This window comes from Photorhabdus khanii NC19 (assembly GCF_000517265.1).
GTDB classification, from domain to species: Bacteria; Pseudomonadota; Gammaproteobacteria; order Enterobacterales; family Enterobacteriaceae; genus Photorhabdus; species Photorhabdus khanii.
In genome coordinates this window covers 206,456-247,420 of the sequence record NZ_AYSJ01000011.1, presented here as the reverse complement: position 1 = coordinate 247,420, position 40,965 = coordinate 206,456, and the positions used below count along the sequence as shown (strand labels likewise).

At 44.5% G+C, this 40,965-nt stretch carries 38 protein-coding genes and 4 pseudogenes (1 of these 42 running past the window's edge); 25 read left to right on the top strand and 17 right to left on the bottom strand.

What is annotated here, in order from left to right:
- Positions 1–23: 23 nt before the first annotated feature.
- The 3 genes from PTE_RS25720 to PTE_RS10950 form a co-directional block, all read right to left on the bottom strand.
- The gene (locus PTE_RS25720) at positions 24–353 is read right to left on the bottom strand and encodes a hypothetical protein (RefSeq protein WP_165577089.1); all 330 of its coding nucleotides are present in this window, start codon (positions 351–353) and stop codon (positions 24–26) included.
- Between the two features lie 165 nt (positions 354–518).
- Positions 519–827 (bottom strand): transposase, encoded by a 309-nt coding sequence (locus PTE_RS24530; RefSeq protein WP_245219042.1) that lies wholly within the window; start codon positions 825–827, stop codon positions 519–521.
- A gap of 234 nt (positions 828–1,061) precedes the next feature.
- Complete coding sequence (locus PTE_RS10950) at positions 1,062–2,768, bottom strand: AsmA family protein (RefSeq protein WP_241826049.1); 1,707 nt, start codon at positions 2,766–2,768, stop codon at positions 1,062–1,064.
- A gap of 574 nt (positions 2,769–3,342) precedes the next feature.
- Here PTE_RS10950 and PTE_RS10945 point away from each other — a divergent pair.
- Positions 3,343–4,884: a 4-hydroxyphenylacetate 3-hydroxylase family protein gene (locus tag PTE_RS10945; RefSeq protein WP_036846580.1), complete on the top strand. Its 1,542-nt coding sequence runs from the start codon at positions 3,343–3,345 to the stop codon at positions 4,882–4,884.
- Between the two features lie 46 nt (positions 4,885–4,930).
- Here PTE_RS10945 and PTE_RS26495 read toward each other — a convergent pair.
- Positions 4,931–5,063, bottom strand: a pseudogene (locus PTE_RS26495) (hypothetical protein); the annotation flags it as partial.
- A gap of 246 nt (positions 5,064–5,309) precedes the next feature.
- On the opposite strand from PTE_RS26495, the gene gltS reads away from it, so the two are divergent.
- Complete coding sequence (gltS, locus tag PTE_RS10940; protein WP_036846233.1) at positions 5,310–6,518, top strand: sodium/glutamate symporter; 1,209 nt, start codon at positions 5,310–5,312, stop codon at positions 6,516–6,518.
- A 303-nt stretch (positions 6,519–6,821) separates the two neighbouring features.
- Here the strand turns inward: gltS and PTE_RS10935 are convergent, their stop codons facing one another.
- Together PTE_RS10935 and PTE_RS10930 are read right to left on the bottom strand one after the other, a co-directional pair.
- Positions 6,822–7,139, bottom strand: a complete 318-nt coding sequence (locus PTE_RS10935) for a HigA family addiction module antitoxin (protein ID WP_036846231.1) — start codon at positions 7,137–7,139, stop codon at positions 6,822–6,824.
- Between the two features lie 11 nt (positions 7,140–7,150).
- Complete coding sequence (locus tag PTE_RS10930; protein WP_036846579.1) at positions 7,151–7,441, bottom strand: type II toxin-antitoxin system RelE/ParE family toxin; 291 nt, start codon at positions 7,439–7,441, stop codon at positions 7,151–7,153.
- Between the two features lie 463 nt (positions 7,442–7,904).
- Here PTE_RS10930 and PTE_RS10920 point away from each other — a divergent pair.
- The 3 genes and pseudogenes from PTE_RS10920 (at position 7,905) to PTE_RS10915 (ending at position 9,749) form a co-directional block, all read left to right on the top strand.
- Positions 7,905–9,079: pseudogene (locus PTE_RS10920) on the top strand (RNA-guided endonuclease InsQ/TnpB family protein).
- A gap of 228 nt (positions 9,080–9,307) precedes the next feature.
- Positions 9,308–9,450, top strand: a pseudogene (locus PTE_RS26490) (type II toxin-antitoxin system RelE/ParE family toxin); the annotation flags it as partial.
- Complete coding sequence (locus PTE_RS10915; protein ID WP_036846228.1) at positions 9,450–9,749, top strand: HigA family addiction module antitoxin; 300 nt, start codon at positions 9,450–9,452, stop codon at positions 9,747–9,749. The pseudogene PTE_RS26490 and the gene PTE_RS10915, both read left to right, overlap by 1 nt.
- 303 nt (positions 9,750–10,052) lie before the next feature.
- Here the strand turns inward: PTE_RS10915 and PTE_RS10910 are convergent, their stop codons facing one another.
- Positions 10,053–10,946 (bottom strand): LysR substrate-binding domain-containing protein, encoded by an 894-nt coding sequence (locus PTE_RS10910; protein ID WP_036846226.1) that lies wholly within the window; start codon positions 10,944–10,946, stop codon positions 10,053–10,055.
- Positions 10,947–11,173: 227 nt separating this feature from the next.
- Here PTE_RS10910 and xreR2 point away from each other — a divergent pair, with 227 nt between their 5' ends.
- The 4 genes from xreR2 to PTE_RS10890 all read left to right on the top strand — a co-directional run bounded on the left by xreR2 (position 11,174) and on the right by PTE_RS10890 (position 15,881).
- Positions 11,174–11,392, top strand: coding sequence for a cell morphology transcriptional regulator XreR2 (gene xreR2, locus PTE_RS10905; protein WP_036846223.1), 219 nt, complete (start codon positions 11,174–11,176; stop codon positions 11,390–11,392).
- Positions 11,393–11,752: 360 nt separating this feature from the next.
- Positions 11,753–12,526, top strand: coding sequence for a Fic family protein (locus PTE_RS10900; protein WP_036846220.1), 774 nt, complete (start codon positions 11,753–11,755; stop codon positions 12,524–12,526).
- Between the two features lie 757 nt (positions 12,527–13,283).
- Complete coding sequence (locus PTE_RS10895) at positions 13,284–14,498, top strand: RCC1 domain-containing protein (RefSeq protein ID WP_036846217.1); 1,215 nt, start codon at positions 13,284–13,286, stop codon at positions 14,496–14,498.
- Between the two features lie 81 nt (positions 14,499–14,579).
- Positions 14,580–15,881 (top strand): RCC1 domain-containing protein, encoded by a 1,302-nt coding sequence (locus tag PTE_RS10890; RefSeq protein ID WP_036846214.1) that lies wholly within the window; start codon positions 14,580–14,582, stop codon positions 15,879–15,881.
- A gap of 715 nt (positions 15,882–16,596) precedes the next feature.
- Here PTE_RS10890 and PTE_RS10885 read toward each other — a convergent pair.
- The 3 genes from PTE_RS10885 to recG form a co-directional block, all read right to left on the bottom strand.
- Complete coding sequence (locus PTE_RS10885; protein ID WP_036846211.1) at positions 16,597–16,857, bottom strand: hypothetical protein; 261 nt, start codon at positions 16,855–16,857, stop codon at positions 16,597–16,599.
- 96 nt (positions 16,858–16,953) lie between these two features.
- Positions 16,954–17,232, bottom strand: coding sequence for a hypothetical protein (locus PTE_RS10880; RefSeq protein WP_036846208.1), 279 nt, complete (start codon positions 17,230–17,232; stop codon positions 16,954–16,956).
- 601 nt (positions 17,233–17,833) lie between these two features.
- Positions 17,834–19,915 carry an ATP-dependent DNA helicase RecG gene (recG, locus tag PTE_RS10875; protein WP_036846578.1) on the bottom strand — a complete coding sequence of 694 codons (2,082 nt, stop codon included), beginning with the start codon at positions 19,913–19,915 and terminating at the stop codon, positions 17,834–17,836.
- A 441-nt stretch (positions 19,916–20,356) separates the two neighbouring features.
- On the opposite strand from recG, the gene PTE_RS10870 reads away from it, so the two are divergent.
- The 12 genes from PTE_RS10870 (at position 20,357) to PTE_RS25465 (ending at position 32,032) form a co-directional block, all read left to right on the top strand.
- Positions 20,357–20,923 carry a tyrosine-type DNA invertase gene (locus PTE_RS10870; protein ID WP_036846205.1) on the top strand — a complete coding sequence of 189 codons (567 nt, stop codon included), beginning with the start codon at positions 20,357–20,359 and terminating at the stop codon, positions 20,921–20,923.
- 427 nt (positions 20,924–21,350) lie between these two features.
- Entirely contained in the window at positions 21,351–21,962 is a 612-nt protein-coding gene (locus tag PTE_RS10865) for a fimbrial protein (protein ID WP_036846203.1), read from the top strand.
- A gap of 124 nt (positions 21,963–22,086) precedes the next feature.
- Positions 22,087–22,827: a fimbrial biogenesis chaperone gene (locus PTE_RS10860; protein WP_036846199.1), complete on the top strand. Its 741-nt coding sequence runs from the start codon at positions 22,087–22,089 to the stop codon at positions 22,825–22,827.
- On the top strand, positions 22,811–23,452 hold the full coding sequence (locus tag PTE_RS10855; protein WP_241826130.1) for a fimbrial protein: 642 nt from the start codon (positions 22,811–22,813) through the stop codon (positions 23,450–23,452). The genes PTE_RS10860 and PTE_RS10855 overlap by 17 nt, the downstream gene beginning before the upstream one ends.
- Before the next feature lie 67 nt (positions 23,453–23,519).
- Positions 23,520–24,245, top strand: a complete 726-nt coding sequence (locus PTE_RS10850; RefSeq protein WP_036846196.1) for a fimbrial protein — start codon at positions 23,520–23,522, stop codon at positions 24,243–24,245.
- Between the two features lie 50 nt (positions 24,246–24,295).
- Entirely contained in the window at positions 24,296–24,997 is a 702-nt protein-coding gene (locus PTE_RS10845; protein ID WP_036846193.1) for a fimbrial protein, read from the top strand.
- Between the two features lie 62 nt (positions 24,998–25,059).
- On the top strand, positions 25,060–25,797 hold the full coding sequence (locus PTE_RS10840; RefSeq protein WP_241826131.1) for a fimbrial biogenesis chaperone: 738 nt from the start codon (positions 25,060–25,062) through the stop codon (positions 25,795–25,797).
- Between the two features lie 36 nt (positions 25,798–25,833).
- A complete protein-coding gene (locus PTE_RS10835) occupies positions 25,834–26,628 on the top strand; it encodes a fimbrial biogenesis chaperone (protein ID WP_036846190.1) in 795 nt (264 codons plus the stop codon).
- A gap of 48 nt (positions 26,629–26,676) precedes the next feature.
- A complete protein-coding gene (locus PTE_RS10830; RefSeq protein WP_241826132.1) occupies positions 26,677–29,442 on the top strand; it encodes a fimbria/pilus outer membrane usher protein in 2,766 nt (921 codons plus the stop codon).
- Between the two features lie 168 nt (positions 29,443–29,610).
- Entirely contained in the window at positions 29,611–30,912 is a 1,302-nt protein-coding gene (locus PTE_RS10825; RefSeq protein WP_131601485.1) for a hypothetical protein, read from the top strand.
- A gap of 131 nt (positions 30,913–31,043) precedes the next feature.
- A complete protein-coding gene (locus tag PTE_RS10820) occupies positions 31,044–31,535 on the top strand; it encodes a CaiF/GrlA family transcriptional regulator (RefSeq protein WP_036846182.1) in 492 nt (163 codons plus the stop codon).
- On the top strand, positions 31,514–32,032 hold the full coding sequence (locus PTE_RS25465; protein ID WP_209435499.1) for a hypothetical protein: 519 nt from the start codon (positions 31,514–31,516) through the stop codon (positions 32,030–32,032). The genes PTE_RS10820 and PTE_RS25465 overlap by 22 nt, the downstream gene beginning before the upstream one ends.
- Here PTE_RS25465 and spoT read toward each other — a convergent pair.
- The 3 genes from spoT to gmk are packed head-to-tail and all read right to left on the bottom strand — an operon-like array spanning position 31,964 to position 35,052.
- Entirely contained in the window at positions 31,964–34,081 is a 2,118-nt protein-coding gene (gene spoT / locus PTE_RS10810) for a bifunctional GTP diphosphokinase/guanosine-3',5'-bis pyrophosphate 3'-pyrophosphohydrolase (RefSeq protein WP_036846176.1), read from the bottom strand. The two genes, PTE_RS25465 and spoT, sit on opposite strands and share 69 nt — an antisense overlap.
- A gap of 17 nt (positions 34,082–34,098) precedes the next feature.
- Positions 34,099–34,374 (bottom strand): DNA-directed RNA polymerase subunit omega, encoded by a 276-nt coding sequence (rpoZ, locus tag PTE_RS10805; RefSeq protein WP_011144672.1) that lies wholly within the window; start codon positions 34,372–34,374, stop codon positions 34,099–34,101.
- 54 nt (positions 34,375–34,428) lie between these two features.
- The gene (gene gmk / locus PTE_RS10800) at positions 34,429–35,052 is read right to left on the bottom strand and encodes a guanylate kinase (protein WP_036846173.1); all 624 of its coding nucleotides are present in this window, start codon (positions 35,050–35,052) and stop codon (positions 34,429–34,431) included.
- A gap of 278 nt (positions 35,053–35,330) precedes the next feature.
- On the opposite strand from gmk, the gene PTE_RS10795 reads away from it, so the two are divergent.
- The 3 genes and pseudogenes from PTE_RS10795 to PTE_RS10785 all read left to right on the top strand — a co-directional run.
- Positions 35,331–35,513, top strand: coding sequence for a type II toxin-antitoxin system HicA family toxin (locus PTE_RS10795; protein ID WP_036778383.1), 183 nt, complete (start codon positions 35,331–35,333; stop codon positions 35,511–35,513).
- Between the two features lie 17 nt (positions 35,514–35,530).
- Positions 35,531–35,959 carry a type II toxin-antitoxin system HicB family antitoxin gene (locus PTE_RS10790; RefSeq protein WP_036846171.1) on the top strand — a complete coding sequence of 143 codons (429 nt, stop codon included), beginning with the start codon at positions 35,531–35,533 and terminating at the stop codon, positions 35,957–35,959.
- A 140-nt stretch (positions 35,960–36,099) separates the two neighbouring features.
- A pseudogene (locus PTE_RS10785) lies at positions 36,100–36,261 on the top strand (zinc ribbon domain-containing protein); the annotation flags it as partial.
- 79 nt (positions 36,262–36,340) lie between these two features.
- Here the strand turns inward: PTE_RS10785 and PTE_RS10780 are convergent.
- A complete protein-coding gene (locus PTE_RS10780; protein ID WP_036846167.1) occupies positions 36,341–37,633 on the bottom strand; it encodes an RCC1 domain-containing protein in 1,293 nt (430 codons plus the stop codon).
- Between the two features lie 19 nt (positions 37,634–37,652).
- On the opposite strand from PTE_RS10780, the gene PTE_RS26840 reads away from it, so the two are divergent.
- The gene (locus PTE_RS26840) at positions 37,653–37,784 is read left to right on the top strand and encodes a hypothetical protein (RefSeq protein WP_278249192.1); all 132 of its coding nucleotides are present in this window, start codon (positions 37,653–37,655) and stop codon (positions 37,782–37,784) included.
- Between the two features lie 84 nt (positions 37,785–37,868).
- Here PTE_RS26840 and PTE_RS10775 read toward each other — a convergent pair whose 3' ends face one another.
- The 3 genes from PTE_RS10775 to PTE_RS10765 all read right to left on the bottom strand — a co-directional run.
- Positions 37,869–39,050: an RCC1 domain-containing protein gene (locus PTE_RS10775; RefSeq protein ID WP_036846166.1), complete on the bottom strand. Its 1,182-nt coding sequence runs from the start codon at positions 39,048–39,050 to the stop codon at positions 37,869–37,871.
- A gap of 604 nt (positions 39,051–39,654) precedes the next feature.
- The gene (locus tag PTE_RS10770; RefSeq protein WP_036846164.1) at positions 39,655–40,341 is read right to left on the bottom strand and encodes a hypothetical protein; all 687 of its coding nucleotides are present in this window, start codon (positions 40,339–40,341) and stop codon (positions 39,655–39,657) included.
- 538 nt (positions 40,342–40,879) lie between these two features.
- On the bottom strand, positions 40,880–40,965 hold the 3' portion of the coding sequence (locus PTE_RS10765; protein WP_240000842.1) for a hypothetical protein. It continues 808 nt past the right edge of the window; the window shows 86 of its 894 coding nt (coding positions 809–894); its start codon lies beyond the right edge, outside the window; its stop codon occupies positions 40,880–40,882.

The following is a 40,965-nucleotide window of genomic DNA, read 5'->3' as shown; positions in this document are numbered from 1 at the left end:
ATAACGCGGCTATCACTTGGGTTTCACTGGAGGGGTCTAACCGTTTGAACGACAATAATACGTCTGAAGTTGACCAAAACAGACGGTTTATAAGAAGTTGAAAATCCTCTTCCCCGCTTGAGTTTTTGGAAGAAGGCATCGGGTTTGGTTGGATTGATACGCAGTTGGCTGGCCTCCTTCCCCTTTTTTTCCCTATTTTCTTGTCGGTGCCGTAAGACGTCGGCTCCCTGTTCCAATTGTTTCATGCGTTTCTCTATGAGCAATGTGGCAAACATTGCCAGGAGGGCAAAATTTTCGCGTGAAATCGCTTCCTGAGTTAAAAGGTGGTAATGAGAACAGACCGCCTCAATCAAGGTAACGTCACCGGCCAGACACGAAACCCCCGAATGGATCCGGTGCAAAATGGAGAAGGTCAGTGCTTCAAAAAACGGCCCGGTCAGGACAGATTGGTGTTGATAAATGAAACGCCCCAGACTGGCGTGATCAGGCGTAATTCCCTGACTGGCACAGATACAGCGTTAATTGAAACGCGCAAGTCGTTCAAATTCTCTGACAGAGCCGTGACCTGGCATGATCCCATAAAGTAGGATCCCCATCAGGGAAGGGGGAGAAGCAGGGGGTTTACCTGGGGAAGCATAATGGCGTTCAAAGGGAGCCCAATCTTGCTCATCAAGAATGTCAGCCCCAAAAAATGCAATATGCTCCCCCATTTGCAGGAGAGAATCAGAAAGGGAAAGAGAACCCCCTAAGACAGGTAAGTGGTGAGCGGAGACAAAGAGAAGTCCAGGATGAATAGAAGGTTCCCGTTTTCGAATGAATAAGGTCATAAAAGATCTGCGCTTAAAAGAAGTACGCAGATCTTAGCGGAGAACACGCCCCTTATGCGACACCCTCTTTACGGCGGGGAGCAGTCACCATGATAAATCAGCTATTTCTGTTATTAATACCGTATTACAGCTGCTTGTCCCGGGAAAACCACTTCCCCGTGAATATAAAGAGCACTCATGAAGGGGATATATTGGGTATCTGGAATGTCATGGAAAGCCGGATCTCCTATTGATTTATAAGATAACTGAGCAGGTTTCACAATTTTGTATGGATATTTGCCCCTTATCGATTACCTGAGTTTCTTTGCCTGATTGTTTATCAGTAGCATCAAGTATGCCACTGATGGAACTTTTCACGTCTTCAGCAGAAAGATCGCCTTGTATCTGCAGAGTGAAATTGCCTATACCCTGTAATTTCAACGGAACCCAACCCCATTGATGTAAAATAGTTAAATCCGCATCCATTCCCTGGAAACTTAAAGAGAATGGTTTCTGTACCTGTTGATCTACTGTGCCTTTAATTTTCAGTAACCCATCATCAACAGAGGCATCTAATTGGTCGAGGATGAGTTTATTTCCCTCTGTGTGTAATTTAAGGTAAGGGAGGTTTAATTCAACTTTGTTGAATGTTGCGCTGGTGGCGCTCAGATTTGAAGATCCGCTCCAAATCCCCCATCTTCCATCTTTCAGTAATTCCATGTTATCGACATAACCATTAAGAGCGGTAAGCTGGAATGGAAAATCGGGATTGATATCAACCAATAGGCTGTTATTAATCGTCATCCCGTTAATGGAAAAGCCGGATATCCATTTAGGCAGTGATTCTTTCAGTAACTGATGCCAGTTTTGCGGCAAAGTATAAGTTAAACCCGCAACCGTTGCATTTGCGATTTTAAACTGCTTTGTTTGGTGGTTCCATTGAGCTTTGATGTGGAATAATCCCTTTTCCCAACGGGCAGTAAGATTGGAAATATTAAGCTCATTTCCGGCAAGAATAAGGTGACCAATAGCGTCGGTGACATGAAGATCATTCAGCGTAGTATCCATTACGTTGAAATCAATAATTCCTTCTTTCCCTTGCCAGTTCCCGTTAACCAAACCGATATTTTTTACTGAGGCATCCAGATAGTTAGCAGACCAGCCTTTACCTTCCAGCTTGGCATTAGTGAGGCTCAGATCTTTAATGCTCACTGCGGGTAATTTACTGGTTTTCAGCCATAACTCTTCAAGTGTCATGGCAGTCTGCCAGCGAATATCACTGATAAGTAAATTATCCCACTGCCAGCTCCCATCGGGTAGACGTTGCCCATTACCGGATACCGAACCGCGTGCCAATGTTGCACCAAATGAGCGGATAATCAGTGTATTCTGTTGGTTATTCCCTTGCATAACCACCTTTTCAAGAGAAATATTATTTAAGTTCAGCTGATCGGCACTGAACTGAAATTTTCCATTCCCTGCCAATTCACCTGATTGAGGGTTCCAGGGAGTGATGCCACCGGTAATATTTTCCCCTTGGACCTGCCAGTCTGCATTTTCTGACTGAATAGACATTTGATTGAGTTGCAGGATATTGGCGCTAAAAGGTAAGGATTGCCGTTCGCCTTTTATTGTTAATTGGCCCTGTTGCAATAACAGACGGTGAAAATGATGCGGAGAAGTGAGTTGCTGCCAGTTGAAATCGAATGCCGCAACTTGAGCCTCTAAGGTAAAAGAGTGTTGTTTATTACTAAGGGCGATATTGGTGAACGTCAGGGTGCCGGGTTGTGACCAGTAATGTTCGATATTGCCAATCTGAACCTGATAATCACTGTTATTACTGAGCCATTGACTCAATTGGCGAGCGCCCCAGCTTGTCTGAATAACGACATAAAGAGTGACTACTGTCAGTATTAGCAGTAATGACAGAGTAACCAGCAATTTTCCTAACCATCTCATCATCAGACTCCAATTTAATCAGCTTATAACTTCCTTTTATGCCGTAATTTTTGTGTTCACTCAAGAGATGGTGAATAAAAGTTATGAGCGAGGAGAAATTATTATTTGTAATGCTTGCATAATTGAACGATAAAACCAAAATACCAATAAATAACTATATTAGTTATAAATTCTAATAGTTTCATGTGATGAGATAATAAAAAAATAAGGAGTTATTAGTGTTGTTTTATTGTTTTAAAATAACTTTTAGATATTGATTTTTGCTTGATTTTATTTGTGTCTTTCATGATAAGTTATTTCATATTAAGGTGTTACGATTCTTGCATGAATTTGTTAATAATTATCTTGTGTAATTAATGCAATTATTAAGTCTATATTTTATCTCATGGTAATATAGCTAATAACATCCGAATGAATTAATGTATTAATGGATGGTTATAAGTGGAATAATGATTTTTTTCGTAATCACTTCTATTCCTTTCTCAGTTTTACTGATGATTGAAATAAGACTTCATCGTTTACTTTCATCCATCTTCCAGCAAATAAATAACGTAAGGAATCTATTATGTCAGAAAGCATGAAACAAAAATCGTCGCATGAAAGCAGTATCCGCATGACCAGCCCACTGACTGGAAAGGAATTTCTGGATGGGCTAAACGATGGTCGGGAAGTCTGGGCTTATGGTGAACGTATCCACGATGTTGCCCGCCATCCTGCTTTTCAAAATCCAGCCCGCGCTGTTGCGAAACTCTACGACGCTTTGCATGATCCCGTTTATCGTGACGTACTGACCACGGCTACAGATACGGGGAGTTGTGGTGTAACCCATCCCTTTTTCCGTGTGCCGCGTTCACAGCAGGATTTAATTGCGGATCGTGATGCTATCGCCGCGTGGGCTCGTATGAATTATGGTTGGTTGGGTAGAAGTCCTGACTATAAGGCGGCGTTTCTTACCTCACTAGGCGTAAACCCAGAATTTTATGGTGAGTTTGCTGATAATGCAAAAAACTGGTACGCCCGCTCACAGGAAAACGTGTTTTACTGGAATCACTCAATTATTAACCCACCGGTAGATCGCCATTTACCTCCTGATGAAATTGGTGATGTTTGTATTCATGTTGAAAAAGAGTGCGATGATGGATTAATTGTCAGCGGCGCAAAAGTTGTTGCCACGGGGTCGGCGATTAGCCACTACAACTTTATTGGTCATTATGGTTTACCGATAAAGAAGCGGGAATTTGCGTTGGTCTGTACCTTACCGATGAATGCGCCAGGACTGAAATTAATCTGTCGTCCCTCTTACGCACTGGCGGCTGATAAAATAGGCAGTCCTTTTGATTATCCGCTCTCTTCCCGATTTGATGAGAACGATACGATTATTATTATGGATAAAGTGAAGGTTCCTTGGGAGAACGTATTTATCTATGGCGATGTAGATAAAGTCTCGTTATTTTTTGCTGAATCTGGTTATTTTCATCGGGCTATGCTGCATGGTGTGACCCGGTTGGCTGTTAAACTTGATTTTCTTTGTGGATTAATTATTAAGGGGGTTGAAGCCACGGGTACGAAGGATTTTCGTGGCGTACAAACACGGGTTGGTGAAGTATTGGCATGGCGTAATATGTTTTGGGCGCTCAGTGATGCGATGATTAAATCTCCGGAGTCCTGGGGTAAGGATGCCTTATTGCCTCGATATGAGTATGGAATGGCTTATCGTTGGTTTATGACGCTGGGTTATCCGCGGGTGAAAGAAATTATTGAACAGGATTTAGGGAGTGCCTTGATTTATGTTAACTCTCATGCCAGTGATTTTTCTAACCCAGAGCTGTCTCCCTATCTTGATAAATACGTGCGAGGTTCCAATGGTTACAGCGCAGTTGAACGGGTTAAACTGATGAAACTGATTTGGGACTCAATTGGTACCGAATTCGCTGGCAGGCATGAATTATATGAGCGCAATTACTCTGGCAACCATGAAACTGTCAGAATAGACGTGTTATTGGCTGCCCAATCGTCGGGTTTAGTGGATCAATGTAAGGGATTTGCTGAACAGTGTATGAGTGAATACGATCTTGATGGTTGGATCGGTGACGATTTTATTTGGCCTTCCAGCCGCTAGGCTAAACCATAATCACGCACAACTGTGATTTTATGTGCGTGATTATTAAGTTGATTATCTGCTGTGTATCGTGAGCAGGCAGCTCCAGCGCTTGGCAGATTAAAATTGCCGGCGTGATCCGCGACAAACATTGCCAATAAATGCTGACAGGCAGTAAACAGAGTTTATGGCAGTGGTGGGCATGATGTGAAATTCCGGGCCAACAAAGAACGCATTTTAATGATCCACCACACAAAAGCAATCGTTTGCGCAAAGATTCTGTTACCTCTCATGATTCATTCTGGTCACATTTTTATATGTTTTAGCTTGTGTTTGTTGCTGATTTTTTTTCTAATCCAGCGTTGCCTGCTTTTGGCGTTTTCTAAAGGATGAGTCTAACGTCGTAAGAATTTACATAATTTTAACAATATAGCTGGGGTACATAGATGTATCATCTTGATGTTTATGGCACGCTTGTTGCGTCTGCATTAGTACTATTAATTGGGCGAAAACTCGTACAATCAGTCCCATTTCTTGAAAAATACACCATTCCTGAACCTGTTGCGGGTGGCCTGTTAGTTGCTTTTGTACTTTTAGTCCTTAAGCAAACGACGGGTTGGGAAATCAGCTTTGATTTGTCCCTTAAAGACCCTTTGATGTTAACTTTCTTTGCCACTATTGGCCTGAATGCGAATCTTTCCAGTTTGCGAGCGGGTGGTAAGGTACTTTTCACTTTTGTTTTTGTCGTTGTTGGCCTGTTGTTGGTTCAGAACACCGTGGGTATTGTGCTGGCTGAACTGCTGGGGCTGGATCCATTAATGGGCTTGCTGGCGGGTTCTATTACGCTGTCGGGTGGTCATGGTACCGGTGCTGCCTGGGGTAAACTGTTTATTGAGCGTTATGGCTTTGAAAATGCAACAGAAGTGGCAATGGCCTGTGCGACTTTCGGTTTGGTGCTAGGTGGTCTGATTGGTGGACCGGTTGCTCGTTTTCTGGTGAAGAATACAAAAACCCCAGGGTTGAAGGCCGATGATACCGAAGTGCCAACGGCGTTTGAAAAACCTTATACCGGTCGGATGATTACACCATTGGTCATGCTGGAAACTATCGCATTGATCTCTATCTGCCTGATGGCAGGTAATTTTGTTTCTGAGCTTATGCAAGGTACATGGTTTGAATTACCGACATTCGTTTGTGTGTTATTTATTGGGGTTATCCTCAGTAACAGCCTGTCGGCGTTAGGTTTTTACCGGGTATTTGACCGGGCGGTTTCTGTCTTGGGTAACGTGAGTCTTTCGTTGTTTCTGGCAATGGCGTTGATGAGCCTGAAATTGTGGCAGATGGCATCTCTGGCATTACCAATGCTGACAATTCTTGCGATACAGGCTGTTGTCATGGCGTTGTACGCAATTTTTGTTACCTATCGTGTGATGGGGAAAAACTACGATGCAGCGGTTCTTGCTGCGGGCCATTGTGGTTTTGGCTTGGGGGCGACACCGACAGCCATTGCAAACATGCAGGCGATTACCGACCGTTTCGGACCCTCTCATGTGGCGTTTCTGGTGGTGCCGATGGTAGGTGCGTTCTTTATCGATATCGTTAACGCGATTGTGATTAAGCTCTATCTGCTGTTGCCAATATTCCCAGCAGTGTAGGGGCAAATTAGAGAGATACTGCACTGGCTATTCAGTTGGTGCAGTATTGTCGTTGTGTTCTGCTGTAATTCATCATTCAAATCTTCTATACCATTCAATTTTGTTACTTCTTGTCAGCCTTCGATAAGATCCAGTCCCTGGCCCTTTCCTCATCGGAGAAATCCTGCGGTAAGGTCACCGGTTGGTAACGTTACCGCTGCGTCAGAAATTTTTCATTAACCGTCATTTATCATTATTTATTCTTAGACAAGCATCGTCATAGTTTCACCGTCAAAACGACAATACAACGTAATATATTCGCAACTAGGTGGCCACCAAGGGCCGCGCGCGTTCCAGTTTGTCAGCCAAAACCTCATTATGCTGAGCCAGCCACATGTCATTGATGAACTGGAGGTTAAGCCAAAACTCCGGTGTGGTTCCCAAAACCTTTGCCAGCAAAAAGGCAGTTTCCGCAGTCACTCCACGCCGACCACCGCACAGCTCATTGACGGTCTTCCGGCCTACGCCCATAGCTTTTGCCAGTTCGCCCTGGGTGATACCCAAGGGTTCTAGAAATTCTTCTTTGAGCATAGTGCCCACACTGGTAGGTTGATGAGCGGGAATTCTTAGTGCTTCAATCATAGTTTCACCTCTTACCTGTATGTATGGGGGTCCAGATAGATCCCGTTAGCCTCGCCTGCATCCCATTGGAATATCAGGCGATATTGCTTGTTAACGCGGATCGAACACCAGTCTTTTAGATTGCCTTCCAGATGCTCAAATCTGTTACCCGGTGGCACCCTTAAATCCTTCTCGCCTTTAGCGACATGGATAATATCGAGCTTACGCTTTAAAGCACTTTCAATTGTGCTGGGTATGTTGGGTGACTTTTCACCGCGAAAGTAATAATCATCCAACCACTGATCCCTGAACATCTTAATCATGGTTAATGGTATCCTGTATCGATACATGTTACAATTGATTTTTGGGCCGCCCTCGGCGCTACAGGCAGAAAGCGCTTTCCCCACAGAAAAGGGAAGTTGCAACAGTCCGCAAACGTGTGACAGCTGGCAGCACTTCCGGAACGATTCCGATTTTCAATTATTGACCATCACCATAAATTACAGTGTGGGCGGGTGGGCGATCAGCAAACGGTAATGGTCTAGTTGGCGGTCCATCTGGACAATGTGGCAAACCACTTTTGCCCCCGCTCCATTGGGAGCCCGGGGCAGGTGGGCGTTCTTCTCTCCGTCGAATACCAGGCGTCGATACCTTGTCGTAAAGATCAGAAGCAGGACCAGTTTACTTACAGCATGAAGCCTCCGCAGAAAGCCCTCAAGGGATTCCTGAAAATCCGCCAAACAATATTTCCCATCACCTCCAACATAACACGAGTTTGTGCTGGGTATGTTGGGGACGTTCCCCNCGAAANNANGTGTATATCGGACACAAGACCAGGCTGAATCTCTCAATGCGCTAATAGGAGTGGCAATTTTCGCGTTCAGCACAACCCCAACCACTATGTGACACGGTAGCAGAAAGCGCGTTGCAAATTGAAATAGGGGAGAAGCTACCGAAGCCTTGCTTGCCGAAAGGAAAAAGTATTGTAGATATGGATAGCTAAAAGAATATGACTCCAGTGAACATCAACAGGAGGTTATCAATGTTTACGTTGCTTTTTCGGTAATTGTCAATCCGAAGAAAAAAGCGCGTTATCCCTCGTTCAAACGCAAACNCGGCAGACAATCGAGCTATCATTGTGTTGGAATCNAAGNGCTTGATGGCGCGATCAAAATNCCGAAAATTTCGCCGANTGAAGCGCGTTTACNCCGTGAAATNTCTGGCTCANTGAAAAGTATTACTNTGAGCCGTTCCGTAACGGGAAAANNNTACNCTNNGNTACTNNGTGNCGAGCAGANNGAAGCNCCAGCGAAGCCNACCCTGATAGCAAATGTTACCGGTCTGGATATGGGGCTGACGCATTTTGCCATCAAATCGGACGGTAATAAGATTGCCAATCCCCGCCATCTGATCAATGCCAGCCACAATCTACGACGGAAGCAGAAAGCGCTTTCCCGTAAGAAAAAGGGAAGTGCCAACAGATGTAAAGCCCGCATACAGCTTGCAGCAGTTCACGAACGGGTAGCCAACGCCCGTGCCGATTTTCAACATAAATTATCTCGCGCAATTGTTGACGAAAACCAAGCGGTAATTGTCGAGACGCTGAAAGCGGCGAACATGATGAAAAATCACAGGCTGGCACGTTCCATTGGGGACGCGGGTTGGGCTGGATTCATCACCAAACTGGAATACAAGGCGGCAGAAACAGGTGTTCATCTGGTGAAGCTGGATCAATGGTTTGCCAGCTCGAAAACCTGCCATTGTTGCGGTCATAAGATGCCGGAAATGCCGCTCCACAAACGGCTCTGGCAATGTCCGGCATGCCACACAGAGCACGATCGGATCTCAACGCTGCGCTGAATTTTGGACAGCAAGGCCTATTTGAATTACAGGCGGCGGGACTCGTCGTTTCTGCCCATGGAGGCCTGCGTAAATCCGTCGCACAGACGGCTGCGGCCTAGGAAGTGGGAAGCCTCGCCGTTTACGGCGGGGAGCAGTCACTCTTCGTTTTTGCCTGCGCTCAATGCGTGTTTCATTTTTCTGCGAAGTTATGTTTGTGAAACAATGAATAATTGACAGTATATGGAACACCATTTACATGGTAAATAGTCAGACTGTTGACAAACCTTGTTAAAAATAACGGTGTCCGTGTGATGGGTAAAAACTACGATGCAGAGGATGTAGGAGAAATCAATCTTCCCGGATATAACTTACTCCTTTGACGGGAGATAGGAGAGGGCAGTGGGCAATGACTGTTTCAGGGAACTGGCGTATTACATTCGAATTTATCGACGGTGATGCGTATATCGTTAACTATGAGGAGCATCACTAATGAAAATGTTCAACCCCCCTCATCCAGGCGAAATTATTGCTGATTCTTTGGAAGAGCTAGGCTTGGGAATTCGTGATCTTGCGCGGGCATTAAATGTTGCTCCGTCTACGGCTCAACGTTTAGTTTCGTGTAAAGTGGCAGTCACGCCAGAAATGGCGGTAAAGTTATCTAAAGTACTTGGTAGCTCTCCACGGTTGTGGTTGAAACTGCAAGAATCTTATAGCCTTGATAAAGCAGAAAAGACGGTTGATATTTCTAAATTGACCCCGTTATTTAAACCCCATTTGTCTCATATCTAATATTTAGACATATATATGAAGGGGTTATTACTTAATCGATGGTAGGTGCGTTCTTTATCGATATCGTTAACGCGATTGTGATTAAACTTTATTTACTGTTGCCAATATTCCCGGCAGTGCAGGGGTAAATTAGAGTACTGCACCAGCTATTTATTTGGTGCAGTATTGTGATTGTGTTCTGCTGTAATTCATAATTCAAATCTTCTACCACCGCTCAATTTTGTTACTAAATGTAATTAAGGCGATAACTATGATGATAGTAAGGGAAATATTTTTGCAGAATCTTTAACTTTATTAAAAGTATTATTTGGCATTTATCGCCAATTTTCGGAGTGTTTTGTCCAGATGTTCTGCCAAAGAATTCCCCTGTACACTAACGAGCATTAAGGATTGTGTGGCTCCTGTTTCCAGAAGAGGAATCGCTACTAGGCCGTGAGCAATTTTCGCTACACTGGCAGGTAGGATTGCTACACCAAGGTTAGCGGAAACAAAGCAAATCATATTGGCAATATTGGGCACTTCAAGAAAGTGTGACAGTGAAAAGCCAGTCTTTTCTGATAATGACTCTATTTGGCGTCGTAAAAAAGTTCCGTGACTGGCTGGTTGTAAAAGCAATCGTTCTTCTTGTAGTTCATGAAGTTTAATTCCTTTTGCAGAGGCTAGAAAGTGCCCCTCAGGTAGTAGCACATAAAGTGGTTCCATTCCTAAATAAAGAATCCTTAACCCTTTAACCGATTCATTACTTAAATCAGCTCTAAGTATTGCTGCATCAAGACGCCTTGAGCGTAAAGCAGTTAAATGTGTAAATGCATTACCCTCGCAGAGTTGCAATTCAAGCTTGGGACGTTCCTTCAGCAAAACAGATAAAGCAGAGGTTAAAACAGATGAAAAGATTGAACTGGCAGAATATCCGACACGCAAGACACCAATTTCTCCAACTTTTGCTTGTTTGGCTCTATTGATACTACGTTGGGCGGCGGCCAAAACATCCAGAGCTTCATCTAAAAAAACTTCACCTGCTTTTGTTAATTGGACACCATGAGTATTGCGGTGAAAAAGTTTCACATTCAAAGACGATTCAAGGGATTTAATACTTTGGCTGAGAGGGGGTTGCGTGATATGCAAGCGTTCCGCTGCACGTCGAAAATTCAAAGTTTCCGCTACAGCGACAAAATAACGTAATTGCTTAAGTTCCAACGCCTAACTCCTTTGATTATTCTGGCTTGAGAGTAAATTTATCTTGTTCTCGGTTTCACCCTTATTCTTACGTTTTGGCTATCACCGTGATTGAATATTAGACTTTCCGATTTTAAATGATCTCATATAGATTGTTCCCATCATTGATTTCATTTTATTGAATAAACTTTGCGATTACTTCGACTTATCTCTTCATATTAAAATTATTTGTAATAAGGAGTATTAAAGTGAAAGATCAAGATTGGCATCCAGCGGACATCATCGCAGCATTGAAAAAACGGGGAACATCATTAGCGGCAGTTTCAAGAGAGGCTGGATTAGCATCATCTACTCTTGCTAATACCCTGCAACGCCGCTGGCCCAAAGGTCAGAAACTTATTGCTGCTGCTTTAGAGTGTGATCCCGCCGAGATATGGCCTTCAAGGTACGTAGATAAGTGGTTGTAAATTCTAATGGAGTAATTCATTGTTAAGAATGGAATCCAGAGGTTATTTGTGAATTCTTAAGGCATGTTGATAAGCCTGAGAACCACATAGAAATGCAGGTTGAGGAAGACAGTGCGATCTTTGTGAATAACCATGAATTATTACACTATCGCAGTAGTTTTATAGATCATTAACGACACTTAATGAGAATTTGGATAAAAGTGTAAGTTGTTAACGAGTATCTGGGTTTGCCGGATTGACACAGAGACTTATTTAATCTGTGATTACGTCTTTCAAGTGGTGGATTTTATCATGTTAACTCTAGAGTGGAGCAACTTTAGAGTTCTTTACATTCAAGATTGTGAAATAGGATGAGCAACGATGAAGCTTTTCAACGCTCTGGGGTTTCGTTGGGACCGGTCTGCGGTTCCTCTTATTGTTCCGATTCATTCTATTGAGCGGGTATGTTTCCGTTTTCACCGGATGCTAGCAGAATTCGTTTGGGATGCCAGTGTGCTTGAAGGTAATCCTTTTACTTTCCCAGAAGTGAAGACATTATTGGATGGTGTAACCGTCGGTGGTAGGAAGGTTTCCGACCAGGAACAAGTCCTGAATCTCGCAGAAAGTTCCAAGCGACTGTTATTTATGGTGAAAAAAGGTCAATTTGAGTTGACCAAAGCTACATTTACTGAACTTCATAGCATAGTTGCCCGCAACGAAGCCTTGGAATGGGGGCAGTTCCGTGGAGAAGGGCAAGAGGAGAATTACACTCCAGATGTCAGTTTGGGTGAGTATGGTCGGCATACTCCGTTACCTACTGTACCCGGCGCGCCAGAATTGAACCGTATTTTTCAAGAAGGTGTTGCCTTACTGGATGAGTGTCAGCCTTTCGAAAAGGGGGCCGCATTCTTCCTTTTCGGTGCGCTACAGCAATTCTTCTTTGACGGTAATAAACGTACTTCCCGTTTCATGATGAACGGTATTTTGATGTCAAATGGCATAGATGCTATCAGCGTGCCTGCGGCGAAAATACATGAGTTCAACGAAAAGATGGTGCGCTTCTACCTGAGCAAAGATGCTACTGAGATGATGATATTCCTTGTGGATTGTCACCCAGAAGCAGAGCAAATTCGTATGGTGAATACACGAAATTAGCGATCACAGCGCCTGGCCTGTTTGGGATAAGTTTCCCCTCTCAAACGGCTAAAGCCAACTTATCGATTTCGTTCTTACTTATTGACTAAGATGACCTAAAAAAATACGGCGCGACAGTTTACCCGCGCTATTCGGTTCTGCAATGATTATCAATTAGTCTCCGAGAAACCTCGTCATTCAGGACTAAAGAGTACGGTGAATATGATTAATTAATCTATTAAGTATTATTTTGTTATTTCAGGCCATTAACCAATGGTTGAGAAAAATATAATAATTCAACCTATCGATTATTCATTTGGAATCTCATCACTCCCGCTTTCTACGAAATAGTTTTGAATGTAAATCCTAAAAAAATAACTCACTTTTTTATAAACAGAAAATATATTACGCCACCCTTAGTGATTTTTATTCTTTGCTTTACATTTAATACTTAGTAGATTAAGTTACATATTCATGTATTAATAAGAGTAGCCATAAAGATGTACATCCCCCTTAAATTCTGTGGTTCAAGCCTCATAATTTTAATTTTTACTCTTTATCGATAAAAATAATCTGAAATCAACTACCAAAAAATCAATTTAGCATTAACCTAAAGTTATCAGCCGATAACTTTTTTCTATTATCTTATTCATAAAAGAATAGCTAGTATTAAATTGCAGTAGAAATTCAGTTTAACCCGCAAGGGATAGATTTTATGGCATAGATTCCCCTGTGGGTAAAAAGGTCAATCCGATATAACCATCATTAGGAGAATAATATGAATCAAAATAACGATCCCTCACCAAACATGGATACCGTAGGTAATCCTATCAAGCAATATTGGCAACCGGACAGGGGTAGTCATTCTGATAATAATACTTCTATAGCATCTACCAGAGGGGCAACTGCCATGTTATTACCAAATGGCAGAGCGATAGCTTGGGGAAATGACCCTAGTAGTCAAATCCCAACCGATATTGCCCAATTACAAGATATCGTTAGCCTAAGTGCAACAGATGATGCTTTCGCGGCTTTGCGGAAAAACCGTAGCGTGGTCGCCTGGGGAAATGAAAACGAAGGTAATGGTGGTCAAATACCTGATGAAATTGCCCAATTGACGGATATTGTCAGCTTGAAGGCAACAAGCTCTGCTTTCGTGGCCCTGAGGACAAACGGTAGCATAGTTGCCTGGGGAGATGAATTTTATGGCGGTAAAATACCTGATGAAATCGCCCAATTGCAGGATATTACCAGCCTGAGTTCAACAATACACGCATTTACTGCCCTACGGGCAAATCGCAGCGTGGTTGCTTGGGGAATTAAAGATTGGGGTGGTCAGGTCCCGCCAGAAATAGCTAAATTGCAGGATATTGTCAGTATAAGTGCAATAGTTTCTGCTTTCGCAGCCCTACGATCGGACCGCAGTGTCGTCGCCTGGGGGTTCAAGAACTCAGGTACTCAAATCCCACCAGAAATTGCTCAATTGCGGGATATTGTCAGTCTAAGTGCAACAAATTTTGCTTTTGCTGCCCTACGGGCAAATTACAGTGTGGTCGCTTGGGGTAACCCATCTTCGGGTAGCAGTATTCCGCCGGAAATTGCCCAATTACAAGATATCGTCAGTCTGTGTACAACATCGGGGGCTTTTGCAGCCCTACGGGCAAACCGCAGTGTGGTCGTTTGGGGAGGTAATGATATCACAACCCCACCAGAAATTGCCGCATTGCAGGATATTGTCAGTATAAGTGCAACAGAAACCGCATTTGCAGCTCTACGGATGGACGGTAGCGTAGTCGCTTGGGGATATGGCGATTATTCAGACAATTATCACGGCAACCAAGGCAATCAAGTCCCACCCGGGATAGCTCGATTACAAGATATCGTTAGCCTAAGTGCATCAAGAAACTCATTCACAGTATTAAGAGCCGATGGTCAGAGAGTGGGCTGGGGCTCGGCTGATGATAATAAATTGCATAATGAATATGACAATTAATTAATCCATTGAGCGAAGGTTTTACGGTACAGACTCCCTGTGAGTAAGGTAAATCCGATATAACCTTATTAGGAGAATAATATGAACCAAAATAACGAGTTCTCACCAAACAACCTATTCCAGCAATCTGGGATTGGAATACATAGTAACTCTGACAACAAGATCTCCATCACCTCTACTGGCGGCGCAACCGCCATGTTATTGCAAAATGGCAGGGTGATCGGCTGGGGGACAAGCCTTGTACCGCCAGAAATTGCCAAATTACGGGATATCGTCAGCCTGAGTTCAACATATTATGCATTCGCAGCCCTGCGGGCAAACCGCAGCGTGGTAGCTTGGGGAGGTCAGAAATATGGCGGCCAAGTCCCATCCGAAATTGCTAAATTACAGGATATTGTCAGCCTGAGCGCAACAGATTATGCATTCGCAGCCCTGCGGGCAAACCGTAGCGTGGTCGCTTGGGGAAATGATTATAGTAGTAGCCAAATCCCACCTGACATTGCCCAATTGCAGGATATCGTCAGTATCAGTGCAACAGGTGATACTTTCGCGGCTATTCGGGCGAACGGTAGCGTGGTCGCTTGGGGATATCAGGATTATGGCGGCCAAGTCCCATCCGAAATTGCCCAATTACAGGATATTATCAGTCTGAGTTCAATAGGTAATAATTTCATCGTCCGTAGGGCAAACCTCCGCTTAGTCACTTGGGGAAGAGGGCCTTCTATACCCCCTGAAATTGCAAGATGGCAAGATATTGTCAGCTTGAGTAAAACAGATGGTGCTTTCGCAGCCCTTCGGGTAGACCGTAGCGTGGTCGCTTGGGGAGATCAGAAGTATGGCGGCCAAGTCCCGCCAGAAATTGCCACATTACGGGATATTGTCAGCCTAAGTGCAACAAATTCTACTTTCGCCGCCCTACGGGCAGACCGAAGTGTGATTTCTTGGGGTGATATCAGTATCCCACCCGAAATTGCCAAATTAAAGGATATCATCAGCTTACATTCAGTAATAGGCTCATATCGAATAAACGGCTTATTCGCAGCCCTACGAGCAGACCGCAGCGTGGTTTCTTGGGGTAGTATTGGCAGCGCCTCACCCGAGATCGCTAAATTAAAGGATATTGTCAGCCTGAGTGCAGCAAAGAATGCTTTCGCTGCCCTACGAGCGAACGGTAGCGTGGTTACTTGGGGATACCAAGCGAACAATTATGGGAGCGTAATCTCTGGCTCTAACGTCCAGGTTCCTCCCGGAATAGCCCGCTTACAAGATATTATCAGCATAAGTGCATCAAAAAATTCATTCGCAGCTTTACGGAGGAATGGTCAGATGGTGGCCTGGAATACTAATAACGATAATATAGTACACAGTGAATATGATGATTAATCCATTGTCATCATGAATTACTAAAAAACACTAAAACCAAGGCTGAGCTATAATACCTCGGTTCAGCCTATCGTTTATTCAATTTTAAATATTAGCTCTCCAGCTCTTGTTATTACCAAAATCACTTTTCAAATAAATATCAAAAAACAATAACTTTATGAAATAATTTGTGGCGTAAATACTAAAAAAACCAAAATAACTCACTTTTTTATAAGCAGAATAGAACGGATATTACAGTAAACACCTTAGTAATTTTTATTTTTGCTTTACATTTAATACTTAGTAGATTAAGTTACATATTCATGTATTAATAAGGGCAGCCATAAAGATATACATCCCCCCTAAATTCTGTGATTCAAACCTTATAATTTTAATTTTTACTCTTTATCGATAAAAATAATCTGAAATCAACTGTCAAAAAATCAATTTAGCATTAACCTAAAGTTATCAGCCGATAACTTTTTTCTATTATATTATTCATCAAATGTTAGGGCTAAACACCTATTCTGTAAACACTGGCAGCAGAAGCTGATAAAGCAACTGATTAATCATAAATAGGCTGGAAATATCTTTATCAGTGAAGCAGAAAAACAAGCATTAGGGGAGAAAGTAGCAAACCGTTGAATACAAATAGTACAGGAATGGAGATTCCATTCCTGATTATGGTGATTTAATTTTGTCTAACACTGAATTAAATCAGATGACAAACTCTCATTTATTTCTCTAAATGAGATATATTAGTGCCGCTATCTTGTACATAATCATCAAAAATAATAATAAAACTGTTCTGCGAAGCAGAATATGATTTTTCAATACCTCTCTGTATTACTGAAAATACAAAACCATGCGTATCGGATAGATCCCACACCTTTACATCTTCAAAATCAAGATCTAAATATTCCTCTCTACCTTCCTCTCCACATTTATTAACCGAAACTTTAACCGGTTCAGTTGAGAGATTTTTAACATAAATCATAAATCCTCCACTATATCAATAATGAATATTTGCATTTAATTCAATGGAATACGAAAAAAAATTAAATTAAAAAAACTAGTGCGATAATAAAGTTTTTTAGACAGATGGTATCGAATATAAAGAATCTATCCGGCCGCCGTTATTGTAAACCCCGTTATCAGAAATAATCACGTAGCCATTTGATCTTATTGAATATAAAAATGTAACACTATCTTTGTGTGCTACTGCCATTAAAAAACCGCGCCCATCTGATCTATCCCATTGAGCCACCTCTCCTGTATTAATTTCAATATATTCGTCATTACCTTCTTCACTACTCCATTTACTAATTGCAACTTTAACCACTTTCTCTGAAAGATTTTTGACATAAATCATATTAAACTCTCCATTATATCAACGTAGATTTATTTAGCTCTAATTTAAAAACACCCTAATATGTACCATAATGAAATATAAGTATAGATAAAAAAACCAACAAAACTACTATTATTTGCGTGACCTCCATCAAGGTTTTATACTTCGAAAAGAAAATATTTAAAATTACATTCATTGAGTTAATAGAAACATTTACTATTTAAACTTAGTAATTCAATATTGCATTGATGTAAAGATAATAATTTTCATTAATATATTAATGAAAATTTCCTATCGTAGATTTATATCTATCCCCGTTTTAACCTTCGAGCATAACGTTGCGCTAATATCGCACACACCATCAACTGAATTTGATAAAAAGTTGCTTATTATGTGAATCTACCAACCATTTATATTTTCTGGGGATGTTTTTTAACGCTGGTGTTAATTTAGGAATAATTGTAATTATATTTTGTATTCCTTTGGAAATAATACATTGCCAATTAAACGGAATAATTAAAAGAAAGCTCTGTAGCAGAGCATCTTAATTATGGGATAAAACCAGATATCCGTATTTTTGGCAGTGTTGAGAAGCGAAAAGCCCGCTCTGACATGTTCTCAATCACGCATTACTATAATGTGTCCGTTCCGGTAACCAGCGTTCAATCAGGGCACGAGCATGTTCTGGATAGTGTTGGTGAATATGTCGGGCAATGCGCTGAACTTCCGGCAACATTCCCTGATCTCGCAACAAATCAGCAACCTCAAATTCGGCATTCCCCGTTTGGCGCGTTCCTAATAGCTCCCCGGGACCACGAATTTCCAGATCTTTCTGCGCGATAACAAAACCATCATTGCTATCTCTTAACACTTGCAGACGTATTCTGGCGGTACTGCTTAAGGGAGTTTTGTAAAGTAAAACACAATGAGAAGCGATAGCCCCACGGCCAACTCGTCCACGTAATTGATGAAGTTGCGCCAATCCAAGTCGTTCTGGATTATCAATAACCATCAAACTGGCATTCGGCACATCCACACCAACTTCGATAACCGTCGTGGCAACCAGAAGCTGTAGCTCTCCACGTTTGAAAGCCTCCATCACTTCCAGCTTTTCTGCGGCTTTCATTCGGCCATGTACCAACCCAACTTTTAATTCCGGTAAAGCAAGAGTGAGCTCTTCACTGGTGACTTGCGCAGCCTGAGCTTCCAGCACATCAGAATCTTCAATCAGCGTACAGACCCAATAGGCTTGTCTGTTTTCATCAAGACAGGCATTTCTGATCCGTTTGATCACCTCTTCACGGCGTGTATCCGGGATAGCAACCGTTGTGACCGGCGTTCTCCCCGGTGGCAGCTCATCAATAATAGAAGTATCGAGATCGGCATAAGCAGTCATCGCTAAGGTTCGGGGGATAGGTGTTGCGGTCATAATCAATTGATGTGGATGAAAACCCTGCTCACGCCCTTTTTCCCACAAAGCCAGACGTTGATGCACACCAAACCGATGTTGCTCATCAATAATCACCAGTGCCAGACCGGAAAACTTCACCTGTTCCTGAAACATGGCATGCGTACCAACAATCATGGCGACCTGCCCGCTGGCAATGGCTTCTTGTTGTTTCTGACGTGCTTTCCCCTTTTGCTTACCCGCCAGCCAGCCGATCTGAATACCCAAAGGTTCCAGCCATTGCCGGAATGTATTTGCATGCTGCTCTGCCAGCAATTCAGTCGGTGCCATTAGGGCAACCTGTTTGCCATGCGCAATGACCCGCAACGCAGCCAGCGCGGCAACCAGCGTTTTTCCCGAACCAACATCTCCCTGAATTAATCGCATCATCGGAACATCTTTTGCCAGATCTTGCTCAATTTCCGCTACAACCCGTTGCTGCGCGTTAGTTGGCGTAAATGGCAGACGATTAAAGAATTGCTGTTTTAACTCGTTTTCAGCCGGTAGCGACTGAGCGTGATGGCGTTGTGCGCCAGCTCTGACTTCTAACATACTCAAATGGTGAGCGAGAAGTTCTTCCAGAATGAGACGGCGATGCGCCGGATGTTTACCTGTTTCCAACTCTGCCAGCGCAATATCTGGTGGTGGGCGGTGCAGAGTATGCAAGGCTTGTGGCAGGCTGATCATGGAACGGCTTAGCTCTTCCGGCAGGAGTTCGTTAATCGCACAGGTATCAAGCAATGCCAGTGCCTGCTCAATCAGTTTACGCAGCGTCGCCTGACGAACACCTTCTGTTGTCGGGTAAATAGGGGTTAATGTCTCTTGGAGATGCACATTCCCGGCATAATTCTGAATCTTATACTCAGGATGGATAATTTCCGCGCCATGAATACCTTTTTTGATTTCACCGTAAGCAACAACCTGTTTCCCTTTTGCCAGATTGCTTTTCATTGCGGCGGTGAAGTTAAAAAAACGCAGTGTGAGCACACCGGTACCATCACTAATTTGGCAGGTCATCATCCGGCGGCGGCCAAAAATAACATTGGTATGGAGGATTTCGCCGGTGACTGTGGCATGGATACCCGGTAAAAGATCATTAATCGTATAAAGGCGGGTTTGGTCTTCATAACGAAGAGGGAAGTGCAGCAGCAGATCCTGCAAACTAATCAGCCCCATTTTTGCCAGTTTAGCTGCCTGACTTGCCCCGACGCCATGCAGGGAAGTCAAAGGGATGGCATCAAGCAGTTGGCCTTTCATACGATTTTTTTCTCCATTGATTGTGTGGCAGTCCATCATGTTTTACCGGGCAGGATCGGGCATGGTTTATCACCCATAATAATACAGACGGGTTTAACGTAATCAACGTAATCTTCCCCCTAATAACGGGTTGAAAATTATACTGATACACCGCGCTAACCTCCTGTAACAGTCAAGATCACATACTCTTATATATCAACTAAATTCAACAGCGTGATCTCATAGTGATAAAAAAATAATCAAAAAAAGGTGTTTAAATTCTACCTCTCATCTGTATAACCCTCTGTAGCCCCAGTGAACAACATGCCATTTGGGCAAATTAATGGTGTGTATTTTATCCCCGGGTTTTGTCTGTTCTTGGTTTGTGTCTCGGAATTGAGGGCGGGTTTGTCAGGGGATAATAGCTGGGTTGTGCTATCAATATATTTGGGAGAAATAATCATGGGCCAAAGAAAATATCTGACGCAGTCAGAAGTGGAAAGCCTGTTGGAAATGGCGAAAGTCGGCGCTAATCCAGAGCGGAACTACTGTTTGGTGTACATGAGTTTTATCCACGGCTTTCGCGTCAGCGAAGCCAGACATCTACGGTTATCTGATATGGAATTGAAAGAGCGATGCCTGTATATCCGGCGGCTAAAAGGAGGATTTTGCACTAACCATCCTCTGTTGCTCCGTGAAGTTCGGGCGATTAAGGCATGGCTCAAAGTGCGCAAAACTTTCTTGGGGGCAGAGAGTGATTGGTTGTTCTTGTCACGTTCTGGGAAGCCGCTTACGCGTCAGCGGATTTACCAGATTATTAGTCGATTAGGGCAATTGGCGAATATTGCTGTCGTTTCGCATCCGCATATGTTGCGCCATGCCTGTGGTTTTGCCCTTGCAGACCGGGGAGTGGATACCCGGCTGATACAAGATTACCTTGGACATAAAAACATTCGTCACACTGTGCGTTATACAGCGAGTAATGCTGAACGTTTTCAAGGAGTTTGGGGTGTGAAAGGTAAGCGTTGATCGTTACATTTAGGACCATTTTGACAATCAAGATAGACTTGCCATAGAACTATACTGAAAATTTTCTAATAAAAAAAGATACAGAATTGTATATCTTTGTAAAGCAATATGTATCTACCACAATTGCACCAAAATAACTCAATTTGTTTACTTTCAACGCACGCAAACTCCAGTCTCTCAAGCCCCTTGCTTGAAGTTGTTGATCTTATTTTTCGGATTCAACAACAAAATATCCTTAAATTTTGATGATTGTCGTTAAGTTGTTTCAGTAATGATGCATTTTCATACAAAAATACCACAATGTATCTCAATTGTCAAAATGGTCCTAAGTGACAAATTTATGTACACCTAAGTGTTGCTGTTTATCAGCAAATAGTATGTAAAGTTAAGTATGATTTTTGTTAGATACTTAAGTAAGGTTAATCAAATGAAAAAGATATTAAAGATAAGCGTCGTGGCGGCGTTGGTTTTAGGGGTAGTTTCGTCTGCTTCGGCAGAGGGGCAGGTGAAGAAGAATACCGAGGTAACGATTACAGGTTCGGTCGTGGCTGCGACGTGTGATGTAACTAGCCCCAATGCAAACGGGAAAGTGGATTTGGGGAACGCTTCGGCAGGTGCATTTGAAGCTGGCACTTTTAACGATCAAACAAGCATCGCATCGTATGTTGGTACGGCTCCTAGATTAATTACTGTCTCTCTTATTAACTGTGATGATCAGAATACTGATGCAAACAAAATTCAACTGCGGGTATCAGGAAAAACATTGGATGGATCGAATAACACCATCTTTAATGACAGTGAAAAAGGTAAGAATGTAGGTGCAATACTAACTTATGAGAATGGCACTAAAAAGGAAGTTGTCCCAAACAATGGCTATGTCCCTCTGAAAGGCGATACTGCGGCTGGTACAGGTGCCAAAGGTAAAGACTTTGATGGTTATTCTGTAACATTCTCTGCGTATATGGCATCAACAGTCCTTAAGCCAGGATCAGGTCAGGCTATTAACGCACCTATTACCTTCTCCTATGCATATAACTAAGTTTATGTTGTTTCAGCCTGAGGGATGCTTCCTCAGGCTCTTTCGATAAAGAATCTTAGATGATTGATGATGCCTTTTATTAGGCAACTACTGGCTGGTTGAGCCAAGATATGAGAAACAAAAGATGATCAGTAAACTCCGACTTCCTAACATCATAGTAAAAAGTCTTGTATTTGCCGCGTTTTTGTTCGCGTCACAGAGTCAGGCTGAAGGCGGATTTGGCATCAATGCTACACGCATTATTTTTTTACAGGATAAAGCTGAAGCAACAGTCTCGGTGCGCAATACGACAACTAATATCCCTTATCTGGTGACAACTAAAATCACCAGCACCGTTGATGGTAAGGGTAAAACACCGTTTTTCGTCTCACCGCCTTTATTTCGTCTCGATCCTAAAGGAAATAATGTCCTGCGCATCTTAGGTGATACCAGCAAATTGCCAACCGACCGGGAGAGTGTCTTTTATTTTACTGCTTCCGCTATTCCCAGAAGTAACCCTCTGGGCCAGCGCTTTGAAAGCGCTAAGATTTCGGGTGGGCTGGCCTATGCCATCGGCAATACCATCAAACTATTTTATCGGCCAACGGGGTTGGTGGGTACACCAGAGCTGGCATACAAAGCGCTGCGCTTTACCCATGCTCCCGGGGGCGTTCAAGTCAGCAACAGTTCGCCTTATCACATCAGTTTTACGCAGATCAAAGTTGATGGGGTGCCGGTGAAGTTTTCTGACAGTCATCCGCAAATGTTGGCACCTTTCAGCACCCATGTTTATCCCGCTCAGAACAATCAGAACAAAAAGAAAGTGGAATGGGCGGTGATCAACGATCTCGGCGGTGGAGAGAACTTCAATGGCACAGTCCAGTAGAGCCACTATTTCAGCGACTAACAGGATCTGTGTTCAGCGTATACAGAGATACCTGAGTTACCTAGGCATGGGTGGGGTTCTGTGGCTCTCTTCTGGTCCCTTGTGGGCAGCGAATTCTGCCGGGGCCACATTTAAGGCTGAAATTACTCAAGGCACGTGTGATGTTATTGTGGACAGCAATAATATCGAGCTGGGCATAGTGCAGTTTGCAGACTTGGTATTAGGAAAAGTTAACAGGGAAACTCAGATTACGCTGAGAAATTGCACGAGTGTGGTCAATAGAAACAGTATTACTCCCACGATTACCGTTACCGGAAATCATGTTGGTACGAATGATAAGAGCTTGTTTCGTGATAAAGGAGCAGATGAAAAAAACGAAGCTTCAACGGCAGTGGGCATCACTGTGCAATTGAAGAAGTTTAGTGGAACAGAATGGTCCCCAGATTTAAAGGACGGTGAACCTTTTCATCTGGCTAATAAAGGTACAATCGTAAACGATAAAACCCCTACTGTGCCGGTGAAATTTTCACTGGTATGTGCTTTGGCAGGCGGGCAGACGGTAGCGGTCTGCAAAAAGGCAGGAAAAATCAAGGCTACACTGACGTTTACGTTTAATTATCGTTGATGTATCGGCATTGCAGCGTGATATCGCGTTAACAGAAGAGTGATAGGGTTAATTTGAGGTGAGCACGATGTTTGGGACAGCGACAGAACAAAAAAAAAGCAGGCTGAATGACCAGTCGACCTTCCTGACCAAGGGTAGAAACCCGGTATTGCAGGTTGTGATGCGCTGCTTCTGCTGGAGTTCTGTAACGGTTCTGCTGTTCCTGGCAAGCAGCGTCATGGCTGATGACCCCAAGCCCAAGACCGAGCCCAAGTACCCTGCGACGATCACGAGTGGGGTAAACGTACAGCTGCGTGTAAATGTTTATCCTGATCCTTGTGACATAGAGATCGGTGGTGGTGATATGAAGGGTTCGGAGCTGAATTTTGGTTCCCTGCTGGCGGCGGAGTTTAGTCATGAAGGGAATGTATCAGCCCCCAAGTCATTTAAGCTGAAATTAACGAATTGTGGCGATCCGGGGAGTCTCGGCCTTATACCCAAGATCACTGTATCTGGAAATACCATCGACGCTGAACATGGTGTGATATTTAGTGATCCTAGTTCCGGTGATTCTGGTACCTCTGAGGGGCTGGGGTTTATTATTTTAATCGAAGAAAATGAGAAGAAGAAAATAGGGCTGAATGATCAGTTGTCAATCAATCATCAGGAAATGGAGTTCCCGTTCCAGGTTGAATTTGATGAGGGCAGTGCTGAGATGTATGTAATGGTAGCAATCGCACGTGGAATAGATAGTAAGGTTATTCAACCCGGGACGCTGATTGCGCACGTCACATTTACATATTCTTATCAGTGAGGTGTGATTTATCACGGATGATAAAAATTGGGAGAGGCGGAAAGAGTTAGATGAAAACGAAAAATAGCAATCTTATAAACAGTGAATTAATGACATATCACAGCAGGGCAAAATATGTGTTGCTTTTCATGATGCTGATTGGATGGACCATCGGTTGTGTGACGACTTTTCCAGTGCAGGCGGATACGGATACGGAGCGTACAATCAATTTCAGAGGCATGTTATTGCCTCCGACCTGTGTGTTGAGTGTGAATGGGTCCAGCTTTGCCGGGTTTTATAATGATGATTTCGCTCCGGTCTATGCCAGTGAACTCAGAAATAGCAAATATATCGCAAGAGATCCCGTGGAACTGAACTTTATGTTTAGTGACTGTGATCTAGGCGAATCAAAACCCGCTTTCTACATATGGAGTGATGTGCCTGCCATAACAGATCGGGAGCTTTTCATGCCTGATGACAGTGATGTTGTTAACAACAGTACTAAAGGAGTAGGGGTTAGGTTATTCGACGAGGGAACTAGCAAGTTTGTAGAGGTAAGGAAGGGGACTGATCCGTATAGGGTAGACCTCTCAGACAGTGTAAAAGGAAATGGTGGGAAATTGGAGGGAACAATGAGGAGGTTCAGGGCGTATGTGGGAGGTCTGGGCGATACAAATAATCCAGTAACCTGCAAAACAGAGAGTAACGATACCAATGTATTATGCGGAGGAGTTGCGGATGTGAAGATACATTTTGAGTTTGTGTATCAGTAGATGGCGTTAAGCCGGGTGTATTCAAGGGATTTTGTCTGATTCTCTGAGATGAAGTGGGATATATGAAAAAGATGATAGTCATGGGAATGCTGGCGATATGGGTGGTTATGGCATCGTCACCAGCACATGCGGGTCTTATGTTGAGGAAGACACGTATTATTTATCATCAGGGCGACAAGGTGCAAAGCATGTCATTGCAGAATTCAGGCGATGAGGTGTATCTAATACAAGCTGCCGTGACTCCGGGAGATAACTCAAATACCCGTTCATCGGAGTTTACCGTGTTGCCTCCGTTGTTTCGCATGGAGGGTAATAGCTTGAACGTGATGCGTGTTATACGTACCGGTGGTGATTTCCCAGCTGATCGAGAGTCTCTGTTTCGTTTTCGTATTAATGCGATTCCGGCGAAGAAAACACTAGATGAGAGCAAGGCCAATGGCAATGGGAAACCAGGAGAGATTGGTGCATCTCTGTCTATTGCGCTGGGGATGAATATTAAACTTATCTACCGGCCAGATAAGCTGCCGATGACACCGGAGCAGGCCTATAGCCGACTGACATTTATACGAGCAGGCAATACTGTCGTAGTGACTAACCCAACACCGTATTACCAGACTTTTGCCCAATTGAAACTTGACGGCAAGGCAGTAGATCTTAACAAAGCCCCGTCAATGTTGGCCCCTTTCGGCCAGATGACTTTTTCCTTAGCAGGTAAGGCGGGAAGTAAGGTGACATGGTCGATGATCACCGATGTCGGTGGAGTGAGTAGACTACAGAGCGGTACGTTACGGGCCGACTAAGTGTGTTTTTATATTTTGAGATTGGAAGAGCATGACATGGCGGAGCGTAATATTTCAATAAAACAGATCGTTATAACTGTGTCATGTGTTCTGACAATAATATTACCGGTATTGCCACTCAGGGCAGCAGAGAGTCTGAAGGGGTTGTATCTCGATGACGCTCGTGTGATTTATCCTGAATCATCCAGCAACGGAGTCTCTTCGACACTCATTAATAATAGCGACAACAATTATCTCATTCAGTCAATCGTACGAGAACTAAACCCAGAGACCGGTTTACCGCTGGGGGTTAAGGCGCCATTTATAGTTATTCCGCCGATTGCGAAGGTGGGGGCAGATGAACGGCAGGTGCTGAAAATCCTTCGTACTGGTGGGGTTTTGCCGAAAGATCGAGAATCTCTGTTCTTTCTGAATCTGCTTATGTTGCCTTCTGAGAAACAATTACCAGTATCTAAAGATGACTCTGGCAAGATGAGAATGGTGACAGCTCTGGCGGTGAAATTGTTCTACCGTCCTGAAGGGTTACCAGAAAAGGGGGTTGCCGGTGCGGTGAAACAGTTAAGCGCGTCAGTAAAAGAGGATGTCGTGATGCTGTCTAATCCGTCACCGTTTTGGATAACGTTGCAGACTTTGCATGTAAGTTCGTTTGCCGTACCGGGCAAGGATTTGTTTAGGATGGTGCCACCCTTTGGTCAGCAGAGCTGGTCGCTGCCGGCGGGTAAAGTGTCTCCTGGTAGTCATGTCACTGTATCGTGGCGTGCTATTGATGAGTTTGGGTTAGACACTGATGAAGAGAGTAGATCTATTGCCGTATCCGGCAGTGGTCAATAGCGATGTTGCAAGATATCGACAGAATAGATATGAGCAATGAACCTCTATATGTTAAATAAGAGATGGCAATTAAGAATGAAAGTGTTGATTCCGGCAATAAGCCGTCGTTCAAAACGGCCGTCTACTTGTTGTCGTTGTGTAAATCAAGGTATTTTTACTTCTCTTACCCTATCAAAGCACCAAATGGGGGGTTCTCTCGTTTTTTGTCGGGTGATGCTGGCATTTCTGACGGGATGGAGCGCTCAGGCAACAGCGCGTGATTATTTTGATCCGGCTTTATTGGACTTTGGTTCGAATTCCGGTCAACCGGTAGACTTATCACAGTTTGAGACCGTAGGAGGTCAGGCGCCGGGAACTTACCGTGTTGATATCTACGTGAATGGTACTTTTTTTGATACGCGTGATATTACGTTCCAGCGTCATAGCGAGGGTAATGCCGAGCTGACGCCGGTACTTACCCCAGATTTGTTGGAAGCGGCTGGTGTTAATATCAGCGGCATACCAGCATTGAAAGCATTGCCGGTGGATAAGCCGATAGAGAGTCCGTTGGGTAAATTGATTCCCCAAGCGGCGGCCCGCTTGAACTTTTCCCAGATGCGGCTGAATGTGAGCGTACCCCAAATAGCGATGAAGCCTTCAACGAATGGCCTGGTTGATCCGAAGTTATGGCAGGAGGGCATTCCGGCTTTTTTACTGAACTACAGCATCAATGGCAGCCAGAATCAGCGCTCACAATTTGGTAATAAACAGACTAATCAGAGTTTGTTCGGTAGCTTCAATTCTAGATTGAATCTGGGGGCCTGGCGTCTTCGTAATACGGCTACTTATTCTTATAACACTCAAACTTATAACCGGTATGACTCATTCAATGACGCAGTGAAAAAAACGACCGAATCCCAGCAACGTTGGAACTTTCAGCAAACCTATTTGCAGCGGGACGTGGTGGCGTTACGCAGTGATCTGACGATAGGGGATACCTCGACCGGTAGTGTGGCAGGTCAGGTGTTTGATGGTTTTCCTTATCGTGGTATTGGGCTTGCCACCAGTGACCCGATGATGCCCGGCAGGCTGAGTGGTTTTGCGCCGATTATCAGTGGGATAGCTAAATCTAATGCTCAGATTACGGTGACGCAGAATGGCAGTGTGATTTATCAAACCAACGTGGCACCCGGTCCATTTCGTATCACAGACTTGGTGGGCAGCAGTGTCGGGGGAGACTTACAGGTAACGATAACTGAGGCCGATGGTACTCATCATGGGTTCACTCAGGCCTATTCCAGTCTGCCTATGATGTTGCGGCAGGGGCAATTCAAGTACGAAGTGGCCGCCGGGCGTTATTACAGTAGTGGATATGGCAGCGGCATACGTAAGCCGGTGTTTGGTATGGCCTCGATGATTTACGGTCTGCCTGGTAACGTCACGTTATACGGTGGTGGCCTGGTGGCGCAATCGTACCAATCTGCGGCGCTGGGAACTGGGCTCTCTCTGGGTATGATGGGGGCATTATCTGCGGATATCACGACTTCCCGGACCCGGTTACAAAATACGCCTGACATCCTGCGTGGGGAATCTTACCGCGCTAAATATTCGAAAAGTATGCTGACCACTGGCACGACAGTGGATTTAACCGCGTACCGCTATTCCACACGTAATTACCTGAGTTTTTCGGATGCGAATACTCAAGGCTACAGTGTTTGGGGAGAACTCCCTTCTTGGATGTCTGAGCGGCGACGCAGTAGTTGGCAGATGCGACTGAGCCAGTCATTGCCCGGTAACTATTCTCTGTGGCTCAGTGGTCAGCGGGATAACTACTGGGGAAGCTCTAAAACTAACACCACACTATCGATGGGATTGAATGGTTCTTTCTACCGTGTGGGCTGGGGGCTTAATTACAGCATTGATCGCATGCGCGGTAACGGTGACTGGCCTGAGAACCGGCAAATTTCGTTGAACGTAAACGTTCCACTGAGTCTGTTTGGCTCCTATGCGGCGCTGAATAATGCGTATGCTAACTATAGTTTTTCCCGTGATAGTACGGGACGCAGTAATAACCAGTTGGGCATAGGCGGATCGGTGCTGGATGATAATAGTCTGTCTTGGAACGTATCGCAGAGTCAGGCGAATAAAGGGAGAGGGCGCAGCGGGTCAGTGTCAATGGGATATCTTGGTTCCTTTGGGCAAGCCAACTTGGGATACAACTACGATTCATGGGGGGGACGTGGTGTGAACTACGGGTTTAGTGGAGGACTGATTGCACATCAGCATGGCGTTACTTTGGCATCGCGTATTGGTGATGCTGCTGTATTAGTGCGGACATCGGGGGTTGCAGGTATTCGTGTGATGAATTCCAGTTCGGTGACTACTAATCGCTGGGGATATGCGGTTGTGCCTTATGCCCAGACGTACAGCCGTAATAGTATCAGTTTAGATCCGTCATCGCTGCCGGAAGGGGCTGACATGGCACAGGGTAGCAAGAACGTATTCCCGACGAGTGGCGCGGTTGTGATGGTGGATTACCCCGTGCGTATTGGGCAGCAGTTGCTGATGAATTTGACCTATAACGGTAAGCCCGTGCCGTTTGGGGCAATGGCGGGGCTTAAAGGGGATACAGACACAAATCTGGCCGCGATAGTCGGGGAGGGTGGACAAGTGTACCTGAGTGGTATGCCACCCAGCGGGGTACTGAAAGTGAAGTGGGGCAGTACACCGGACAGGCAGTGCGAGGTGGCGTTTAACCTGGGGCCTCCTCCGGTAAAGGCGAAGGCAGATAAAAGCTGGAACCCAATGAGGCAATTGAACGAAACCTGTCGTTAAGATGAGGCAATGTGTTGTGGCTCTGCACTGACAATCTAATGTGGAAAACCATAATTATTAGGAAGAGGACCCTCTGAAAGGCGGATGTAATCTGGTCGGGATGGGGTGTATCAACGAATGAAAATTTCTAACAGGACAACTGGGAAGTTACTCCCGGTTGGGCGGCCGATGAAGACGAATAAGACATTTATTAACAAGATAAAACAGGATATGAGTTGGATGGTGGTTCATTGTCGCTGGTGGCCGATGCCGATATGGGTGGGGATGATATGCCTATCCGTGGGTATCTTTTCTTCTCCCACACTGTTCGCCGCGCCGACAATAAATTGGAATGCTGATCGCGCCATTGAAGCTCTGGGGCCTGCTCGAAAGGTAAAGTGGAGTGACGGAATAATCACTTATCCGGCAACGGGTAAAGCGACCTTAAAAGATGTGTTTCCAACACTGTCTATGAAGTGGGGTAGTAGTAAAACGTTGGATCAGGTCAAGTTCCAGATCAAAGCAGGGCACGGGGAAATTTTTAAAGTCCCGAGAGTGGTTTCAGGCAGTTACGAATGCTCAATTGAAGCCAAATTTACAAATGGTCGTCCAGGAGTAGCCATTGTACACCTTACGGTGAGCCTTAATAAGCCATATCCAGATGCAAATTATTCTGAACTATCAACGCTCAAAGCGAGAACTACTGGTAATCAGGATGATGAAAGTGTAGCAAAGGCAAAACTAAGTGACCTTTCTTTTAATGTGTCTTGTCAAGGGGTAGATTTTTCATGGGAGCGAAAGGCCGATGAAAAAGTTGAATTCGAAACCCAGAATGTTAATGCACCTGTGGGTATTTTAATTGATGGAGGGGATTTTATGTGGTGGTCTAGACCAATTCTTCCGACTATCAAAGACCCTGTAACAGTGATGTCCCCTCCGGCTTGTATTTTTGAAAGTGAGTCTAGTAATAATTTTGATTTCGGAGAGATTCGCCGGGAGCCGTCGGACGCGATATTCCCAATAGAGTTACACCGGAAAACGGTAGGTATATATGATCTATTGATAAGTGTTGCATGCAATACACCCAATGAGGAAGATACAGGCGTAGCCATTGTGAATTTTTCTACCGAGCATCTAGGTGTTGATGGTAAAAGTATAGTGATGGACATTAAGGCGGAGGGGACTAAGGACTTCGGTAACGCGTTGGAGATAAAACTGTTGCCGCGAGTTCTAGGCATACAGACTAAGCTTGTAGGCGGCAACCAGATTGGTCAGCCAGTAACATTTGGTTCTGCAGCTGACCCTAAAAGTGTGCTGGTTTTTACTGTAGATGCTAAGTCAGCCGTGAAAAAAACTAAAAATAATGTAGTGTATTATTCTCATCATTCTCTCAGCAAGTTTCTTGTGCAGCTTTGGCAAACGAAGGCGATAGACCCCAAGATTTCTGGTGAGTTCAAAACGTCTATGAAGGCAACTCTAGTCATGAAATAACGCTGCGCTGGCAAGGTATTTAAATATGGCATGGTGGCTTAGCCGCCATAGGTACTTCGTCTCAATAAATCACACTATTTCATTTCTCATGTGGTAACAAATTGACCAGTTAGTCACCAGTGGAGAGTAAAATGACAACCAATGTTAATGATTCAATGCTGCTTCAGATAAGCGGCAGCCAGACCGATTTGCCTGGAGGTCAGACTATTACCGGCAAACAAAGTAATCATGGGGATTTTCGGCTGCCAGCCTGTTTGTCTCATTTGAAGGATACACCGTTGTACATGGCAGTCGCGTATTGGGGATTATTGAAGGGGCGCGGATTTACCAAAAGTGAAATCAGCCAGGTGTTCCGAGTGACAGAACGCCGGGCAACAGATGTGATGAATTATATCTACAATGAGCGACGTGATGTGATCGCCTGTGAAAAAGTCTTCTTTCGTGAGAAACAGGGAAGTCGTCGACTGATGCTGATTGTTACGGCAGTCGTTGAACCTATGCCCCAGAAGGGTCAGGCGGCGGTAACGAAAACGGTGAAGTCGACGCGCTCCCGGACATCATCACAAGCTAATCACATGCGTACTTGGTTTTTGCAGCGGGCTTGTGGTCCGTTTATCTCCTGAGTTGTATCACTCATGTGGTTATCTGGCGGGACATGATGGAAGACGGGTTTTTATCGGTTCTGTGTGTGATGCCTTATGGGGGGCTGATAAGTCGGATGGTACTGGCTATCGGGATCATATTGTTGGCCGTCTGTGGGTTTTTATTGGGCAACAAAATTCGCTACTCGCGGTATCCCCGTATGCTGTTAGCGTATTGGTGCCGAACATGGATCTTACCACTGTTATTTATCGCTATCGGGCTGGTATTGATGTTTGGTGTAGGTGGGGAGGGTTGGTTAGACCGCATACTGGATGAGGTTGATTCAGTATTGATTGGTCTGTTCTTTGATAACCAGGATGATATGCCGCCAGCCCCATATCCGGCGACGTCATCACCGGTAGATAGCGCTGTTGGCTGTTCACCTGCTGATTTGCACGAGCTATCCGGTTTAGTTTCTGTTACGACTGACTCGCATCACATCCGGCATGATCCGGATTTTGCGCATAATATTCGCTAACTGAATACGGTCTTTAGTCGTGAGCCGGATAAAAGCACAGTAAACCCGGCCGTCTTTCTCTTCGGTATTCATACTCTGAATATTGGAATTGGCTGCATTAATGGCGGCGGTTAGATTTGCCAGCGCCCCTTGATGGTTAAACATGTCCACTTTTATTTCGGCGGTGAAATCGTTATTGATCTCTTGATCCCACTCGACGGCCATAAATTTTTCGGGTTCTTTCTGATAACCACGGATATTACGGCAAGACTCATGGTGGATAACCAACCCTTTGCCGGGGCTGATATGGGCGATGATAGGGTCACCGGGGATGGGTCGGCAACATTTGGCAAACGTAATCAGCACACCGTCAGCGCCTTTGATGGGTAATTTACGGGCACCATTGTTGTGATAGGTATTGGTGGTATTTTCTGGCGGCGCGCCTAGCAAATTACGGGCGACGACGATACTCATGGTATTGCCAAGCCCGATTTCAGCCAGCAGATCGTCTATTGTCGAGAGTTTCATTCTCGTCAATTCTTTATTGATACTTTCCGGCGGAATATCAACCAGTTTCTTCCCACTACCCAACGCGTGATTTAACAGACGGCGGCCTAGCCCAATGGAGTCTTCTCGTTTAAGGTTTTTTAGCAACTGACGAATTTTAGCGCGGGCTTTTGAACTGACGACAAAGTTCAGCCAGGCCGCATTTGGGCGAGCGCCCGGCGCAGTAATGATCTCAACCGTTTGACCGCTGGTAAGCGGTTGAGATAATGGGTACGGTTGGCGATCAACTCGCGAGCCAACACAGGCGTGACCAATATCGGTGTGTACGGCATAAGCAAAATCGACCGGGGTGGCACCGGCAGGTAATTCCACAATGCGCCCTTTCGGGGTAAAAACGTAAATCTCATCAGGAAACAGATCAGATTTAACGCTTTCGATAAATTCAAAAGAGCTACCGGCACTTTGCTGTAATTCCAGCAGACTTTGCATCCAGCGCTGAGCACGGACTTGTGCGGCTGTACCGGATTCACCCTGCTCTTTGTAAGCCCAGTGCGCTGCGACGCCCATTTCCGCCATTTGATCCATATCCTCGGTGCGGATCTGGACCTCAACTGGCACGCCGTGAGGGCCAATCAGGGAAGTATGCAAGGATTGATAGCCGTTAGCTTTAGGGATGGCAATGTAGTCTTTAACTCTGCCCGGACGGGGTTTATATAGGCTGTGCATCCGCCCCAAAACCCGATAACAGATATCAACATTGTTAACGATGACCCGAAAAGCATAGATATCCATAATCGAATGAAAACGTTGCTCTTTGAGGTGCATCTTTCGGTAAATAGAATAGAGATGTTTTTCCCTACCGCTGACTTTGCACTCGATATTTGCTTCAGCCAGCCTGCCTGCGATTTCAGACAAAATTTTCTGGATCATCTCCTTACGGTTACCCCGGGCCGCTTTTACCACTTCTTTGATAACCCGGTAGCGGTTAGGGTGAAGGGCTTCAAACCCTAGCTCTTCTAACTCCGTTTTCAGATGATGGATACCCAAACGATGGGCTAAGGGACTGTAGATCTCTAACGTTTCCCGGGCGATACGGCGGCGCTTATCTGGGCGTAACGCGCCGAGCGTGCGCATATTGTGGGTACGGTCTGCCAGTTTGATCAAAATGACGCGGATATCCTGCACCATTGCCATGACCATTTTGCGGAAATTTTCCGCTTGTGCCTCTTTTTTATCGCGGAAATTCAGCTTATCAAGTTTGGAAACCCCTTCGACTAACCCGGCAACCACAGGGCCGAAAGGCTGGGCGATATCCTGAAAGGTGGCGGGCGTGTCTTCAATAACATCATGCAACAAGGCGGCCATCAGCGTTTCATGGTCGAGACGCATCTCGGCCAAAATACAGGCAACTGCGACAGGATGAGTAATGTAAGGCTCACCGCTGGTACGGGTTTGCCCTTCATGGGCATCCCGCGCAACAGTGTAAGCCTGCTTGAGGAGCTCAATCTGAGCCCCGGGCAGGTATTTTTGGGCAAGCTGATTCAGGCTTTCGAACAGATACAAGGCAGACCTACCGTAGATTAACGACGACTTTCCGCGATAGCAGAAACCGCCTGCATTTCTGCAGCTTCCTGCTCTTGTTGTTCCTGGCGTTCACGCACGTCCAGAATTTTACCGTTGATCAGGCCCTCTTCCACTTCACGCAGAGCGATAACCGTGACTTTATCGTTCTCTTCAGCAACCAGAGGATCTTTACCACCTGTTTGCAGTTGACGTGCTCGACGAGCGGCGACCAACACCAGGTCAAAACGGTTACCAATTTTTTCTACAGCGTCTTGAACAGTTACGCGTGCCATATGTGTGCGACTCCACAGGTAAAGAAATGACTGGGCATCATACTGAAACTTGGTTCAGTCTGCCAATAATTTGCTGATTAAAGCATCATGCCGTTGTGCCTGGCGCTCCCGATGCAGGCGTTCTGAACGGATGATGGTGTGCAGATCGGCCAATGCAGTATTGAAATCATCATTAACGATTAAATAATCATACTCGTTATAGTGAACCATTTCTGCAACGGCTTGATCCATGCGTTTTTCAATAATATCTTCACTATCCTGCCCTCGACCGCGCAGACGGCGACAGAGCTCTTCTTTTGACGGCGGCAGGATAAAAATGCTGCGGGCAGAGGGCATTTGTTTGCGGATCTGCTGCGCTCCTTGCCAATCGATATCAAGAAAAACATCAACGCCACTGGCAAGGGTGTCTTCAATCACTTTTCGGGATGTGCCGTAATAATTACCGAAAACACGGGCGTGTTCCAGAAATTCATGGTTACTGATCATCTGACGAAAGACTTCTTCGGTGACAAAGAAATAGTGCTCACCCTGATTTTCACCGGGACGCATTGCACGTGTGGTATGGGAAACAGAAACCTGAGTATCATACAGAGGTTGAGTCTTTAACAAAGCCTGAATCAGGCTTGATTTACCCGCTCCGCTTGGCGCAGAGACAATATATAACGTGCCTTGGATCATGGTGGTATCTTGGTTGATTGGATAATAATTAAATAAAGCAGAATAAAATTCTTATAATAGTATACACGTACCCATTCACACATGTCGCGTTGCCGATGCATTTCCGCCGAAATTTTCTTAAGGGAAAAATTGCCAATGGATATTTTGTATCGCCAAGGGGTTGACTTCTTTAGTTAAAATTTTGCTCTATGTATTATCACAACTGTTGTTGAATGAAACAAAAATGTTGTATTTGCTGTTTTATGTGTCATCATCGCTTGGTCGAAAAGGAGGCATGGATGAAATACAGTGAGTTCCGCCGATGGCTAATTTCTCAAGGAGTTTTAATTGAGAAGGCTAGAGGTGGAGGAAGCCACCGCAAGGTATCCATAAACGGTAAATCGTCGGTTTTCCCCGATCATGGTTCCAAAGAAATTCCGGAACCATTGAGAAAGAAAATAATGAAGGATCTGGGGCTTTAAATTTCAAGGGAGGTACTATGTTTAATTATCCCATAAAGCTGGAATATGACGAAGAAACGGGAAGTTATGTGGCTAGTTGTCGAGATCTTCCCTTATTCAACTCGGTAGGTGACTCAGTCGATGAAGCGCTTCTCGAATCTATTGATGGGTTGATTACGGCTATTTCTATAGAAATAGGCGAACGTCGGCCTATACCTGAAGCATCAGTGTTGGAGGAAGATGAATACGTCGTCAGTCTTCCTATTCTCGTGGTAATGAAAGTGGCATTGCATAATGCAATGATAGAAACAGGAACACGCAAAGCAGATCTTGCGCGTCGGTTGGGGCAAAAGGGGCCACAGATTGATAGGCTTCTTGATGTTGAACATTCATCAAAGGTTGAAATAGTTGAACTGGCTTTGCATCAGTTAAATAGAAAGCTGGATATAGCAGTTCATACTGCATGACATCATTAATTTAAGAAGCACTATAATATCCGACGCATTGAGATGAAAAAGCGCGTTATTTTGAGCGTTTTTACTGTCTTAAAAGGGCAGCGCTAACCGCGGCAAGGCCCGATTACGTCTGGCGGCAGTCCATGAGCGGGCGGATCTGGCAATGCCCTTTCTGTCGAGTCGAACATGACCGCGATATCAATGCGGCGATCAACATCCAGCGCAAGGGCATAACAGCATTACAGGCGGCGGGACTTGTCGTTTCTGCCCACGGAGGCCAGCGTAAATCCGTCATAAAGACGGTTGCGGCCTGAGAAGTGGGAAGCCTCGCTGTTTTTTTACGGCGGGGAGCAGTCACCGGGTTACAATGAAAGAGTATGGCTTAATCGGCAATTAATCGTATTCACCATGTGCTTTAATATCCCCGCCTCCCCAGCCAACTCGTTTGCCATTTGTTCGCAAAGCCGTAAAGGCGCGCCCCGATGAGTCTACGCTGACAATATCCTGCAATTTAGCGATTTCGGGTGGAACAAACCCACCGGTACTTGGCTTCCCCCAGGCAACGACACTACGGTCCGCCCGCAGGGCCGCGAAAGCAGAATTTGTTGCACTCAGGCCGACGATATCGTTCAGTTGAGCAATATCGAGTGGGAGTATGCCACCATTATCTAGATCTCCCCAGGCAACGACACTACGGTTTGCCCGTAAGGCCGCGAAAGCAGAATTTGTCGAACTTAGGCTGACAATATCATTCAGCCGAGCAATTTCTGATGGGACATGCTTCCTATCACTCCTTCCCCAGGCAACAACGCTGCGGTTTGCCCGTAGGGCAGCGAAAGCATCATCATTTGCACTTAAACTGACAATATCATTCAGCTGAGCAATGTCTGATGGGACATTACCGCTATAACCCTTTCCCCAGGCAACAACGCTGCGGTTTGCCCGTAGGGCAGCGAAAGCATTATCATTTATACTTAAACTGACAATATCATTCAGCTGAGCCATGTCTGATGGGACATAACTATGACTACTGGTCCAAGTAATAATGCTGCGGTCGGCTCGCAAGGCGACGAAACGATCATATGTTGAACTTAAACTGACAATATCGTTCAGTTGAGCAATATCAGGTGGGGTTTTGTCGCTGTAGTACTCATTGCTCCAAGTAACGATGCTACGGTCGGCTCGCAAGGCGGTAAAGGAGTATTGTGTGGCACTTAAACTGACAATATCGTTCAGTTGAGCAATATCAGACGGGGTTTTGCTACCGTAGTTATCCCCCCAAGTAACGACGCTACGGTCGGCTCGCAAGGCGGCAAAGGCGTATTGTGTGGCACTTAAACTGACAATATCGTTCAGTTGAGCAATCTCAGGTGGGATTTTGCCACCGTAGCCCGCATCCCCCCAGGCAACGACGCTGAGGTCGGCTCGCAAGGCGGCGAAAGCACCACTTGTTGCACTTAAACTGACAATATCGCTCAGTTGAGCAATTTCAGGTGGGATTTCGCCACCGTAGCGCGTATCCCCCCAGGCAACGATGTGGCCATTCTGTAATAATATGGCGGTTCCAAAGTCATTAGAGTCTATGACGTCATTGCTACCATAGCTGATAGTTTTTCTTCCAGATCGTTGTTTGATAAAAGTGTCTTTGGTCTCTGTGCTGAATGAGAACTCGTTATGTTGATTCATATCACTCTCCTGATAGGCTGTGTCGGATTTATTTGTAGGAATTCTGCGCCGCAAAACCTATTTCTTCCCCATCAAACTGGGTTTCTGCTTAAAGGGTGTAAGCACCTGTATTGCGGTATTTGATTTGCTGGCGGTCAGCGTAGTGTGTTAATCCGTTCATAACAGGTGAAGAGATTATGAGGATTAACTCAATTTTCAGGCCAGCATCTCTCCTGCTAAAAAACACATTTACTGATTAATCGTATTCACCATGTGCTTTGGTATCTCCTCCTCCCCAACCTACACTGCGGCCATCTGCTCGCAAGGCTGCAAATGCAGAGTGTGATGCACTCAGGCTAACGATATCCTTCAACTTAGCAATTTCCGGTGGCACATAACCACCGCGACTTGGTTGTCCCCAGGCAACGACGCTGCCATCTGCCCGCAGAGCTGCGAAAGCACAATCTGCTGCACTCAGGCTGACGATATCGTTCAGTTGAGCAATCTTAAGTGGTAATGTTCCGCCAATGTCCATATCTCCCCAGGCAACCACACTGCGGTCGGCTCGCAAGGCGGCAAAGGCATACGGTGTGGCACTTAAACTGACAATATCCTTTAATGCGGCAATTTCGGGTGGAACCACTATTCCCCACCAGGAAACGACGCTGTGGTCTGCCCGTAGGGCGGCGGCATAATTATAATTGGTAGTTATGCTAACGATATCTTGTAATTTGGCGATTTCTGGCGGGATAATTTCCACACCCCAAGAGACAACGCTGCCGTTCGCTCGTAGGGCCACGAAAGTATTATTTGTTGAACTTAGGCTGACAATATCCTTTAATGCGGCAATTTCGGGTGGGGTTGGCAAAAAATCCAATCCCCAGGAGACGACGCTGCCATCTGCCCGTAAGGCGGCAAAAGATTGCTCTGTTGCGCTTAGGCTGATGATATTGTGTAGCGATAATCCACACATTCTTGGCAGAGCCGTGTTTAAAAAATCCACTGCTCCCCAAGAGGCTATGCTGCCGTCCGCCCGTAGGCCCGTGAAAACATCTCTTATTGGAATTGAACTCACACTGACAATATTCTTCATCTTATCCACTTTTGATTGTGGCGGGAGTAGGTCATTGAGGAGTGAACCCCAGATAGACACGCTGCCATCTGCCCGCAAGGCTGAAAATGCAGATTTTGTTGCACTTATGCTGACAATATCCTGCAATTCGGCAAATTCGGCAATTGGTGGCGGGACTTGATTATCATCTGAGTTTTTCCCCCAAGTGATCACTCTGCCATTTTGCAATAACATGACGGTTGTCGATTCAATAGAGATGATGGAGGTATTGCCACCAGAGTTACTTTCTCTTCCTGATTTTAGGTTTTGCTTGATAAAACGATCACCGGTAGCCATGTTTGATGAGAGATGGTCATTTTGGTTCATATTGGCTCTCCTAAATAAGGTTGATATTGGGTTTGCTTTTACCTATAAGATAAAATCGGTTTATCGCGAGTTAAGCTAGATTTATATTGCTACTGGGTAACATTACCTGTTATTTGAATAAAAAGATAATAGAAAAACACGATCAGTTTATAATTTTGTGGATGTATTCCAGTAAAGAAAATATCACATAAATTGAGGTGTTATACGAATGAAAGTATTGAAAGAATAACATGAAAAGGTAAACGGATAATATGATTGAACGTGAATGATGTGACTCAGAAGAGTTAAACGCGACGTAATGATATTAAATGGTTAGTGTAAATATTAACAGTTCCAGTAATTGGTTATTTACTTCTCATTTGAAGTGAGAAGTTATCGCTTTTTTAATTTTTATTGGAAAATCAGTATAATAACTGGAGTTGAATATTGTGATATTTCAGATTGATAAAAAACAAGGTGAATGATAACTCAGTATATTATCCGTATTCATTGGATATTCAACCGGGGATTGTTCCCCGGTTGTCGGGTTAAAGATTTTCATTGTGTTGCTATCACTTCATCCCAGATAAATGACCTTTACTCTTAGTTTCTGATGGTTATTATTTTATTCATTGGGTAAAAGGATGGCAGGATCTTTAAAATTGGGATTTAAATCAACGGGTGCAGACCAGAGCACAAGGCTATAGATCACATTTTGGATATCTTGGCTGTCTTGCATTATAATTAACGGCACCCCATTTTCCCAGTTATTTTCGAATTGAACTTGCTCTTCAGGTTTTCGCTGCCATGAAAAACCCGTTCCTTCGCAAGATACTTCGTAACACAGATCGAGTAGCTTAGACTCCATTACGTTACTGTCCCCTTTGAACCATTGGGACTCATTATTTTCAACGATTGCATCCGTATAAAGTGTTATGGTGGCCTCTCCTGGCAGGCCATCTTTGCGGGAGGCTATTATCTCACAAGTGTACTTTCCTGTAACAACATGTGGAACAATGAAGATTCGGTTTTTCGCTTTAATCCAGAACATCATATCTTTTAACACTGCGGTATCAGGTAAACGTGTCCCTGGAAAATCGAAATGTGGATCACCTTTAGGAAAGACTAAGGTACTCGTCCCACTTTCCGGATAACGAACCAATTTATCGTTATTCTCTTTCCCATATATCTTCGGGTTTCCGAGAGCTAAAATGGCTTTCTCTGGAACCCAGTCTATGATTTGAGGATTACTCGTGATTTGAGGTTGACTAGGTTGTGTATACTTAATAAAATATTCTTTAGAAGTTTTCATTTATTGCTGTAATCCCCTCCCGGTTAAATTATATCGACCTTTCAGAGATTCTCCTTTTTCCGATTATTATTTTCTGTATCCGGGTACCCGTGCAAGCTGTCATTACACGTTACCTCATTGGATTTTAGCTCTTACTGCCGTCAGTTTTTACTGGCGGTATTTCTATCGATAAGGTAAAACCTACTCTTGTGAGTTAAGCCGGATTTATATTGTCACTGAATAACATTACCTGTTATTTGCATAGAAAGATAGTAGAAAAAAGTGATTGGTTGATAATCTGGCGGATGTATTCCGGTAAAGAAAATATCACATACATTGAGATGTCATACGAATGAAAGTATTGAAAGAGTAACGCGAACGAGTAAATAAATAATAGGGTTAAGCGTGAATGAGGCAGGTCTGGAGGAATTAATGTTCGAATGGTAATATTTAAATGGTTTACGTAAAAACTGACCGTTAATGGAAACGGGTTATCTATTTCCAATGTACTTCGAGTGCTCAACCGGGGATGACTCCCCGGTTGTTCTATTAACGATTTTTATTTATTGCGGCTATCTGCCCTTCTCACCCCGGATAGATTATCTGGGTTATCACAGGGATCTGGCTTCGCTAGGTTAGCACTGC

Bases quoted from the DNA above. Each gene is read 5' to 3' on its own strand.
- gltS (WP_036846233.1), top strand. From the start codon at position 5,310: ATGTATCATCTTGATGTTTATGGCACGCTTGTTGCGTCTGCATTAGTA.
- PTE_RS10880 (WP_036846208.1), bottom strand. From the start codon at position 17,232: ATGATTTATGTCAAAAATCTTTCAGAGAAAGTGGTTAAAGTTGCAATT.
- PTE_RS10870 (WP_036846205.1), top strand. From the start codon at position 20,357: ATGGGCCAAAGAAAATATCTGACGCAGTCAGAAGTGGAAAGCCTGTTG.
- PTE_RS10780 (WP_036846167.1), bottom strand. From the start codon at position 37,633: ATGAATCAACATAACGAGTTCTCATTCAGCACAGAGACCAAAGACACT.
- PTE_RS10930 (WP_036846579.1), bottom strand. From the start codon at position 7,441: ATGATTAAGATGTTCAGGGATCAGTGGTTGGATGATTATTACTTTCGC.
- PTE_RS10945 (WP_036846580.1), top strand. From the start codon at position 3,343: ATGAAACAAAAATCGTCGCATGAAAGCAGTATCCGCATGACCAGCCCA.
- PTE_RS10915 (WP_036846228.1), top strand. From the start codon at position 9,450: ATGAAAATGTTCAACCCCCCTCATCCAGGCGAAATTATTGCTGATTCT.
- PTE_RS10830 (WP_241826132.1), top strand. From the start codon at position 26,677: ATGTTAAATAAGAGATGGCAATTAAGAATGAAAGTGTTGATTCCGGCA.
- PTE_RS10840 (WP_241826131.1), top strand. From the start codon at position 25,060: ATGAAAAAGATGATAGTCATGGGAATGCTGGCGATATGGGTGGTTATG.
- PTE_RS10860 (WP_036846199.1), top strand. From the start codon at position 22,087: ATGATCAGTAAACTCCGACTTCCTAACATCATAGTAAAAAGTCTTGTA.
- PTE_RS10795 (WP_036778383.1), top strand. From the start codon at position 35,331: ATGAAATACAGTGAGTTCCGCCGATGGCTAATTTCTCAAGGAGTTTTA.
- PTE_RS10835 (WP_036846190.1), top strand. From the start codon at position 25,834: ATGGCGGAGCGTAATATTTCAATAAAACAGATCGTTATAACTGTGTCA.
- PTE_RS10850 (WP_036846196.1), top strand. From the start codon at position 23,520: ATGTTTGGGACAGCGACAGAACAAAAAAAAAGCAGGCTGAATGACCAG.
- recG (WP_036846578.1), bottom strand. From the start codon at position 19,915: ATGAAAGGCCAACTGCTTGATGCCATCCCTTTGACTTCCCTGCATGGC.
- PTE_RS10820 (WP_036846182.1), top strand. From the start codon at position 31,044: ATGACAACCAATGTTAATGATTCAATGCTGCTTCAGATAAGCGGCAGC.
- PTE_RS24530 (WP_245219042.1), bottom strand. From the start codon at position 827: ATGACCTTATTCATTCGAAAACGGGAACCTTCTATTCATCCTGGACTT.
- rpoZ (WP_011144672.1), bottom strand. From the start codon at position 34,374: ATGGCACGCGTAACTGTTCAAGACGCTGTAGAAAAAATTGGTAACCGT.
- PTE_RS10775 (WP_036846166.1), bottom strand. From the start codon at position 39,050: ATGAACCAAAATGACCATCTCTCATCAAACATGGCTACCGGTGATCGT.
- PTE_RS10770 (WP_036846164.1), bottom strand. From the start codon at position 40,341: ATGAAAACTTCTAAAGAATATTTTATTAAGTATACACAACCTAGTCAA.
- PTE_RS10890 (WP_036846214.1), top strand. From the start codon at position 14,580: ATGAACCAAAATAACGAGTTCTCACCAAACAACCTATTCCAGCAATCT.
- PTE_RS10790 (WP_036846171.1), top strand. From the start codon at position 35,531: ATGTTTAATTATCCCATAAAGCTGGAATATGACGAAGAAACGGGAAGT.
- PTE_RS10885 (WP_036846211.1), bottom strand. From the start codon at position 16,857: ATGATTTATGTTAAAAATCTCTCAACTGAACCGGTTAAAGTTTCGGTT.
- PTE_RS10845 (WP_036846193.1), top strand. From the start codon at position 24,296: ATGAAAACGAAAAATAGCAATCTTATAAACAGTGAATTAATGACATAT.
- PTE_RS10825 (WP_131601485.1), top strand. From the start codon at position 29,611: ATGAAGACGAATAAGACATTTATTAACAAGATAAAACAGGATATGAGT.
- PTE_RS10855 (WP_241826130.1), top strand. From the start codon at position 22,811: ATGGCACAGTCCAGTAGAGCCACTATTTCAGCGACTAACAGGATCTGT.
- PTE_RS10950 (WP_241826049.1), bottom strand. From the start codon at position 2,768: ATGATGAGATGGTTAGGAAAATTGCTGGTTACTCTGTCATTACTGCTA.
- PTE_RS10900 (WP_036846220.1), top strand. From the start codon at position 11,753: ATGAAGCTTTTCAACGCTCTGGGGTTTCGTTGGGACCGGTCTGCGGTT.
- PTE_RS10865 (WP_036846203.1), top strand. From the start codon at position 21,351: ATGAAAAAGATATTAAAGATAAGCGTCGTGGCGGCGTTGGTTTTAGGG.
- PTE_RS10895 (WP_036846217.1), top strand. From the start codon at position 13,284: ATGAATCAAAATAACGATCCCTCACCAAACATGGATACCGTAGGTAAT.
- PTE_RS10935 (WP_036846231.1), bottom strand. From the start codon at position 7,139: ATGATTGAAGCACTAAGAATTCCCGCTCATCAACCTACCAGTGTGGGC.
- gmk (WP_036846173.1), bottom strand. From the start codon at position 35,052: ATGATCCAAGGCACGTTATATATTGTCTCTGCGCCAAGCGGAGCGGGT.